This window comes from Granulicatella balaenopterae (assembly GCF_900111135.1).
GTDB classification, from domain to species: Bacteria; Bacillota; Bacilli; order Lactobacillales; family Aerococcaceae; genus Granulicatella; species Granulicatella balaenopterae.
In genome coordinates this window covers 1-40,819 of the sequence record NZ_FOGF01000017.1, presented here as the reverse complement: position 1 = coordinate 40,819, position 40,819 = coordinate 1, and the positions used below count along the sequence as shown (strand labels likewise).

General features: G+C 34.1%; 34 protein-coding genes and 1 pseudogene. 2 read left to right on the top strand and 33 right to left on the bottom strand.

The genetic code is table 11. The features are described 5' to 3' along the window. The 12 genes and pseudogenes from BMX09_RS10450 to BMX09_RS05145 form a co-directional block, all read right to left on the bottom strand. Positions 1–245: pseudogene (locus BMX09_RS10450) on the bottom strand (transposase); the annotation flags it as partial. Between the two features lie 400 nt (positions 246–645). Next, positions 646–1,911: a replication-associated recombination protein A gene (locus tag BMX09_RS05195; RefSeq protein ID WP_089746644.1), complete on the bottom strand. Its 1,266-nt coding sequence runs from the start codon at positions 1,909–1,911 to the stop codon at positions 646–648. A gap of 29 nt (positions 1,912–1,940) precedes the next feature. Further along, positions 1,941–2,333, bottom strand: coding sequence for a 30S ribosome-binding factor RbfA (gene rbfA / locus BMX09_RS05190; RefSeq protein ID WP_089746643.1), 393 nt, complete (start codon positions 2,331–2,333; stop codon positions 1,941–1,943). Between the two features lie 78 nt (positions 2,334–2,411). Beyond that, a complete protein-coding gene (infB, locus tag BMX09_RS05185) occupies positions 2,412–4,637 on the bottom strand; it encodes a translation initiation factor IF-2 (protein WP_089746642.1) in 2,226 nt (741 codons plus the stop codon). A gap of 12 nt (positions 4,638–4,649) precedes the next feature. Next, entirely contained in the window at positions 4,650–4,976 is a 327-nt protein-coding gene (locus BMX09_RS05180; protein ID WP_089746641.1) for a L7Ae/L30e/S12e/Gadd45 family ribosomal protein, read from the bottom strand. A gap of 1 nt (position 4,977) precedes the next feature. Next, positions 4,978–5,265 (bottom strand): RNase P modulator RnpM, encoded by a 288-nt coding sequence (gene rnpM / locus BMX09_RS05175; protein WP_089746640.1) that lies wholly within the window; start codon positions 5,263–5,265, stop codon positions 4,978–4,980. A 17-nt stretch (positions 5,266–5,282) separates the two neighbouring features. Beyond that, positions 5,283–6,512: a transcription termination factor NusA gene (gene nusA, locus BMX09_RS05170; RefSeq protein ID WP_089746639.1), complete on the bottom strand. Its 1,230-nt coding sequence runs from the start codon at positions 6,510–6,512 to the stop codon at positions 5,283–5,285. Between the two features lie 25 nt (positions 6,513–6,537). After that, the gene (rimP, locus tag BMX09_RS05165) at positions 6,538–7,011 is read right to left on the bottom strand and encodes a ribosome maturation factor RimP (RefSeq protein ID WP_089746638.1); all 474 of its coding nucleotides are present in this window, start codon (positions 7,009–7,011) and stop codon (positions 6,538–6,540) included. Positions 7,012–7,147: 136 nt separating this feature from the next. Further along, positions 7,148–11,488, bottom strand: coding sequence for a PolC-type DNA polymerase III (locus BMX09_RS05160; protein WP_089746637.1), 4,341 nt, complete (start codon positions 11,486–11,488; stop codon positions 7,148–7,150). A gap of 138 nt (positions 11,489–11,626) precedes the next feature. Further along, positions 11,627–12,889, bottom strand: coding sequence for an RIP metalloprotease RseP (gene rseP / locus BMX09_RS05155; RefSeq protein WP_089746636.1), 1,263 nt, complete (start codon positions 12,887–12,889; stop codon positions 11,627–11,629). A 21-nt stretch (positions 12,890–12,910) separates the two neighbouring features. Beyond that, positions 12,911–13,720, bottom strand: coding sequence for a phosphatidate cytidylyltransferase (locus tag BMX09_RS05150; RefSeq protein WP_089746635.1), 810 nt, complete (start codon positions 13,718–13,720; stop codon positions 12,911–12,913). A 6-nt stretch (positions 13,721–13,726) separates the two neighbouring features. Next, the gene (locus tag BMX09_RS05145) at positions 13,727–14,488 is read right to left on the bottom strand and encodes an isoprenyl transferase (RefSeq protein WP_089746634.1); all 762 of its coding nucleotides are present in this window, start codon (positions 14,486–14,488) and stop codon (positions 13,727–13,729) included. A 256-nt stretch (positions 14,489–14,744) separates the two neighbouring features. On the opposite strand from BMX09_RS05145, the gene BMX09_RS05140 reads away from it, so the two are divergent. Further along, on the top strand, positions 14,745–16,256 hold the full coding sequence (locus BMX09_RS05140) for a hypothetical protein (RefSeq protein WP_089746633.1): 1,512 nt from the start codon (positions 14,745–14,747) through the stop codon (positions 16,254–16,256). A gap of 46 nt (positions 16,257–16,302) precedes the next feature. Here BMX09_RS05140 and dnaJ read toward each other — a convergent pair whose 3' ends face one another. The 14 genes from dnaJ to BMX09_RS05070 form a co-directional block, all read right to left on the bottom strand. Next, positions 16,303–17,442: a molecular chaperone DnaJ gene (gene dnaJ / locus BMX09_RS05135; protein WP_089746632.1), complete on the bottom strand. Its 1,140-nt coding sequence runs from the start codon at positions 17,440–17,442 to the stop codon at positions 16,303–16,305. A gap of 160 nt (positions 17,443–17,602) precedes the next feature. Further along, positions 17,603–19,423: a molecular chaperone DnaK gene (gene dnaK, locus BMX09_RS05130; RefSeq protein ID WP_089746631.1), complete on the bottom strand. Its 1,821-nt coding sequence runs from the start codon at positions 19,421–19,423 to the stop codon at positions 17,603–17,605. 30 nt (positions 19,424–19,453) lie between these two features. Next, positions 19,454–20,002, bottom strand: coding sequence for a nucleotide exchange factor GrpE (gene grpE / locus BMX09_RS05125; protein ID WP_245711129.1), 549 nt, complete (start codon positions 20,000–20,002; stop codon positions 19,454–19,456). A 16-nt stretch (positions 20,003–20,018) separates the two neighbouring features. Continuing rightward, positions 20,019–21,062, bottom strand: coding sequence for a heat-inducible transcriptional repressor HrcA (gene hrcA / locus BMX09_RS05120; protein WP_089746629.1), 1,044 nt, complete (start codon positions 21,060–21,062; stop codon positions 20,019–20,021). Between the two features lie 387 nt (positions 21,063–21,449). Continuing rightward, positions 21,450–23,282, bottom strand: coding sequence for a translation elongation factor 4 (gene lepA, locus BMX09_RS05115; RefSeq protein ID WP_089746628.1), 1,833 nt, complete (start codon positions 23,280–23,282; stop codon positions 21,450–21,452). A gap of 33 nt (positions 23,283–23,315) precedes the next feature. Then, positions 23,316–24,644: a magnesium transporter gene (gene mgtE / locus BMX09_RS05110; protein WP_089746627.1), complete on the bottom strand. Its 1,329-nt coding sequence runs from the start codon at positions 24,642–24,644 to the stop codon at positions 23,316–23,318. Between the two features lie 249 nt (positions 24,645–24,893). Continuing rightward, positions 24,894–25,838: a LacI family DNA-binding transcriptional regulator gene (locus BMX09_RS05105; RefSeq protein ID WP_089746626.1), complete on the bottom strand. Its 945-nt coding sequence runs from the start codon at positions 25,836–25,838 to the stop codon at positions 24,894–24,896. 17 nt (positions 25,839–25,855) lie between these two features. Next, a complete protein-coding gene (locus BMX09_RS05100; RefSeq protein ID WP_177159546.1) occupies positions 25,856–27,277 on the bottom strand; it encodes a polysaccharide deacetylase family protein in 1,422 nt (473 codons plus the stop codon). An 11-nt stretch (positions 27,278–27,288) separates the two neighbouring features. Continuing rightward, positions 27,289–27,741, bottom strand: coding sequence for a Fur family transcriptional regulator (locus tag BMX09_RS05095; protein WP_089746624.1), 453 nt, complete (start codon positions 27,739–27,741; stop codon positions 27,289–27,291). A 341-nt stretch (positions 27,742–28,082) separates the two neighbouring features. Then, complete coding sequence (locus BMX09_RS05090) at positions 28,083–29,105, bottom strand: branched-chain amino acid aminotransferase (RefSeq protein ID WP_089746623.1); 1,023 nt, start codon at positions 29,103–29,105, stop codon at positions 28,083–28,085. Between the two features lie 24 nt (positions 29,106–29,129). Continuing rightward, complete coding sequence (locus BMX09_RS05085; protein ID WP_089746622.1) at positions 29,130–29,609, bottom strand: YajG family lipoprotein; 480 nt, start codon at positions 29,607–29,609, stop codon at positions 29,130–29,132. A gap of 112 nt (positions 29,610–29,721) precedes the next feature. Beyond that, positions 29,722–31,113 (bottom strand): MATE family efflux transporter, encoded by a 1,392-nt coding sequence (locus BMX09_RS05080; protein ID WP_089746621.1) that lies wholly within the window; start codon positions 31,111–31,113, stop codon positions 29,722–29,724. A gap of 142 nt (positions 31,114–31,255) precedes the next feature. Next, entirely contained in the window at positions 31,256–32,155 is a 900-nt protein-coding gene (gene murB / locus BMX09_RS05075) for a UDP-N-acetylmuramate dehydrogenase (protein ID WP_089746620.1), read from the bottom strand. 14 nt (positions 32,156–32,169) lie between these two features. Next, complete coding sequence (locus tag BMX09_RS05070; protein ID WP_245711128.1) at positions 32,170–33,117, bottom strand: Gfo/Idh/MocA family protein; 948 nt, start codon at positions 33,115–33,117, stop codon at positions 32,170–32,172. A gap of 427 nt (positions 33,118–33,544) precedes the next feature. Here BMX09_RS05070 and BMX09_RS05065 point away from each other — a divergent pair, with 427 nt between their 5' ends. After that, positions 33,545–36,175 (top strand): cation-translocating P-type ATPase, encoded by a 2,631-nt coding sequence (locus BMX09_RS05065; RefSeq protein ID WP_089746646.1) that lies wholly within the window; start codon positions 33,545–33,547, stop codon positions 36,173–36,175. Positions 36,176–36,246: 71 nt separating this feature from the next. Here the strand turns inward: BMX09_RS05065 and BMX09_RS05060 are convergent, their stop codons facing one another. The 7 genes from BMX09_RS05060 to comGA are packed head-to-tail and all read right to left on the bottom strand — an operon-like array spanning position 36,247 to position 40,527. Further along, a complete protein-coding gene (locus tag BMX09_RS05060; protein WP_089746619.1) occupies positions 36,247–36,696 on the bottom strand; it encodes a hypothetical protein in 450 nt (149 codons plus the stop codon). Further along, a complete protein-coding gene (locus BMX09_RS05055; RefSeq protein WP_089746618.1) occupies positions 36,686–37,237 on the bottom strand; it encodes a prepilin-type N-terminal cleavage/methylation domain-containing protein in 552 nt (183 codons plus the stop codon). The genes BMX09_RS05060 and BMX09_RS05055 overlap by 11 nt, the downstream gene beginning before the upstream one ends. Beyond that, positions 37,194–37,622 carry a hypothetical protein gene (locus tag BMX09_RS05050; protein ID WP_089746617.1) on the bottom strand — a complete coding sequence of 143 codons (429 nt, stop codon included), beginning with the start codon at positions 37,620–37,622 and terminating at the stop codon, positions 37,194–37,196. Before BMX09_RS05050 ends, BMX09_RS05055 begins: the two co-directional genes overlap by 44 nt. A gap of 52 nt (positions 37,623–37,674) precedes the next feature. Beyond that, positions 37,675–38,118 carry a competence type IV pilus minor pilin ComGD gene (gene comGD, locus BMX09_RS05045; RefSeq protein ID WP_089746616.1) on the bottom strand — a complete coding sequence of 148 codons (444 nt, stop codon included), beginning with the start codon at positions 38,116–38,118 and terminating at the stop codon, positions 37,675–37,677. A 12-nt stretch (positions 38,119–38,130) separates the two neighbouring features. Further along, complete coding sequence (gene comGC / locus BMX09_RS05040; RefSeq protein ID WP_089746615.1) at positions 38,131–38,433, bottom strand: competence type IV pilus major pilin ComGC; 303 nt, start codon at positions 38,431–38,433, stop codon at positions 38,131–38,133. Beyond that, positions 38,433–39,470: a competence type IV pilus assembly protein ComGB gene (comGB, locus tag BMX09_RS05035; RefSeq protein WP_281242679.1), complete on the bottom strand. Its 1,038-nt coding sequence runs from the start codon at positions 39,468–39,470 to the stop codon at positions 38,433–38,435. Before comGB ends, comGC begins: the two co-directional genes overlap by 1 nt. Further along, entirely contained in the window at positions 39,460–40,527 is a 1,068-nt protein-coding gene (gene comGA / locus BMX09_RS05030; RefSeq protein ID WP_089746613.1) for a competence type IV pilus ATPase ComGA, read from the bottom strand. The genes comGB and comGA overlap by 11 nt, the downstream gene beginning before the upstream one ends. Positions 40,528–40,819 lie beyond the last annotated feature (292 nt).

The window sequence follows — 40,819 nt, the reverse complement described above, 5'->3', positions numbered from 1 at the left end:
CATTTATCTACTTTTACTAAGTATTTACCTCTATCCAATAATTTATACTCAAGCATCGTTTGGAATAGTCCGTATCCATTGTCTAATGTTGCTTTCCCATTACCGAACCCTTTATTTGACATAGCTTTCATATTCAGTGATTCTATACATACGACTTCATACAAGTTGGCTATCCTTGTTGATTCTTTATGTAAGAAATCTAGTCTTTGGTTCGATATATGTCTATGTAATTTCGCTACTTTTTTCTTGCTTTTTCTCTATTATTTGACACTTTCTTCTTTTCCAAACTCCATTCTCTCTATTTTTGCAATATGCCAAAAAAAGCCACTCAAATGAGTGGCTCCCGAAAAAAATTTTCTATTGAGTAGATCTCCGGTGGTGCCGTTTATTGTATTCGACAGTTTTGAACCCGCAATCTTAAGCAGGTGGGCTCCTAACATAGCAAGTACTAACTTCCAAGTGAAAAGGCATGTTATCGATGCTTTGCTCCGGATCCCTTATCTAAATTATTTGTTCGGTCAACACATAATGAATACCGCGCACACCTCAGATTTCTACAAGCCAATGATAGCATACAATTTTATTTTTTTCAACTGACTAAAAACTAATTTTATAGGCTTTTAACATGTGAAAAATCGATTTATTTTATCTATGACGATATTTTTCGTATTGTTTCGCTAAAGCTTCTTCATATTTTCGTGTTTTATCTGGATGAAAATAATGTGCATGTTTTAACATATCTGGCAAATACTGTTGACTAACCCAATGATCGGGATAATCATGTGGGAAGCGATAACCAACACCTCGATTTAATTTTTCAGCACCTTTATAATGAGCATCTTTAATTGGATCTGGAATTTTCCCACCACGTCCCATACGAACATCACTCCAAGCAACATCAATAGCGGTCATAGCAGTATTTGATTTTGGTGATAAGGCTAGTTCGATAACGGCATTAGCTAGTGGAATTCTTGCTTCGGGGAGCCCTAATTTTTCGGCTGCTTGTACGGCTGCCACGGTTCTTTGTGCGGCTGCTGGATTCCCTAAGCCAATATCTTCATAGGCAATGACTAATAACCGACGCATCAAAATAGTTAATTCGCCAGCTTCAATTAAGCGTGCCATATAATGTAAGGCTGCATCAACATCGCTACCACGAATTGACTTTTGAAATGCTGAAATGACGTCATAATGTTGATCGCCATCTTTATCATGACTAAAGGCTTTTTTTTGCACACATTGTTCAGCAGCTTCAAGTGTAATCTGTATCACACCAGTCTCTGGATTGGGCTTAGTAGATAAAACTGCTAATTCTAAAGCATTCATAGCGCTACGCAAATCACCATTTGTTGTTCTAGTAAAGTGATCCAATGCTTCTGGTAGAACTTCTACATGGTGTTGTTGCATAATTTTATCTTCTTTTAAAGCACGCATCAAACTAGCTTTTATCTCATCTTGCGTTAATGAATGTAACTCAAAAATCTGACAACGACTACGAATCGCTGGATTAATATTAATATAAGGATTCTCAGTAGTTGCCCCAATTAATACAATTCTTCCCTGCTCTAAATGTGGTAATAAAAAATCTTGCTTTGTCTTATCTAAACGATGGATTTCATCTAATAATAGAATTACAGAACCACTCATTTTTGCTTCTTCTGCCACAATTTGTAAATCTTTTTTTGTATCAGTGGCAGCATTTAATGTTCTGAATGCATAGGAAGTTGAACCAGCAATCGCACTAGCAATACTAGTTTTCCCGATTCCAGGTGGTCCATACAAAATCATTGATGTTAACCGTTTGGCATCGACCATTCGCTTAATAATTTGATTAGGTCCTACTAAATGTTGCTGTCCAACAATTTGATCTAAATGAGTTGGTCGCATTCGATAGGCTAATGGCTGATTCATTTTCTTCCCTCACTTTCTCGTTATACGATTTATTCTTCTGTTTCTTCTACTTCATTAGCTTCTTCTTTATCCATATATTCTGAATGAATTTGGTCTAATAAGCTATCAATACGTAAACCGTAATCCACTGATTCATCACGTTCAAAATGCACTTCAGGTACTTTAAATAATGATAAACGTTTACCTAATTCACGACGAATTAATCCTTTAGCTTTTTCTAAACCTTTTACTGTTGCTTGACGTTCACTTGCTAATTTGTCTAATGTTGTATAGTAGATAGTCGCATGTTGTAAGTCTCTTGTTACTTCGATATCTGTTAGAGTAACACCTTCAACACGTGGGTCTCTTACTTTTTTCATTAAAATATCATTTACTTCACGCATAATTTCTTGTTTCACGCGTCCAATTCTAAATTTCGCCATTATTTTATCTCCTCATCTTGCTTTTCTCTTATAAAATACAAACGCTCCTAGAATATCCTAGAAGCGCTTGAGATGATGTTATTTAGGTTTTACTTCAACCATTTCGAATGCTTCTACCACATCGTCAATATGAATATCGTTGTAATCTTTAATCATTAAACCACATTCAAACCCTTTTTTCACTTCTTTTGCATCATCTTTGAATCGTTTTAAGCTAGCTAATTCGCCTTCGTAAATAACAATATTATCACGAATTAAACGAACTTGACTTGTACGACGGATTACTCCATCAGTAATGTATGCTCCAGCGATTGTTCCTAATTTAGAAACATTATACGTCTCACGAATCATTGCTTGACCTGTAATAACTTCTTTATACTCTGGGTCTAACATACCTTTCATTGCTGTTTCAATTTCATCAATTACATTATAAATAATACGGTGTAAACGGATATCTACTTGTTCTTGTTCTGCTTGAATTTTCGCTTGAGGTGTAGGACGTACGTTAAATCCGATAATGATTGCATTACTTGCTGCTGCTAATGTGATATCACTTTCGTTAATCGCACCAACTGCAGTATGGATAATTTTAACGCGAACGCCTTCTACTTCAATTTTTTGTAAGCTTGATGATAATGCTTCGGCTGAACCTTGCACATCGGCTTTAATAATAACATTAACTTCTTTCATTTCGCCTTCTTTAAGACTTGAAAATAAGTTATCTAATGTAATATGGTTTGTAGCATTACGTTGTTCTGCTTGAGCACGTTTTGCACGTTCTTCACCGGCTGCACGAGCTGTTTTTTCATCTTCAAATACTACAAAACGGTCACCTGCTTGTGGTGATGTATTTAGACCTGTAATCTCAACTGGTTGAGCTGGTCCAGCAGTTTTCACTCGACGTCCTTGATCATTAACCATCACACGTACACGTCCAAAGCTATTACCGACTACGATTGGGTCTCCAACATGTAATGTACCTTGTTGTACTAATAATGTTGCAATAGCTCCTTTAGCTTTATCTAAACGTGCTTCAATAACTGAACCTAATGCTAAACGATCTGAGTTAGCTTTTAATTCTTGCATTTCAGCTACTAATAAAATCATTTCTAATAATTCTTCAATATTTTGATTGTGTAAAGCTGAAATTTCAACAAAGATTGTATCTCCACCCCAAGCTTCTGCTACTACACCTAATTCAGATAATTCTTGCATGACACGTGAAGGATTAGCTGCTGGTTTATCAATTTTGTTAACAGCTACGATCATTGGTACACCTGCTGCTTTTGCATGGTTAATCGCTTCAACGGTTTGTGGCATTACGCCATCATCAGCTGCTACTACAACGATTGTAATATCAGTAATATCCGCACCACGAGCACGCATAGTTGTGAAGGCCGCATGTCCAGGAGTATCCAAGAAAGTAATTGGTTTACCATCGATTTCTACTTGATAAGCACCAATATGTTGCGTGATACCACCTGCTTCAGAAGCTGTAACACTTGTATTACGTAATTGATCAAGTAAAGTTGTTTTACCATGGTCAACGTGTCCCATAATTGTTACTACTGGTGGGCGTGATGTTAAGTTTTCTTCTGTTAATGTTTCTTCTGCTTCTTCAAAATAAGTATCCAAATCAGAAATATCTTTTTGAATTTTTTCTTCTGCTTCAATACCGTAATCTGCAGCTAATAATTCAATCGCTTCTTTTGATAAGCTTTGATTTAATGTTGCTACGACACCTAATAAGAATAATTTTTTAATGATTTCTGCTGGTTCACGTTTAATTTTTTTAGCAATATCAGCTACTGTCATACCTTCTGTATATACTAAAACTTCTGGTAATTCATGGAATTTACGTGCTGGTACTGCTGGTTTTTGTGTTCCTTTTTTATTAAAACGTTTTTTGTTATTTTTTCTGTTACGGTTACCCGCAAAACGTCCATTATCTTGACGTGGATCACGTTTTTTGAATCCACCTTTATTATTACTATTATTTGAGTTTGTTTTATTATTATTTTGCTGCATATTTACCTCTATCTTTTGGGCCTTTTCTTGATGCCCATGATTTTGTTTTTGTTGTTTATTATCTTTATTTGCCTTCTTTGAATCTTTGGATGTCACTTGTTTATCTTTCTTGTTTGGAGAATGCGATAATGCTTTACTAAGTTTTTCGATATCAGATTCTTCCATAGTAGCCATATGACTATTATAGTTGATTCCTAACGACGCTGCTTTTTCAATCAGCTTTTTACTAGACATGTTTTTACTTTTTGCAAATTCATATACTCGTTTTTTTGACATAGTATCACCTTCCTATTCTTCCGTTTGTTTAATCCCTTCCATTTTCAGCAAACTTTTGGCGAAACCTTTATCGGCTACTCCTACAATACTACGATGTTTGCCGATTGCATTTGATATTTGAAATGTATCAAATACTTGTGCAAAGGGAACATGATAGTGTTCACATTTATTTTTTAATTTCTTGCTAGTATTTTCACTACACTCTGTTGAGCAGATAACTAAATGAATCTTATGGTTTTGAATAGCTGTAATAACTTGTTCTTCACCAGTTACTAGCTTTCTTGCTCGGGTAGCCATTCCTAGTAAATTTAGTGCTTTTTGTTCCATCATATTGTTCATATTATAAAATCTCTTTCCGAGCCTTTTGATGCTCCACATATGCTAATAATTCTTCGTAGAAAGAGTCTGGTATTTCAATTCCTAATTGTTTTTCAAAGATATGGTTATGCCAAGCTTTGTTTACTAATTTAGGTTCTAGTGTAATATATGCTCCACGACCGTTTACACGCCCTGTTGGATCTAGTTGTGCGATTCCTTCCTTAGTACGGACGATTCGAACTAGTTCTTTTTTCGGCATCATTTCACCAGATACAATACATCTTCTCATAGGGACTTTATTCTTTTTCATCTTGATCCCTCCAATTATTATTCGCTAATTGTTTCAGTTTCAACTTGTTCTGCTGCTACTTCTGCTACTACTTCTGTGATTGCTTCTTCAACAACTTCTTCGGCTACTGGTAATTCAGTTTCAACGACTGCTTCCACCACTACTTCTTCAGTTGGTGTTTCTGCTTCTTCAGTTGCTTCTTTTTTATTAGCTAAACCATCTAAATATTCTTGGTAAGCTGTTTCTGATTTAATGTCAATTCTATAACCAGTTAATTTTGCTGCTAAACGAGCATTTTGTCCACGTTTACCAATTGCTAATGATAATTGATAATCAGGAACTACGACGATACAGCTATTACTATTTGGTGTTGGATCGAATTCCACTTTGACTACTTGCGCTGGATTTAATGCATTTGCAATATATTCAGCTGGATCTTCACGCCATTCAACGATATCCATATTTTCACCATTTAATTCATTGACGATATTTTGAACACGTAAACCTTTTTGACCAACACATGTACCTACTGGATCTAAGTTTTCATCTCTTGTACGAACAGCTACTTTTGCGCGGTCGCCTGCTTCACGAGCAATTGATACGATTTCTACGATACCATCATAAATTTCAGGGATTTCTTGTTCAAATAAACGTTTTAATAAGTCTGGATGAGTTCTACTTACGAATACTTGTGGTCCTTTTGTTGTATTATCAACTTTAGAGACTAATACTTTAATACGTTCGCCATCTGCATATGTTTCAGTTGGAATTTGTTCTGATTTAGATAAACCAGCAACGATTTTCCCTAAGTTAACATAGACAAAACGTGAATCTGTACGGTCAACTACCCCTGTTAATAATTCATTTTCATAAGCGATATACTCATTGTAGATATTTAAGCGTTCTGCATCACGTAAACGTTGCATTACTACTTGTTTAGCAGTTTGAGCTGCAATACGTCCGAAATCTTTTGGTGTAACTTCATAACGAATTTTGTCACCAATTTCGTAAGCTTTGTGAACTTTTAATGCTTCTTCTAGTGTTACTTCTAATGTTGAATCGAACACAAATTCTACAACTTCTTTAACAGCGTAGACATGCATTTTACCTTTTTTTGCATCAAATTCTACTTCAACGTTTTGTGATTGACCATAATTTTTTTTGTATGCTGACACTAATGCAGCTTCTAATGCAGTAATTACTACATCTTTAGAAATACCTTTTTCTTCTTCTAGGATATCTAATGCTTTGATTAGATCTTTACTCATGATTTTCTCTCCTTAATCTTTTCCATTAAAATTCGATTGCTAGACGTGCTTTCGCTACATCTTTACGGTTAATAGTAACCATTTTTCTTCTTGTTTTTATTTTAACTTCTAATGTAATATTTTCTTCATCTAATTCTTTTAATGTGCCTTCAATAAATTTTTCACCATCAATTGCTTTATAAAATGACAAATGAATGTATTTACCGATTGCAGCAACTAAATCTTCTTCAGTCTTCAATGCGCGTTCTGCGCCCGGTGAAGATACTTCTAAAAAGTAAGCTTGTGGAATTGGATCGGGTTCTTGCGCATCCATAATCGCACTAATCTTTTCACTCATGTATGCACAATCTTCTAAATCAATCCCACCTGGCTTGTCTAATGCAAAACGTAGAAACCAATTTTTTCCTTCTTTAACAAATTCTAAATCGAATAATTCAAACCCTTCTGACTGAATCATGTCTTGTGTTAGATCTGTTACAATATCAACAATTTTACTCATAATTCCCCTCCTTTTTCACACAACCTTATTTAACTGCGTAAAAAGAGTGAGCGTTTTACCGCTCACTCTCCTCTCTACATCTAAATTAGTAATTTCATTATAACATGCTTTTTATCGCTTATCAATCAATGTGAGCCTAAAAATCAAATAAAGATAATTGATTTTCATCAGGTAAGCCATCTAAGACTTTATTTTCTGTTAAATAATCAATTAAAGTCTTAGAAACTTTCCCTCTTGTAGCTAAATCTTTCTTAGATAAGAAAGGTTTTTCTTCACGAGCTTCGATAATTTTTGTAGCAACGTTCATCCCTAAACCAGGTACTGCTCTAAAAGGTGCAATTAATGAATCACCATCAATCACAAAATTAGTTGCATCTGATTTTTCTAAATCAACCATTTTAAAGGTGAAGCCCCGTTCGCACATTTCATTGGCTAATTCTAAAACTGTTAACACATTATTTTCCTTAGTTGAAGCATCCATTCCTTTATCACGAATTTCTTTCATACGAGCTTTAATCATTTCTTTCCCTTGCGACATCGCTACAATGTCAAAGTCTTGAGCACGTACTGAGAAATAAGCACAATAATACAATAATGGTTTATGAACTTTAAAGTATGCTACACGTAAGGCCATTAAGACATAAGCTGCAGCATGGGCTTTCGGGAACATGTACTTAATTTTTAGACATGATTCGATATACCATTCCGGCACATTGGCTGCACGCATATCAGCTTGTAATTCATCTGGGATTCCTTTACCTTTACGGACGCCTTCCATAATTTTGAAGGCTTTACCATTTTCTACACCTTTATGAATTAAGTAAACCATAATATCATCACGACATCCGATTACTTCTGCTAGCGGAATACCATTTAAACGAATTAATTCTTCAGCATTCCCTAAGTAAACATCTGTACCATGTGATAATCCTGAAATTTGTAATAATTCCGCAAAGGTTGTTGGTTTTGTCTGTTCAAGCATCCCTCGTACGAATCGTGTTCCAAATTCTGGGATTCCTAGGGTTCCTGTTTTTGAATCGATTTGTTCTGGGGTTACCCCTAGGACTTCTGTACCACCAAAGATTTTCATGACTTCTGGATCATCTGGTGGAATATCGGCTGGTTCTAATCCGGATAAATCTTGTAACATACGAATAACAGTTGGATCATCATGTCCTAAGATATCTAGTTTTAAGACATTATCATGGATTGAATGGAAGTCAAAGTGAGTGGTGCGCCAGTCTGAATTTTGGTCATCAGCTGGGTATTGAATTGGTGTAAAGTCATAGACATCCATATAGTCTGGAATAACGATAATCCCACCCGGGTGTTGTCCGGTACTACGTTTAACGCCGGTACATCCTTGAGCTAAGCGGTCAATTTCTGCTTGACGCATTTCAAATCCGTGGTCACGCTCATATCCTTTCACATAGCCAAATGCTGTCTTATCAGCTACCGTACTAATTGTCCCTGCACGGAATACATAATCTTCCCCGAATAGGACTTTTGTATAGTTATGGGCTTGTGGTTGATATTCCCCTGAGAAGTTCAAATCAATATCGGGTACTTTATCGCCGTAGAATCCTAAGAAGGTCTCGAACGGAATATCGTGGCCATCTTTTTTCATTCTTGTGTGACAATGCGGACAATCTTTTTCAGGTAAATCAAATCCCGAACCAATTGAACCATCATCAAAAAATTCTGAATGACAACAATTTGGACAACGGTAATGTGGCGCTAGTGGGTTAACCTCGGTGATTCCGGTTAAGGTTGCTACTAATGATGAACCTACCGAACCACGCGAACCTACTAAATAACCATCTTGATTACTTTTCAGTACTAATTTTTGTGAGATTAGATAAATAACTGAGAACCCATTCCCGATAATACTATCTAATTCTTTTTTAATACGAGCTTCCACAATTTCTGGTAAATCCTGACCATACCATTCACGTGCTTTATCATAACTTAATTTAGTGATTTCATCTTCAGCACCATCAATTTTTGGGGTATATAATTCATCTTTAATAGGTATAATTTCTTCTAGCCAACTACTAACTAATTGTGAGTTGGTAATAACGATTTCTCGTGCGATATCTTCTCCTAAAAAGGCAAATTCTTCTAACATTTCATTTGTGGTTCTAAAGTGGACTTCTGGAAATTCTTTTGGTGTTTGCATATTTTTTAATGATGAGACCAAAATTTCACGATAAATACTATCACGAGGGTCAAGATAGTGTACATTCCCGGTTGCTACGACAGGTTTATTTAGTTCTTTCCCTAGTTTGACTAAGTTTTTAATGATTTCTTCTAAGTGTTTTTCGTTACGAATTAATTCACGACCAATTAATGGACGATAAACTGCTTTAGGCATTACTTCAATATAGTCATAAAATTTAGCTTTTTCTTTTGCTTCTTCATAACCTTTTTGCATCATAGCTGTAAATACTTCCCCATCAGCACATCCTGAACCAATAATAAAATCATCACGGTTTTCGACTAATAAGCTACGTAATATTCTTGGAACTCGATAAAAATGATGAACATTAGAATCTGATACCACCTTAAATAATGTTTTTAAACCTTTTTGATGTTTGGCAAAAATAGTTGCATGAAATGGTCTGGCATTCTTATAGGATTCACCTTCATTTAAATCTTTATTTAATTGATAATGCGAAGTTAAATGATGTTCATTTGCGGCTTCTTTTAAGAATAAATGACATAATACACCAGTAGCTTCTGAGTCATAAATCGCACGGTGATGTTGTTCTAAGACAACACCATATTTTTTCGATAAAGTATTTAATCGGTGAGATTTTAAATGGGGGTGTAGTTTTCTTGATAATTCTAATGTATCAATTACTGGATTATCTGAGTCGCCCATTTGATAGCGGTTATAGCCTTTATTCAAGAATCCCATATCAAAGCTAGCATTATGCGCTACTAAGATAGTTCCTTCTGCAAATTTTTGAAATTCACGTAAGACTTGTTCTTCTGATTTTGAGCCACGGACCATATCATCCGTAATACCAGTTAATTGAATGGTCGTTGCAGATAAAGGATGCCCTGGATCAATAAACTCTTCAAACTTCTCAACAACATTCCCTTTATACATTTTAACAGCTGCTAATTCAATAATTTTATCATACACTGCAGAAAGTCCTGTCGTTTCAACGTCGAATACCACATAAGTAGCTTCATCTAAATCAATATCTCTAGGATTATAAGCAACTTTTGAATCAGTATCCACTACATAACCTTCTACACCATAATGGATTTTTATACCATGTTTTTGTCCGGCACCATGAGCTTCTGGATAGGCTTGCAAGTTTGCATGGTCAGTAATAGCTACCGCTTTATGTCCCCATTTAGCAGCACGGGCTACTAAGTCACTGGCTGAATTGGTCGCATCCATCACTGACATATTGGTATGTAAATGAAGTTCCACACGCTTTTCTTCTTCAGCTACCGTATCTTCGCGAACATGTTCTTCTGCGACATTAATATCACGAATCACCATGGTTAATTCTTGCGTATAACGGTTTACTTCAATATTCCCAAAGCATTTCACATAAGTATTCTTTTTTAAAGCTAATAATTGGGCTTCATCATCCGCTGTTGTTGCAAAAATCGTTGCTCCAATAGATGAAGAATAATCAGTAATTTTTAGTAATCCATAAGGTTTGCCGTTATTACGACGTGTTTTGATTTCAATATCAAAAATCTTACCTTCTATCGTAACGTTGCGCTCTTCTTCAAAAATTTCGTCCATTGGCAATACTTGGTTTTGTGGACGAATTAATTTCCCATATAAAATATTTGGATTACTATTAGTTGTCCCTCCCGCACCTGGCGTTTTTTGTTTTGGCGCAGTTTTTGCAATTTCTTTTTGAACTTGCGCTTGCTGAATCCATTGATTTTCTAGTTCATTTTGCTTTTGTTTATGCGCTTGTTCTTTTTCCGCAACAAAAGCTTCGTCAACGACTAATTCCATTTTAACGGGTGAAATGCCAACCTCTTGATAGATTGTTTTAATCTTTTCGATATACTTTTCTTTAATATGTTCCTTAGTAATATCATTTTGGCAATGTAATACTAAATGACCTTCTGATACTGAAATTGTTTGTTTGGCTAATAATTGTAAAAACATTGGTGAGTCTTTAGCTATCAAATCACAAATAATTGGCCAATATGTTGTTAGCATTTCTGGTGAAACAACCTCTTTTTGACGAGGGATAATCACCATTTTAACTTCTGCTACTGTTTGATACACATCCATTAAACGCTGATACATTATGCGGAATTTATCAGCGTTAATGACTGTTTCTGTTTCAATATAAAATTCCCATCTTGGAATCAGCTTATGGACATCAATTTTTAGTAATTTTGCTTTTTCTAAATCCGGTGTTAAAAATTCATTATCTGCTAAGTGGAGTTGATCCATTAATCTTAATAATAAAGCTTCTTGTGAATTCATGACTTTCCCTCTCTTTCTTTATCATGAAAAGAAGACAAAAGCTGTTTGACGCTATCAATAGGCTTTCATAAAAGCTTATTTACAGCTAACCTCTTTCCTAAGATAAAAGGCTCCCCATCCATACTTTTGTCTTTTTATCTAAAATAATCTTGAAATATCATTCCAGGTTACGACAATCATTAGTAATAATAAAAATACTGCACCTACTAATGTTACATACCCTTCTTTTTCTGGGTCAATTTTTTTCCCTCGAATTAACTCAATAAAGTTTAATAATAATTTACCACCATCCAAAGCTGGAATTGGTAATAAATTCATCACTCCTAAGTTCACACTTAAAATCCCAATAAAGTTAATCACTGAAATAAGACCCGTTTGCACAACTTGCGAAGTGATTGAATACATTGCAACTGGTCCACCTAATTCATTCACAGAAAATCCTTTAGTAAAGAATGTTCCAATAAATGAAATAAAGGTCACTAATAATAAATAAGTTTGACTAAAGCCATATTTAATTTTAGCCAAAAATGATTGATCCATATGAATACCAATCCCAATACGACCATATTCTTTACCATCTACTTCAGTGGATTGTGGCGTAACTTTAATCTCTTGATTATTACCATTACGCTCAAGTTCTAACTCTATTGCTTCATTAGGATGTTTGCTAATTTCTGTAGCTAATTCCATCCATGTATTAACAGGTGTATCTGCCACTTTTGTAATATAATCTCCCACTTCAATACCGGCGATTTGCGCTGGTGAATCAGGCATTACTGAACCAATCTCGGGTGTATTCATTTCCACACCACCACGTAAAAAGGCAACAATCGTAAAGGTCAAAATCGCTAATAAAAAGTTATTTAACGGTCCACCAAAATTGGTTAAGATACGATTTTTTAATGAAGCAGACTGGAATTGTCGCTCAATTGGGGCTACTACCGTTTCCGTCCCATTTGGCTCAATAATAGTCGCTGTTTTTGAGACGCTCCAAGTAGTTTGTTCTTCAGAATTAATGCAGTAACCGGTAACTTGCATCTTATCTTGCAAATCTGCTGACTTAATCTGTATTGGCACGCCATTTTCCAGTAGATGATCTTTTTTAAAACATAAGCGCGTAATAATCTCCTCTTGATCAAATTCAACTACTACTGTCATCCCTGGTTTAATCTCTAATTCTTCTTCCCCCAAGCCAGCCATACGAACATATCCCCCCAATGGTAACATGCGTAATGTATAAACGGTTTCCCCTTTTCTAACTTGGAATAGTTTAGGTCCCATACCAATTGCGAATTCTCGAACTAATATGCCCGAACGTTTTGCAAAATAATAATGACCAAATTCGTGAACGATAACAATAACCGAAAACACGATAATAAAAGCTATGATTGATTGTAACATATTTTATTTCCTTTCGAATTATTATTGTAAAATGGTTAAAATAATCTGAAACATAAACATCGCAAAAAATGTTGAATCAAATCGATCTAAAATACCACCATGCCCTGGCAATAACTTCCCTGAATCTTTAATATTAAAATGACGCTTATAGGCTGATTCCACTAAATCCCCCATTTGACCAAAAACAGAAATACAAATCACCATAATAATAATCTCAATCCAACTAAATGCTAATAAATTATAAAAATGTGTATAAACTAAAGCAATTACTGCTGCACATAATGTCCCACCTATAGAACCCTCAATCGTTTTATTAGGACTAATTTTAGGAGCTAATTTATGTTGACCAAATTTGCGACCAGTAAAGTAAGCAAAGGTATCTGTTGACCAAATAATAATAAAAATAAATAGCACCATACTAATACCAATATTTCTTACTAATAAGACACCGCCAAATCCACCACCAACATATAAACTACCTAAGGAACAATATGCCGCTTCATCAATTGAAAAATGATTCTCACGATAAACGGTTAAAATCATTAATAATAAAATACATAAGAAAAACACATGTAAATTATCAATCGGCTTAATATTAAATAATGGGCCTTGCGTTAAAATCGGTGACTGCGATACTGTTAATGAAATCGTCGCAATCAAGGTAATCATTCCTTCAATTGAAAAAATATGAATCTCCTTCATCCGTAAAAATTCAAAAATTCCAATTGCAGCTAATAAAGTAATTAACAATTGAAATGGTACACCACCAATTATCAATAATGGTACAAATACTAATAAAGCTACAATGGCTGTAATAATTCTCGTCTTCATATACTCCTACAAACCTCCGAACCGTCTATGTCTTTTTTGGTATCCAGCTACGGCTTTTTGTAATTCTTCTGCTGAAAAATCTGGCCAATAAATATCCGTAAAGTAAAATTCACTATAGGCTAATTGCCAACATAAGAAATTACTTAAACGAACCTCACCACTTGTACGAATTAATAAATCAGGATCACTCATCTCACCTAAAAAACCAGTTTGTAACGATTGATTCATCACTGTTTCATTAATATCATCAATTTCCAACTCACCATCAGCAACTTGTTGGGCAATTTTTTTAGTTGCTGCTAAAATCTCAGCACGAGAGCCATAATTCAATGCAAATGTTAATACCATTCCAGTATGATCTTTTGTATCTTCTACTGCTTTTAAGACAACGCGCTTAGTAGATTCTGGCAATTCATCAATAAATCCAATTAACTCAATTTTCATATTACGCTCATGAATTTCTGGCATAAAGACATTAAAGAAATCAGCTGGCAACTTCATTAAGAAATTAACTTCTTCAGTTGGTCGTTTCCAATTCTCAGTACTAAATGCATACATGGTTACAGCTTTTACACCCATTTCATCCGCAGCAATCGCTATCTTTTTAACAGTATTCATACCTTCTTTATGACCGGCAATTCTTGGCATTAGTCGTTTTTTTGCCCAACGACCATTTCCATCCATTATTATTGCAATGTGATTAGGAATAGCACCATTCTTATCAAATATTGATATCTGATTTGTTTCTTTTTGTTTAAATAAATTCATCTTCGTTCCACCTTTATAAAAAATACATATTTTCCCAAACTAATCATTATAATATGTCTAGTCTATTGTACAATACCCAATCAAAATACTCAATGACAAGCTAATTATCACTATATTAGAAATTATTTTTATAGTAAACTAACTTTTTGTGAATTTTTTACCAAACTTTAACTATTCTTACCGATTATTAATGGTATTAAAGCGCTTTCTTTGGTATCATATATACAATAATTATTATTTTTTGGAGGTTTTGTGAATGGATAGCATGTTATCTATCTTGATTGATTTTGACATGTGCTTAAAATCATTATCAGAAATAGAATCATCAAACACTGTACTTATTGATTACGTTGACAAAGATTTAGGTTTTACACCTAGTAATTTAGGGACATTATCAGCATCCCAAATTATCGACAAACTCTTATCACTCCCGGGGTATATTTCACCTTATTTTTATTTAATGGAGCAATCGAATGAGCTATCGGAAGATGTACGCAAATGTCTTAATCATACTCGTTTATTAATACTCAAAAATCAATATGCCAAAAGACACTTTAATACATCATACTATACGCACTATAAACTGTTAGATAATGAATGGCAAAAAGCCTTACACTCTAGATTATCGCCTACTTTCTACAAAAATCTAGATCAACAGCGTGAATTCTTATATGATGTATACGGCTCATACTTTGCAAGCCACAGCCTTAATCATTTTCATATTCTATCACATTTATATGGACAAGAATTCGTTGAGTATCATACTTATTGCTTGAATCGCTTTAAAGCTAACTATTCATCATTTATGAAGCGAACCCAATTAGAAAAGGACTTAAAATTCAAGAGTCATCTATTCGTTGGAATGAATCAAGAAAAGCGTAAAATATTATACCAAACCTTAATTAACAATGTTTTTAATAAGCATTTTGACTGTCAAGTAACGGTTCATTTCCATAAACATTCGCATATTATTACCAAGCATCATGAAAATACTTATGTCATTTCACTTGCAAATTACTTAACCTTTGCGGAAGAACTAGACCAATTATTAACTTATCTTGGTGAAATTTTTTATAAATTAAGTCTTAAACGAACAGAAGAATCGATAGACGCTTGTTGTACTAATAATTATGCTAAAGAGCAAATGATTGCATTTTTCCAATTTCTCCCTTTAGCTTGTCCTAGTGTAGCAACCTTTATTACTAAAACAGCTTTAGAACTTGAGCAGATACCACTAAGCAAAAAGAAAATGAGCTTTTATCAAGAAGAATTATTAATGTATTATATAAGCTTCCATAGTAATCCTTTGCGTAGACAACTCGTAAATCCTTTACAGCGCATCAATCTTTTATATTGTGAAGCAAACATCGAAAAATTATGGTTCAACAAAGCTATCAGTAGCGCAGAATTACCAGATTATTGGGAAGAAATTACCTTAAAAACTTTTAAAAAGGCTCCTAGTCATCCAATTGAAGGCACTTTAAGAATGGTTGAGTGGAAAGACATCAATCAAGGTCATGCCTTTATTAAGCTAGTCGCAATCTGTAATCTATTTCATGATGAATTAACCCCTGATGGTGAAGTGCCTATCTTTAAGGAATTTAGTAAATACTTTGATAATAATTCTCTCCATCTTTGGAATAGCCAACAGATTATAAATAAAGATATCTCTGATCAAGTCAATCCTGCCCAAAATGCTTTAAATTTTATTGGTCAATTTTATAATAATTATATTTATCGCCGACCATTACTAGTTGACAAATACTAATAAAATAAGCGCTAGCCCTTTTATAGGTGCTAGCGCTTATTTTACATTATTTTTTAAAAGCGTCTTTTACTTTTTCAAAGAATGATTCTTCTCCTACTTCAGTTCCTGCTTCTTCAGCAAAGACCTTTAATGCTTCACGTTGCTTATCTGTTAAGTGTTTTGGTGTAACCACTTGTACTTCTACATGTTGGTCTCCCTGACCAGTGCCATGTAATTTTGGTGCACCTTTGCCACGTAAACGGAATACCGTACCGCTTTGTGTTCCAGCTGGTACTTTTAATTTAACTTTACCATGAACAGTTGGGACATCAATTTCATCACCTAGAGCTGCTTGAGCAAAGTTAACTGGTAATTTATAGAAAATATCTGCACCGCTACGTTCAAAGATATCACTTGGCTCTACACGGAAGACAACATATAAATCGCCATTAGGTCCACCATTAACCCCAGCTTCACCTTGACCACGTAATGGCATTTGGTTACCATCTTCAACTCCACCCGGAACATTTACTGTAACTGAGTGTTTTTCATCGGCAAATCCTGAACCATGACATGTTGTACATTTTTCTTTAATTTCTTTACCTGTACCTTGACAAACATCACATGTCGCTTGAGTCATTACTCGACCAAATGGTGTTTGGCGCTCAACATTGATAATCCCCTTACCATGACATTTAGAACATGTTTCTGGGCTTGTACCTGCTTTTGCACCAGTTCCGTGACATGTTTTACATTCTGCTTGGCGATGATAATGAATAGTTTCTTTTTTACCAAAGATTGCTTCTTCAAATGTTAAGTTCATTACATATTGTAAATCAGCTCCTTGACGTGGTGCGTTTGGACGTTGGCTACGACCACCGCCGAATCCACCACCAAAGAATGATTCAAAAATATCTTCAAATCCACCAGTAAATCCTGCTCCACCACCACCGAATCCGCCACCGAATCCGCCGTTAAAGTTAGGATCTGTTGCAGCATGACCATATTGATCATAAGCAGCACGTTTTTGTGCGTCACTTAATACTTCATAAGCTTCTGCTACTTCCTTAAACTTTTCTTCAGCTCCAGCTTCCTTATTGATATCTGGATGATATTTTTTTGATAATTTACGATACGCTTTCTTAATCTCTGCATCTGATGCATCTTTGGAGACGCCAAGAACTTCATATAGATCTCTTTTTGACAATCTGTCTCCCCCGTTCTAATTTTAAATATGCAGCCAAAACACTCACAACTAAACGCATGAGTGTTCAGGTGCATTTCATAAAACCAAAGCAAGTGAATCCCTCCCCTCGCTTTGGCTTTATTCGTTAGTTATTTTAACTTATTTGGTCAGTTTAGTCGAATTATTCGTCTACTTCTTCAAAGTCTGCATCCACTACACCATCTTGTGCTGGTTCTTCAGATGCGCCTTGAGCTGCTTGTTGTGCTGCTGCAGCTTGTTCGTATAATTTAACTGATAAGTTTTGAACGATTTCATTTAATGCATCGCGTTTTACTTTCATTTGTTCTAAGTCATTAGCTTCTTGAGCTGCTTTTAATTCGTCACGAGCATCTTCAGCTTTTTTAACTTCATCTGCATCAACTTTACCATCTAATTCTTTTAATGTTTTATCAACAGTGAAGATTAATTGGTCAACTTCATTACGTAAGTCAACTTCTTCTTTACGTTGTTTGTCGGCTTCTGCATTAGCTTCAGCGTCTTTCACCATACGTTCGATTTCTTCATCTGATAAACCTGAAGAAGATTTAATTGTGATTGTTTGTTCTTTTTGTGTTCCTAAATCTTTAGCACGAACATTTACGATACCGTTTTTATCAATATCAAATGTTACTTCGATTTGAGGAACTCCACGAGGTGCTGGTGGAATATCAGTTAATTGGAATCTGCCTAATGTTTTATTATCTTGAGCCATTGGACGTTCACCTTGTAAAACATGTACATCTACTGCTGGTTGGTTATCAGCTGCTGTAGAGAATACTTGTGATTTACTTGTTGGGATTGTAGTATTACGATCGATTAATTTAGTGAATACACCACCCATAGTTTCGATACCTAATGATAATGGAGTTACGTCTAATAATACGATATCTTTCACATCACCAGAAATTACTCCACCTTGGATTGCAGCACCCATAGCTACTACTTCATCAGGGTTAACTGATTTATTTGGTTCTTTACCAGTTTCTTTACGTACAGCTTCTACAACTGCAGGAATACGAGTTGATCCACCTACTAAGATTACTTGGTCGATTTCTGATTGGCTTAAACCAGCGTCTTTTAATGCTTGACGTACTGGAGTTTTAGTGCGTTCTACTAAATCTTCTGTTAATTGGTCAAATTTAGCACGAGTTAATGAAACTTCTAAGTGTAATGGTCCTGCTTCACCAGCTGTAATGAATGGTAAGCTGATTTGTGTTGAAGATACGCCTGATAAGTCTTTTTTAGCTTTTTCAGCTGCATCTTTCAAACGTTGCATAGCCATTTTATCTTGTGATAAGTCAATACCGTTTTCTGATTTGAATTCAGCTACTAAATAGTCGATGATTTTGTTATCAAAGTCATCCCCACCTAAATGGTTGTCCCCAGCAGTTGATAATACGTCGAATACGCCATCACCTAATTCAAGGATAGATACGTCAAATGTACCACCACCTAAGTCAAATACTAAGATTTTTTCTTCGTGATCAACTTTATCTAAACCATATGCTAATGCTGCTGCGGTTGGTTCGTTAACGATACGTTCTACTTCTAAACCAGCGATTTTACCAGCGTCTTTAGTTGCTTGACGTTGAGCATCATTGAAGTAAGCTGGAACTGTAATAACTGCTTTAGTTACAGGTTCGCCTAAATATTCTTCAGCATAGCCTTTTAAGTATTGTAATGTCATTGCTGAGATTTCTTGAGGTGTATATGACTTACCTTCGATATCGATTTTGTGTGATGAATCCCCCATGTAACGTTTAACTGATGCTACTGTATTTAAGTTAGTAACTGCTTGACGTTTAGCAACTTCACCTACTTGGATTTCACCATTTTTGAATGCTACGACTGATGGTGTTGTACGGTTTCCTTCTGGGTTTGGGATAATTTTTGCTTCTCCACCTTCTAATACTGCTACAGCAGAGTTTGTTGTACCTAAGTCAATACCAATAATTTTACTCATATTTATTCACTCCTATTTTTATCTATTTTATTATTGAGAAACGATTACCATTGCTGGTCTTAATACACGGTCTTTCAAGATATAACCTTTTTGGAATTCTTGTACAACCATATCAGCTTCTTGTCCTTCTTCAGCCGGTATAGCTTGAACAGCGTGATGTTTTGTTGGGTCAAATGGCTGATTTAATGCGTCGATAACTTCAATGCCTTCTTCATTTAAAGCATGTTGGAAACCTTCATATACCATTTCGATTCCTTTTTTCAATCCTTCAGCTTGTTCGCCTTCAACTTCAATCTGTAAAGCACGTTCGATATTATCTAATACTGATAATAAATTTTGTGCTAATGATTGAGAGCGATATTTCGCTGCATCTTGGCGTTCTTTGGCGTTTCTTTTTTGAATGTTTGAAATTTCTGCAGATAAACGGTAAACTTTATCGTTCAATTCTGCAACTTGTTGTTCTAATTCTTGTTCTTTTGTTAAAACAGTTTCTTCTGTTACGACTTCTTCTGTTTCAACAGCTTCTGATTCTGTAGATTCATTTGTTAAATCTTCCACTTTTTCTTCGTGGTTTTCCAAAACCTCATCTCCTTTATTATCTTTGTCGCTCATAATATTGATTCATACTAAGAGATAACTCTTGTCGTAAGCTATCTACTATTGAGATAACTTTTTGATATGGCATATTAACTGGTCCAAGCAATGCTATCACGCCTTTATCATTGGTTGGCGTATCATAGCAGGCAGTGATTAAGCTGAATTCTTCCAATAATGGATTATTCATCTCAGAACCAAGGCGAATCTGTATACCATTAGTATTGGTTGTTACTAATTGATGAAGGATATCGCTATCTTCCATTAATCGGTAAACATCTTTTAATTGCTCAACGTCTGAATGACTATCAATATAATTCAAAAGATGTCTTTTACCAGCTACATGTAACCGATCCTTTTCAAAATGATTCACCATTTCATTAATAGCATTAACAATCAAAATTTGTGATTCGATATATTTTTTCATTAATAATGGAATATCTTTTTTTAAGCGGTCAATTACTTTGGATAATGGTAAGCCCACTAATTCTTCATTCATTATTTTGACGATGCGTTCTAAATCATCTTCCGATACTTGAGATGGAATACTAAAGACTTTATTCTCAACATATTCCTTATCAGTCACTAAGATTGCCATTACTTGCGTTGAACTTAAGCGCACCAATCTAAAACCTACTAACCGACTAGAACTTAATTCAGGTCCCACTGAAATACAAGTATAATTCGTTAATGTCGCTAAAATATCAGCTGACATATGAAATAATTCTTGCATCTCAAACATCGGATTTTGTAATTTAGATCGAATGCTTTCTTTTGTTTGCGGTAATATTTCGGCTGGTTCTTGTGGAAGAATATAGTCTAAAAAGAATCGATATCCTTTATTAGATGGAACACGTCCAGAAGAAGTGTGATACTTTTCTAAATACCCTAATTCTTCAAGCTTCATCATCTCATTACGAATGGTTGCCGAACTATATGGTAAATCTGCAGCCTTCATCAATTTTTTTGAACCAACTGGCTCCAAAGTTTCAGTATATAACTGAATAATTAAACGTAGGATTAGCAATTGTCTGTCGGTTAACACCTAAAATCACCTCTCTTTAGCACTTGACTAATATGAGTGCTAATCACATTAATAATGTACCATGATGGTCAAAGTATGTCAATAATAAAACACTAAGACTTTTGACTGATTTTCACTAGTTCATAAGTCTTTAAAAAAAAAGCCTAAAAAATTACTCTTAACGAATTATTTAGACTTATTCTGGAATTTGTTTTGTTTTTTATATTATTTTATCAAATAAGACATTTATTGGTGAAACCATGTATTGCTAGATCATAAGAGATTTCTTGCCAATACCTCTTCAAAAGAAAAAGCTCTCAAATACTCACGAATCCTTAACGTAAGTGTTTGAGTGCTTTTCACAAACTTTGTACCACTACGATACATCATTTTTATACTTTTATGTTTTTATTTTGTTTCTTCGTCATTTAAGTTCAATACAGACATAAAGGCTTCTTGTGGTACTTCTACTGAACCAACTTGTTTCATACGTTTTTTACCTTCTTTTTGTTTTTCTAATAATTTACGTTTACGAGAAACATCCCCACCATAGCATTTAGCCAATACATTTTTACGTAGGGCTTTAATATTTGTACGAGCGATAATTTTATTACCAATTGCTGCTTGAATTGGCACTTCGAATTGTTGTCGTGGAATTAATTTACGTAATTTTTCGGTAATAGCTTTACCACGACCATATGCGAAGTCTTTGTGAACGATAATACTTAGCGCATCGACTACTTCAGCATTTAACATAATATCCATCTTCACTAATTTACTTGGACGGTAACCAATCAAGTCATAATCTAATGACGCATATCCTTTTGTGCTTGATTTCAATGTATCAAAGAAGTCAAAGATAATTTCTGATAGTGGCATTTCATAAATGACATTGACACGATATTCATCTAAATAATCCATTGTAATAAAGTTACCACGTTTTCTTTGACAAATTTCCATTACAGCACCAACATATTCATTTGGAACCATAATAGATGCTTTAACATACGGTTCTTCAATTGATTCAACTGTTGATTGGTCAGGCATTTCTGCTGGATTAGAGACAACAACTTCTGATCCATCTGTTTTTTGCACATGATAAATTACAGATGGAGCTGTTGTGATTAAATCTAAATCGAATTCACGTTCTAAACGTTCTTGAATAACATCCATATGTAATAATCCTAAAAATCCACAACGGAAACCAAATCCTAATGCTTGTGATGTTTCAGCTTCAAATTGTAAAGCTGCATCATTTAATTGTAATTTTTCTAAAGCTTCACGTAATTCTACATATTTTGATGAATCAATTGGGTATAAACCACAATAGACCATTGGATTCATTTTGCGGTAGCCATCAAGTGGTGCTGTAGCTGGATTATTTGCTAAAGTTACTGTATCACCAACTTGTGTGTCTTGAATTGTTTTAATTGAAGCAGTAATATAACCTACATCACCAACCATTAAGTAATCACGTGAAATTGGTTTTGGTGAAAAGATTCCCACATCAACAACATCAAATTGTTTACCATTGCTCATTAATTGAATGGTATCACCCGGTTTTACAACCCCATTTTCGATACGTACATTTAAAACAACTCCACGATATGCATCATAAACTGAGTCAAAAATTAATGCTTGTAATGGTGCTTCTAAATCGCCTTTTGGTTCTGGTACTTCGGTGACGATTTGTTCTAAAATCTCTGGAATACCAATCCCTACTTTAGCACTAGCTAAGACAGCTTCTGAAGCATCAATCCCAATTACATCTTCAATCTCTTGACGGACACGTTCTGGGTCAGCAGCTGGTAAATCAATTTTATTAATAACTGGAATAATCTCTAAGTCATTATCTAAAGCTAAATAAACATTCGCTAAAGTTTGCGCTTCAATCCCTTGAGCTGCATCGACAACTAAGATAGCTCCTTCGCAGGCTGCTAAACTACGAGATACTTCATAAGTAAAATCGACATGTCCTGGCGTGTCGATAAGATGGAAAATATATTCAACCCCATCATTTGCTTCATAGGTTAATTCAACCGCATTTAACTTGATTGTGATCCCACGTTCACGTTCTAAATCCATTGAATCTAGTAATTGAGCCTGCATTTCACGGTCAGCTACTGTATCAGTTGCTTGCAAAATACGGTCAGCTAATGTTGATTTACCGTGATCAATATGAGCGATAATCGAAAAGTTTCTAATACGTTTTTGTCTTTCTTTCATTTGTTCAATATTCATGTGTTACTCCTTATTCTTGTTTGGTTTCCAATTTTATAAAAATGGTAAAAATAATCTTGCTAAGCTTAAAAAGACGACAATTCCCACTATATCTGTAATTGTTTTAACAAACATGGTTGAGGAAATTGCTGGATCTAATTTTAACAGGCGCAATAGTAAAGGAATCACAAAACCTAAAACTGCACCAAATAATAAACTAATCATTAAAGCTAACAACATAATCACTGATAAATAGAAATTACGACTAAATAAAAAGATAATACCAGCTGATAATAGTCCAGTAATGACACCATTTATTAAAGCTACACCAATTTCTGAAAAAATATATTTCTTATCTTCTTTAAATGTTAACTGTCCTGAAGTCATTTCTTGGGTAACTAATGCTAAAGTTTGTGAAGCGGAATTCTCACCCAAACCAGTAATGATTGGTAATAGCACCGCAAAAATAACCATTTGCGAAATCACATCTTGATAGAACGCCACAAAACCAACCGCAATAAATGCCGTAAATAAATTAATTAATAAAGAAGGCGTACGTTTTTTTATAGACTCCAAAATCGGACTATCCAAACTAGCCCCCTCTTGAATCCCACTCATCAATAATAAATCTTCATCATATTCATCTTGCATAACATGTAAAATATCGTCACTTGTAATAATCCCAATTAACACTTTTTTAGCATTCACCACCGGTACAACCGATAAATCATACTTGGCAGATACTTTTGCAACCTCTTCTTGGTCGACGGTTGGATCGACAGTAATTAAATTCGTCTGCATAATATCATGCAAACTAGTATCTAATGGATGAGTAAATAAACAACGAATATCTATCCAGCCAATCAAACAATTTTTGAGTGATGTGACAAAGATTGTATTAATTACTTCCGTATTTGGTGAAATCTCATGTAATTGTGTTAAAGCTTCCTCAACCGTTAAATGTTCTTTCATCGTAATAAATTCGGTCGTCATAATTCCCCCTGCTGATTCTGGATCATAATTCAACATTTTTCTTAATGCATCCTGCGAGGAACTCTTCATCATATTTAAATATTTTTTTCGAATGCCCACTGGTAAATTACCTAAAATATCAACAATATCATCATTTGACATATGATTAAATAATAATATCACCCGTCTAAATGGTAACTTCTCTAACATTCGTAATTGTGACTCTGGCTCAGATACTTCAATAATTGAAGCTAGCCTTTTATTTGAAATAGTTGACATAAAATTCTTCAATGTTACCTCATCAACTTCTTCTAACCCTAATGCGATATCAATGGGGTAGTTTTGATTTAATAACTCTCTTATCTTTTTAACATCATTATCGGCAACTATTTGTTGGATTAATTCTTTCACTATCCCCACTCCTTTACCAATATTTCTAATAAGTGTTTCTTATATAGTATAGCATAAACACCGATGTATAAAAAACTTTATTTCATTCTTGGTTGAATTTTATCGAGAGTGAACTTTATTTACGACAAATTCAATAAGAAGGGATCTCTACTAGACTACATAAAACTACTCACTTGCCTTCCTGCTGATAAATAAAAAGTGATTGAGTAACCACTCTTTTGAAAGAAGTTATCACAATCACTTTATTTTTTATTTTGTCGTTCCACGTACAACCATTTTAGCTTCATGCATCATTTCTTTTTGGGTTAACTCTTCACCTTCAATTAAAGCCATCAATTGCGCAACGCATATTTTTCCCATTTCCACTACATCTTGCTTCATTGTAGTTAATTTTGGGGCAGCTATTTGATCAAGAAATACGCCATCAAATCCAATAATACCATAATCATCAGGAATTTTTTTGCCTTCTAATAATAATTGTCTTTCTATCCCAATTGCAATTCGATCAGATGCACAGATGAAACAAGTATTTTCTTGCCACTTATCAAAATTTTCTATTAATTTTGCAGCAGATGAAGAATGATTATCAATACGAGTAATATTAGCTTCTAATTGCATTAATTCCATTGCTTCTAAATAGCCTTTTTCACGTGAGGCTTCAAACTTTTCTGGTACATCAATACCGATAAATTGAATCTTCTCATAGCCACAACTTTTAGCATATTTTGTTGCAAAACGTGTCGCTGCTTGATTATTAGAATCAACATAAGGGATATGATAATCATTTTCCCCAAATAACACAACGGGCTTTTTAATTTTTTGAATCCACTCAAAATCATGTTCTTTCATTCCCGTTATAATATAGCCATCACAATCACCTAAATTAAGTGAGTTCTCAGTAACTAATTGTAGTGCATATTGATAGCGATCTAATTCTTTGGCTATGCCCATTACTAAATTCATAAAATAAGGCTCAGTTGTATCCATTTCTTCAAGAATCAAAACTTTTACAACTAATGTCCGGTTTTTGGCTAGTGCTTTTGCTACAGTATTGGGGCGATAATCTAATTCCTTCATTGCTTGATAGACTAAATCTTTTAATTCCTGTGTTACTAATTCTGGATGATTAATCACCCTAGATACTGTCATTTTGGATACATTAGCTTTTTTCGCTACATCTTTCAAAGTAGTGATAAGACACTCCTCCTTTACTACTCACCTTCATAAGAAATACTATCTTTTTGATCAAAATATAATGTCATTGGATTTAGTGGTTGATGATTCATTAATTCATCAACTGTTACTAATTCATAACCTTCAGAAGTTAAATAAGTTAACATTTCCGGTAGAGCATCGACCGTTGTTTGATGAATATCATGCATTAAAATAATCGCACCACTATACGCAAATTCCTTAACAATTGCGTTGATTTTTGCTGGATCATGACTTTGCCAATCTAATGTATCAATTGACCAATTAATCGCTGGTAACTGTGCAGCAAGAGCAACTTTATGATTATATGCTCCATATGGTGGTCGTAAGGCATTAGAAGCTACTCCACCACTCGCTTTTAAAATAGCTGCTTGTGTATCATTGATTTGTTGCGCAATTTCTTCAGGTGTTAATTTTGTTAATTGTGGATGATTGTATGAGTGGTTTGCTAATTGATGTCCTTCAGCCACCATCCGTTGCACCAAATCTTCATTACCAGGTACATTTTTACCTAACATAAAGAATGTCGCTTTAGCATGATATTCGTTTAATAAATCTAATACTTGGCCAGTTGTTGTGCTTTTTGGACCATCATCAAATGTTAATGCAATCATTTTGCGGCCTTCGTTAGCTTTTAACTGTTCTTGGTAAGAATTATAAGCAGCTGATAATAGACCCGATGTGAACTTTTCATTAACAATAGGCATTAAGTACATCCACTCAATCGTTTCATCTGTTAAAGAGGCATCTACTTGGCTTAATTGTAAGCCTAAGTAGTCATCAGTTAAAGTAAAAGGAATCGTTTGCCAAGTATCTTCAGTGAATACTTTAGACAAACTTGCTTGCTTTTCTTCTTGATTCTCCTCGGCTAATGTCTTTTTAATTAATAATTCAAAAATAGCTTGTTTAGCTGCTAATTGATCCATAAACACGTTCGGCAACGTCACCAATTCATTTGTTTCCTTATCTAGATACATTGTTGCGATGATTTGAGGGTCATTTTTATGATAATGGTGATTGACTAGGTTATAACTTGTCTCTTCTATCATAATAGTACTAATAGCAGCATCAGCATCTTGTTTTGTTGCATTAATGAATACTAAATTCGTAGCTGTTTCTACTGTACCATTAGCTACTTTTTCTGAATAAGCTGTCATTTTATCAGCAAGCGCTTGAATCGGTGCACCATCCTCATCTAGTGGAATAAATGTTGTAATAACTGTATTATTTATTTCTTTCTTATCTTGAGTAACTGAAAATGAACTTTCTGCTGAACTTTTTTCCGTCTGCATAATTGTTTCATATTCTTGATTCTGTTGATGTTCCTCGATAAATCGTTTACCAAAAAAAACAGCAACTCCTAGTAAAATAAGTCCAATAATAATATATACTGATTTTTTTGACGATCTTCTTTGTTCCATATACATAAAATTTAAACCCTTCCTCTACTATTCATTTTTTCTGTAGCACATCTTGGACAGATACCATAAACCTCCATACGATGATGCGTCACCTTAAATCCAGTTAACTCTTCAGCAATTTCTTCTACATCAGAAAGAATCGGATAAAATAAATCTTCTATACAACCACATTTTTCACAAATCACATGATAATGTTCTGTTGAAGAAAAATCAAATCTACTCGCATTATCTCCATAAGTCATTTCCTTAACAAATCCATAAGATGTAAATAAACGCAAATTATTATAGACTGTTGCTACGCTCATTTGCTTATACTCTTCAGATAACGCTTGATAAATATCATCTGCAGTAGGATGTTTATCAGATTCAGCCAAAAAATTCAAAATAGCTTCACGTTGCGGCGTAATACGTACGCCATCCTGCCTTAACTGAATAATAATGTTTTCTACCATTATATTTCTCATTTCCACCATCCCTTATCTTTATTAATTTACAATTGAACTTTCCTAGATTGTGAACAATCCACACAGCTAAAGTTTTGGATATTGATTGGTGATATAAGAACTGTCTACTGATCTACCAAAGCTATTTCTAATGTCAATTATATTTTTTATATTTCAAGTATATTACAGCTTAAACTATTTGTAAAATATATTTATATCTTCTGATACTCCAATGACTAAAGCTTTTTGGGTTCTTATATACACAGACTTGCAAACATACTCGAAAGCTTATCTCATAAATAAAAAAAGGTCTTGCCTTTACTGGGGGTAACCAATAAATAAGCAAGACGCTTAAATAATTATTATACTTTTGTAATCCAACCGGTTGGGGCTTCTACATCGCCATACTGAATACCTACTAATTCATCATATAATTTTCTAGTTAATGGTCCCACTTCTGTTTCTGAATAAAAAACATGGAAATCATCCCCATACTGAATACCGGCAATGGGTGAAATAACAGCAGCCGTACCACATGCACCCGCTTCAGCAAATTGGTCTAATTGATCAATATAGACATCGCCTTCACGAACTTGCAAGCCTAAACGATTCTCTGCTAACCATAATAATGAATATTTTGTAATACTTGGTAAAATTGACGGTGATAAAGGTGTAATAAACCAACCATCTTTTGTAATACCAAAGAAGTTTGCTGCACCAACTTCTTCAATTTTAGTATGTGTTGCTGGATCTAAATAGATAGCATCACTAAATGAACGTTCTTTTGCTTTTTTACCAGCTAAAAGACTCGCAGCATAATTCCCGCCAACTTTAGCAGCTCCAGTCCCTACTGGTGCAGCACGGTCATAATCAGATACCACAAAATTAGTTGGGGTTAAGCCACCTTTAAAGTAAGCTCCCACCGGTGTGACAAAAATAGAAAAAATATATTCATCAGCGGGTTTCACACCAACATTATCTCCCACACCAATCATAAATGGGCGAATATATAAACTTCCACCTGTTCCATATGGAGGAATCCAGTGTTCATTAGCTTTTACAACTTTTTTAACAGCTTCAATAAATTTATCTTCTGGGTATTCTGCCATTAATAAACGACGACAAGAACGCATCATACGACGAGCATTTTCTTCTGGACGGAATAAATTAATACTACCATCTTTACAACGATAAGCTTTTAATCCTTCAAAACATTGTTGGCCATAATGAAGTGCTGTTGAGCCTTCACTAATATGTAACATATTATCTTCTGTTAATTGTCCTTCATCCCATTTTCCATCTTTATAATGTGAAATAAAACGTAAATCTGTCTTAATATAATCAAATCCTAATGTTTTCCAATCGATATCTACTTTTTTATCCATTTCTGCATCCCCTTTTATTGATCACTATGAAATAACTTGGTATTCTCCTGTTATCTCATCCATTTCTTCTAATGTATCTGTTGATTTTGTATATTTAAAATAGCCATAATTAACCACTTTATCTTCTTGATTTTCACGAATATTAATCGTTACCGTATCTGCTGTCTTTTCAACAATCATCATTACAAATTGATCCGTTAATAAAATATTTTTCGTTTGTTCGATTTTTGCAATGGCTTGTTTTGCGATAGGATCAACTTCAACCGCTGTTCTTGATTCACTACTTTCTTGATTGTTTATTGCTGATTCCTCACTTGGTTTAGTTGATTCAACGACTGTATCATCACTTGATTCTACTGGTACTTCTTTTTCACTTACTTGATTACTTGGATTACTTGCTACCGATACTGTATCACTAGAATTTAATGTTTCAGGTGTGATTTGCCCACAACCTGTTAACATTACACTAAATACTGTTAGTAAACAAATTTGAGTTTTTTTCATACAGCGCTATCTCCTTTCGATGTTCTTATCCATTTTACCATTTTTTTAAATATTTGGTGAATGATTTTCTAAAATTAATAAAAATTTATATCCTCGACTAATTTTTGAAACATTATCGAATTTTAATATGCTTCCATTTACCCGTTTTAAAGCGTCCAAAGATAATTGCCCATCGAATTAATTGATCAATCAAAACAGCATACCAAGCTCCTGCTAAACCTAGTGCTAATACCTCAACAAAAAGATACCCTAAGCTAACACGAACAACTAAAATTCCTAAAAATGTTGAAATTAACGTCCAAACCGTATCCCCTGCACCACGCAAGACACCTGTTAAAATCAATTGATGCGCCTGAAATGGTTGAATTAACGCCACAATTGATAGCGCTATAACCGTATTTTGAATAATAATAGGACTACCCGTATATAACGACGCAATGTCTCGACCAAATACAAAGAATACCACTCCCATAACACAAGAAAAAATAATTCCTAAGCGACTAATGGTTCTTGCATAGCGAACAGCTTTATTGGAAGATTTTTCTCCTAATGATTTACCAACCAATGAAGAAGCTGTAATCGCAAAGGCTTGCCCAGGAGAAAATGATAATGATAATACACTTAAGGCAATCTGATGGGCCGCATAGACATCCGTTCCTAAACCTGAAACAATTCTTAAAAAAGTCATGACACCTAAACGAAGTACTAACTGCTCACCAGCAGAAGGCAAACCAATTGACACAAAATTCAACATAATATTCTTCTTAAAAACAAACTTTTTCTTTAAGTCAAATGGAATAACTGATTTACCTGATAATAAATAGCTAAACGTTAATATTAGTGCTAATAAATTGGCACAAGCTGTTGAAATTCCTGCCCCTACAACTCCTAATGCCGGGAACCCAAAAGCTCCATAGATCAAGACATAATTTCCAATAACATTAAAAAAGTTCGCAATTACATTATTTTTCATTGGTATTTTTGTTTGACCGATTCCTCGTAAAGCAGCAGTTATCGTAAAATTCCACGCTTGAAAAACAAACCCTACCATAATAATACGAAAATAATTTAATCCCGTTTGTAAGGCAATTGGCTCTGCTCCCATTAAACTTAAGATTGGTTTTGCAAAAATAAAACCTAAAATAGCTAATGGAATAGCAAAAAATACCATAGCAATAATCATCACGTGCTTTAAGACTGATTCCATTCGATGATATTTTTTAGCTCCATAATATCTAGCAATCATCGCCGTTCCACCAATATTCAAGGCTTGAATTAAACTCAACCCTAAATATAACGGTTGATTCGTCATTCCAACCGCCGCAACCGAAGCAGAAGCAATCTCTTGATTAGGCATTTTACCAAGCATCATCATATCAATCATACCAAATAAAGAGCCTAACAATACTTCTATTAATACAGGCCATGCAATTGTCATAATATCTTTTCGTATTTGTTTTTGATTAATCGCCAAATGATTAACCGAATCACCATCACTGGTCATGATACATCTACTCCATTCTAATAATGAATTTATTTATTATAGTTCTATCCATTATAATAGCAAAAAGAAGCATCTACAAGTTTTAGACACTCCTTTTATATACAATCTATTCAATTCTATTAATTTGGTACTTTTTTAATCATTAATCTTCACCAATAATTCTAACTTCTGTTTCTAAGGCGACTTGATTAATATCCCAAATTTGTTCTTGGACATAATGAATTAATGCTAAATAATCACTCGCTGTAGCATGATCAACATTCACAATAAATCCAGCATGCTTAGTTGATACTTGTGCACCACCAATTTGTTTGCCTTGTAAGCCAGCATCTTGAATTAATTTACCTGTATAATAGCCTTCTGGACGCTTAAAGACACTACCACATGATGGATATTCTAGCGGTTGTTTACTCTCACGCATCTCTGTTAATTCATCCATACGAGCACTAATCTCTTTTTTATCACCTCTTGTTAAATTAAAACAGGCTGCTAATACAATATCATTTGTCTCTTGAATCAGACTATGACGATAACTAAATGCTAATTCATCATGATAATAACGCTTAAATTCACCTTCGCAAGTCAACACATCCACATACTCAATCACATGGTCCACTTCTCCACCATAGGCACCCGCATTCATAAATACTGCGCCACCGATACTCCCCGGAATGCCACAAGCAAATTCCAAACCAGTCAATTGAGCATCACGTGCAGTTGCGCTAGTATCGACTAATAATGCGCCTGCTTGTGCAATAATGCGATTCTCTTTCACGATAATATCATTCATCTCAGATAATAAAATAACCGCTCCCTGTATGCCACCGTCACGGACAATCACATTACTAGCATTACCTAGAATTGTCATTGGTACTTTTTCTTCCTTTAACCAATTCACTATTTCTTTAGCTTCTTCATTGGACTTTGGAAAAACTAACCACTCTGCTTTTCCACCTGTTTTAGTATATGTATACTTACTTAGTGGTTCTTCAAATAAAATTTTTACTTCAGGAAACTTTGCTAATAGCAAATCTTTTTTCATAATTAAACCCATCCTTATTTTCTAAATGCTTTTGGTAATGTAAAATTAATAAATCCTTCTGGTGCTTTTGCTGTACTAATGCGATCACAAATTAAATGTGTTAATAAACTCGAACTAGCAGACACTGGATTTTCTTTCGTTTCAATGGCTGTTACGAATTCTTTAACAATCGTTTCAAATCCACGTTTATATAGAGGAGTTGCCCATTCATCAAAACCTTCTTTAATAATATCATCCCCTTGATAAATGGTTAAATCAGTTAAATTTTCCAAATGATACGTACCGCCTGTCGATTGAACTTCAATAATTTCGCGATTAGCTCCTGATGCTAAATTAATTCCCACTACTGCAGTTTGATGCTTTGTTTCGATATAAACTTCACACTGCTCAATTTTTTTACCACGTTTTTTATAATAGAAAGAGCCCTTTTGCGGCTTACCATCTAATAGGTATAAAGCTGTATCAATTGGGTGAATAAATGTATCAAAAATAACATCACGTAACTGTCCGCCTTGATCAATATAATTTTTTTCTACAACAATTTTATTTTTTTGCGGCACTTGCTTTAACTCTTGTACTTTTGGGGTAAAACGACGATTAAATCCCGCCATTAAAACTGTTTCTTTTTCATTTGCTAATGTGTATAATTCCAAAGTATCTTCAAAGTTATCAACAACTGGTTTATCCACATATACCGGGATACCTTTATTTAAAAATGCTGATACTAAAGTATAATGTGCTGGAGTTGCAACATGAATAAATACTCCATCTAATGGTAATTGCAACATCTCTTCTAATGAATTACAAGGAGTTGCGCTCCCAAATAAACTTGTTTCTTCTTTTAATATTTCTTTATTACGTGAATAAGCATACCATTTCACATTTTTAATTGTTCTCATAATTGGTAAATATGCTTTACGGGCAATATTACCAAGTCCTATTACTCCAATATTTAACATCATTATGATTACCTCCATATTGTGCATAACTTACTCTTTATTTTACCATAATTTCGATTAAATAATTAGAAAAAGCCAGAATTATTTTTATCTTTATTAATTTCTACTATAAAGTAACGCTCTCATAATATCATATTCGCTGAAATTAATAAAATTAACCGTCATTTTCTTGCAAATCCCCCCATTATCAGTTATAATATTATGCATACGATAAATCTATCTCCATAAGGGAGTAACTAGCAGTAATACTGTGATAATCCCCAACAACGACAAGTGATTTTTCACTGGGGTTATCTTAAATAGTGAGACTTATGCAGAAATGTTCTTTAACATGCTGCATAGGGCTCTTTTTTTATGGAATAGCGCTTATCAATTTATATTAAAGGAGTGTTAATCGTTGGAAAACAAAACAAATCAAGTCTTCTATACAATGACGGAAGACGAAGCTTTACAAGCAGTACATTCTTCTAAAGAAGGTTTAACATCAGAAGAAGCCAAAAAGCGTTTAGCTGAAAATGGTGCAAATGAATTAGAGGAAGGAAAACAACGCTCTCTATTCGAAAAATTCATGGACCAATTTAAAGATTTCATGATTATCGTATTACTAGTAGCTGCAGTCGTTTCATTATTCGTTAATGAATCTGGAACACCAGACCCTTCAGATGCTATTATCATTTTAGCGGTTGTTATTTTGAATGCTATTCTTGGTGTCTTCCAAGAATCAAAAGCTGAAGAAGCAATCAATGCTTTGAAAAAAATGGCCTCACCTGTTGCTAAAGTATTACGTGACGGACATATCGTTCATATTAATAGTGAAAACCTAGTCGTTGGGGATATCATTGTCTTAGAAGCTGGAGATGTTGTACCGGCTGATATGCGTTTAATTGATGTCAATACCTTAAAAGTTGAAGAAGCAGCTTTAACTGGTGAATCAGTTCCTGTTGAAAAACATATTGGTAAAAAAGATACAGTCGATATTACAATTGGAGATCGTAACAATATGGTCTTCTCAAGCACAAATGTCACTTATGGTCGTGCTACTGGTGTGGTTGTTAATACTGGTATGAATACAGAAGTTGGTAAGATTGCTCATATGTTAGTCAATACAAAAGAAAGCAAAACGCCACTTCAAGAAAACCAAGACTCATTAGGTAAAACATTAACAATAATGATTTTAGTTATTGCAGTATTAATCTTTGTTGTTGGTATGTTAAAAGGTAATGAATGGACTCATATGTTATTAACAGCAATTGCGATTGCAGTTGCAGCGATTCCAGAAGGTTTACCTGCGATTACAACAATCATCCTAGCATTAGGAACACAAAAAATGGCTAAACGTCATGCGATTGTTCGCAAATTACCTGCCGTTGAAACATTAGGTGGTGTCGAAATTATCTGTTCCGACAAAACAGGTACCCTAACACTTAACCAAATGACTGTTGAAAAAATGGTTTATAATAATCAAATTCATGAAGCAAGTGAAGAAATTATGCTTTCAAATAGTGCATTACGTGTTATGAACTTAGCAAATGATACAAAAATTGCTCCAGACAATAGCTTAATTGGTGACCCAACTGAAACAGCAATGATTCAATTTGGTTTAGACAAAAACTATGATGTTCGTCAAGAATTAGAAAACATGCCTCGTATTGGCGAAGTACCTTTCGATTCTGCTCGTAAATCAATGTCTACTGTTCACAAATTAGAAGATGGCCGTTTCTTTGTTGCTACAAAAGGCGCACCAGATATGTTATTAGATTTAGTCACTAAAATCGAATTAAATGGTGAAGTAATTGATATTACTGACACTCATAAAGAAGAAATTTTAGCCTTAAATAAAGAAATGGCGACACATGCTTTACGTGTCTTAGCTATGGCTTATAAAACAATTGATGAAGAACCTGCCAATATGGATGCTGATACAGTTGAAAATAATCTAGTTTTTGCTGGTTTAGTAGGTATGATTGACCCTGAACGTCAAGAAGCACGAGACGCCATTAAAGTAGCTCACGAAGCTGGTATCCGTACAATCATGATTACTGGTGACCACAAAGATACAGCACAAGCAATCGCTAAACGTTTAGGTATCTTAGAAAAAGATCAAGTTGGTGGTGTCTTAACTGGTGCCCAATTAAATGAATTATCTGATGAAGAATTAGCAAATTCAATTGAAGAATATTCAGTCTACGCACGTGTATCTCCACAACATAAAGTTCGTATCGTAAAAGCATGGCAAGCAGATAATAAAGTTGTTTCAATGACTGGTGATGGCGTTAACGATGCACCTTCACTAAAACAAGCTGACATTGGTGTTGGTATGGGGATCACTGGTACTGAAGTATCTAAAGGTGCTTCTGATATGGTCCTTTCTGATGATAACTTCCAAACAATTGTTGTCGCAGTTGAAGAAGGACGTAAAGTATTCTCTAATATCCAAAAAGCTGTTCAATATTTATTATCTGCTAACTTTGGTGAAGTAATGACTCTATTCATCGCAACAATGGCTGGTTGGTCAATTCTTGAACCAGTTCATATCTTATGGATTAACTTAGTAACAGACGTATTCCCTGCTATCGCTTTAGGTTTAGAAGAATCTGAAAGTGATATTATGAAGCATAGCCCTCGTGGTAAAGACTCTAACTTCTTATCAAATGGTGTCTTACCAAGTATTTACTATCAAGGTATTTTAGAAGGTGGTATTACTTTATTCGTTTACTGGTATGCATCTCACCAAGCTGGTTGGGAAAATGCTGTAGCTGAAACAATGGCATTTGCGACTTTAGGATTAATTCAATTATTCCACGCATTTAACGTTAAATCAGTCTACAAATCATTATTCACAGTTCACGCATTTAAAAATAAAATGTTTAACTATGCTATTTTAGTATCAGCAGCTATGTTATTAGTTGTTTTATTAATTCCAGGCTTAACAACATTCTTTGACTCTGTTTCTTTATCTGGAACACAATGGGCAATTGTTTTAGCTTCATCATTCGCAATTATTCCAATTGTTGAATTAGCTAAAGCCTTTATGCGCGCAATTGGTATGGATAAAAAATAATTTTATTATTAATTAAATTAACAACAAAAGACTTGAATCACAATTTTAAACTTGTGGCTCAAGTCTTTTTCTTATTCTACTATCTGATATTCGTATTCCACTTTTTCACTTGGTACTAATTCAATATCATAGATTGTTTGTTTAGTGCGGCCATTCGCTAATTGCGCTACTAATAAACACTCCCGATAAAAATGGCGTTCCGTTTTCTGATTCTTAATATTATGAATATCTTTTACTTTTGTCTTTTCTTCACAAGTAATCAACACCTCCCCTTGTGGAAAAACAAGTTGCGTAGGTATTTGATACATTACTTCCTCGCCACTTTGCTCCTTAGACAAAGCATTATGCAATTCTAAACAACTAATTTCTAACATAATATCCATGCGATAAGTATCCTCTAAAATGTGATATTGTAATAAATTAGACTTTCGAATTGACATCACCATCGTTAAAGCCGTAGTAATAAACACTAAGATAATCATAATTGGCACCATTAATGAGCCTCTTTTTTTAGTCTTCATCCTCACTCACCTCATTACTATCTACTGGTGGTTTTATTTTATATACTTTCTTTTTTAAAATTATTTGCTCCAATTGAATCGCATGAGTTGCCGGAGTAAAAGAAGCTTCAAATGTATGTTTCCATGGCATTTCACAAGTTAAATCGATACAATCTGATTGTTTTTTTAAAGAAAATGTACGATACTGATTCACTAGTGCTATATACCCATCGTTTTTTCTAAAATAAAATGATTGATTGCCACTAATTTTTAATGAACCACTCACGAAATTCTCTTCACTTTTAGAATGATAGAGCATCCTAGGATTGTGACTATAAAGCTTCATTGAATCGTCTTCAAAATGCATTCCCATTGTTATATCATGCAACTGCACCATCGCTAAATGCCATTCCAAGCCATCTGGCACACGCAAATATTGGTCTGTCTTTTTAATTAATTGCATACAAGTCATTAATAAGACTAAACACAGCATAAAGACACCCAATGCAATAATTTGTTCAATCAATGTAAAGCCTGATTGTTTCTTGACTGGTAATTTCATAGTTAAACTCTTCCTTCAAAAATTCACTTTCTATTTTTAGATTAGGAATCCTAACACTTGGACTTTTCTTAGTAGTCGTGGTGATTGTTTCTGTAACGTCTAGTATGTCATAATCTTGATATTTCTCTTCTGGCAATATTTTATCACTTACACTATTTTTATCCTGCTCGATTGCAACAGGAATACCTGACCAAACTTCTATCCGTTTAATATCTGATAAATATAAATTAAAAGTATTTAATCTCTCTGTTTTTTCTTCTTCAAAGCTAGTAATTTGCAAAAAAGCTATCGAGACTAACATTAAGACGACTACCGTAATACTCAAACAACAAAACGCTTCAAATAAAACAAATCCACGCTCTTTCCACTGAACTTTAAAAAACAACTCCTCACCTCTTTTTCCTCATAACAATATTCCCACTCACTTTATACACCCACTAATAAGGTAAGGGAGTTCGCTCAACACTATACCTTCCGCTTGCTGGTTGAATTTTATAAACAATCTTTTCTTTTTTATTCCGAAAAGCTATTCTACCAGCCTTGGATGGTGTACCAGTGTGCTTTTTAAATACTAAATCATAATTCGTTACTAATTCAAGACTGGGTGGTAATGTGATTATTCTTGTTAAGTCGTCTTGGCCTGCTACCTTAAATTCAATTCGATTGATAGGTGGTTTAATAAAATGAATAAAGCTATTCTGATCTGTTGCTAAAGCATTTGTTTGATGAACCTTTAAAAAATTCTCAAAATCACTAAAAAATAATTCTTCTTGATAATGCTCAAATTGACTTTTTTGAACAGTTGGAACTAAAAGAATCATCACACATAAAATACTTAATACAACTAATAACTCAATTAATGTATAGCCTGGTTTTTTCATTGTGTTCTAAACCTACTCGCCATCATTTTTTGCTCTATCAATAGCCTCGGTATAAGCCTTACTTTGGTCTGTTGTAATATAGTCTTTACTTTCCATATCTCCTAGCACTTCTGATACATTCCCTGAATCAGTACCTCCTTCATTCAATAGATATAATTGGTATTGATCTTCCACAACCCTAATAATTGCAGAATCTGTTTTTTCAATGGCTTTTTCCCTTTGACTAGATAGATTAGGAATCAATAATAAGGTTAGCAAACCAATAACAAATAACACCACTAACATCTCAACTAAAGTAAAACCTCTTTTTTTCATTAAAATTCTCCTCCTTCTAAAATCGTCAATGTTGGTAATAATAAAACAATATAAATTGATACAATCATTAAACCGACAAAAATAAATAAAATTGGCTGAATCCAAGTAATTTTCTTCTCAATATCTTTAACAAAATCATTTAATAACTTCTTAGAATACTGTACCAACTTAATCTCTAATTGACTCGTTAAACTCGCTTGCATCACTAACCAAACTAACTCTTCTTTAAAAAAAGTAATCTTCTCTAAAGCTTGTGCCATATCTTCTCCACGCCTAAATTCAGCCTGTAAATGAGCTGCAATTTCTTTTGTTAATGCACTTGTTCCAGGAGTTTGCATTGTCTCAACCATTTGTAGTAAGGATTGACCATTTGCCAAAAAATAAGAAAATTCTCGTGCATATAAAAATGTATAATATTGTAAGATAAAGGATTTAACAACTGGAAACTTCATTAAAAAATTCAAACCCTGCATTTTATTACAGTGATGCAAATGATAACGAATAAGACTTAAGACACATAAAAAGGTGACTAATAACACCAATAATATTTGTGGTAAATACTCTAAGAAAAAGATCGTTGTACTCGCTAATTTATTTTGGTGAAGCGCTTCTTGATTAACCATCCTCATTAATTGTGGTAATAAAATCTGTCGAATAGCTATTAATAAAGTCATAATAAATAGTAATAAAATAATTGGATAGGCAATGGCCTGTAATAACTTACGGCGTTGCTTACGCTTTTCTAATAATAATTCTCCCAAAGTAATTAATGATCTTGCAAAATCCCCATGTTGACTAGCTAAATAAATTTGCGAACATATCGTATCATTATACCCACAATCAACTAAACTTTCATCTAAACGATACCCTTGTGCTAACTTTTCTTGAATGCCATCAATTATCACTGATTGCTTTTTAAAAAGAATTTTTGAAAAAGTTACAGCCTCATAAATAGAAAAGCCTTTTTCCATTAACTCTCCCAATTGAATTAAAAAGATAGCTTTCAAATCGCCTTTAAATCTATTGCTAGAATACATAATATCTTTGGTAGGTCTCTTCTGAAATATATCCCAATGCATAAGCCTTCCTCAACTTATCATTTAAAGTCGTAAAGTGTAGTTGTTGTGTTTGTTCTTTGTTAACACGTAATAGTTCTTTTAATTCCTTAGTGGTTAAAATTTCAAAGATGGTTCCCTTTTTTTCAGCTAGTGGAATATGATTACAATAGATAGAGCATTCTTTTTGGCAAAGTGGGCAACGCCTTTGTAGTAGTCGTTGTGAACATACAGCTAATAATGTTTGTTCTAATAAATTTTTTGAAATGCCTAATTCAATTAAACGACTCAATACACCAATTGTATCCTTAGCGTGAACCGTCGCAATTAATAAATGACCTGTTAAAGCACCCCTAATAGCCATTTTCGCAGTCTCCTCATCACGGATTTCGCCAATCATTAAAACATCTGGGTGATGCCGTAATGCACTCTTAATTAAGACATCATAGCTAACACCCGCTAATTCATTTACTTGGGTTTGTAAAAAGATTGGTTCCGGTATTTCAACAGGATCCTCCATTGTTATCACTTGCAAATTCCTTTTTAATGCTAAAGAGCGTAATAATTGATAAATCGTTGTTGTCTTTCCCGAACTAACTGGCCCTGAAAATAATATCAAACCACTCATCGACTGGGTTAATTGACTCAAACGCTTCAAATCTTCTGGAAAAAACGTATATCCTACTTGTTGATTCATTCCTTTTTGATGAACTTGATGTAAGACACGAATAACTAATGACTCTTGTAATAAATAATTCGCAATCACAGAGATGCGAAGTTCAAGCTCTTTATTATCCGCCATCTTAATCGATAAAGCTCCAGTTTGAGGTCTCCTTTTTTCACCAATATCCAAGTTAGCTTGATATTTCATAAAAGAAATAAAACGACTTGCCTGCTCAATAGAAATTTTTTTAATGGGTTGTAAACCGTTTGTTAACCGTACCAAAAATTGGTAATCATTATCTTTTGGCATTAAATGAATATCATCTACCCGATACTTAATCGCCTCCCTTAATATTTCTTGAACTAGATTTTCCATATGATTCCCCCCTTTATTCACCTAGTCATTTAAATATACGTAAAAAAAAGCAGAAAAGTTTTTTTCTTTTCTGCTTTTTTAATGGCTCTTTGTCAAATAGGGTTGATGGAGTGGAAATAGAGATCATACAGTATTATCTGTATGATTTCTTTTTTTACTTTTTTATTGTATATATCCATCATTAAAAAAATTTAGTGCTCAAGTGAGTACAGTTCCTATAATTATCAGCTGAGTGTAGTAATGCATGTTTTTTGTTGTTTTAATTGCATAAATAGTTATTATGTTACGATAT

Coding starts and splice junctions, on each gene's coding strand:
- BMX09_RS05055 (WP_089746618.1), bottom strand. CDS start 37,237: ATGAAATTACCAGTCAAGAAACAATCAGGCTTTACATTGATTGAACAA.
- BMX09_RS05140 (WP_089746633.1), top strand. CDS start 14,745: ATGGATAGCATGTTATCTATCTTGATTGATTTTGACATGTGCTTAAAA.
- lepA (WP_089746628.1), bottom strand. CDS start 23,282: ATGAATATTGAACAAATGAAAGAAAGACAAAAACGTATTAGAAACTTT.
- murB (WP_089746620.1), bottom strand. CDS start 32,155: ATGAAAAAAGATTTGCTATTAGCAAAGTTTCCTGAAGTAAAAATTTTA.
- comGB (WP_281242679.1), bottom strand. CDS start 39,470: ATGTATTCTAGCAATAGATTTAAAGGCGATTTGAAAGCTATCTTTTTA.
- rseP (WP_089746636.1), bottom strand. CDS start 12,889: ATGTTACAATCAATCATAGCTTTTATTATCGTGTTTTCGGTTATTGTT.
- BMX09_RS05180 (WP_089746641.1), bottom strand. CDS start 4,976: ATGAACAATATGATGGAACAAAAAGCACTAAATTTACTAGGAATGGCT.
- BMX09_RS05195 (WP_089746644.1), bottom strand. CDS start 1,911: ATGAATCAGCCATTAGCCTATCGAATGCGACCAACTCATTTAGATCAA.
- comGC (WP_089746615.1), bottom strand. CDS start 38,433: ATGAAAAAAAGAGGTTTTACTTTAGTTGAGATGTTAGTGGTGTTATTT.
- dnaK (WP_089746631.1), bottom strand. CDS start 19,423: ATGAGTAAAATTATTGGTATTGACTTAGGTACAACAAACTCTGCTGTA.
- rnpM (WP_089746640.1), bottom strand. CDS start 5,265: ATGAAAAAGAATAAAGTCCCTATGAGAAGATGTATTGTATCTGGTGAA.
- BMX09_RS05150 (WP_089746635.1), bottom strand. CDS start 13,720: ATGAAGACGAGAATTATTACAGCCATTGTAGCTTTATTAGTATTTGTA.
- comGA (WP_089746613.1), bottom strand. CDS start 40,527: ATGGAAAATCTAGTTCAAGAAATATTAAGGGAGGCGATTAAGTATCGG.
- infB (WP_089746642.1), bottom strand. CDS start 4,637: ATGTCAAAAAAACGAGTATATGAATTTGCAAAAAGTAAAAACATGTCT.
- BMX09_RS05160 (WP_089746637.1), bottom strand. CDS start 11,488: ATGAATTCACAAGAAGCTTTATTATTAAGATTAATGGATCAACTCCAC.
- BMX09_RS05060 (WP_089746619.1), bottom strand. CDS start 36,696: ATGAAGACTAAAAAAAGAGGCTCATTAATGGTGCCAATTATGATTATC.
- BMX09_RS05145 (WP_089746634.1), bottom strand. CDS start 14,488: ATGAATTTATTTAAACAAAAAGAAACAAATCAGATATCAATATTTGAT.
- BMX09_RS05085 (WP_089746622.1), bottom strand. CDS start 29,609: ATGAAAAAAACTCAAATTTGTTTACTAACAGTATTTAGTGTAATGTTA.
- comGD (WP_089746616.1), bottom strand. CDS start 38,118: ATGAAAAAACCAGGCTATACATTAATTGAGTTATTAGTTGTATTAAGT.
- BMX09_RS05065 (WP_089746646.1), top strand. CDS start 33,545: ATGACGGAAGACGAAGCTTTACAAGCAGTACATTCTTCTAAAGAAGGT.
- BMX09_RS05100 (WP_177159546.1), bottom strand. CDS start 27,277: ATGGAACAAAGAAGATCGTCAAAAAAATCAGTATATATTATTATTGGA.
- BMX09_RS05070 (WP_245711128.1), bottom strand. CDS start 33,117: ATGATGTTAAATATTGGAGTAATAGGACTTGGTAATATTGCCCGTAAA.
- rimP (WP_089746638.1), bottom strand. CDS start 7,011: ATGAGTAAAATTGTTGATATTGTAACAGATCTAACACAAGACATGATT.
- BMX09_RS05080 (WP_089746621.1), bottom strand. CDS start 31,113: ATGACCAGTGATGGTGATTCGGTTAATCATTTGGCGATTAATCAAAAA.
- BMX09_RS05095 (WP_089746624.1), bottom strand. CDS start 27,741: ATGAGAAATATAATGGTAGAAAACATTATTATTCAGTTAAGGCAGGAT.
- nusA (WP_089746639.1), bottom strand. CDS start 6,512: ATGAGTAAAGATCTAATCAAAGCATTAGATATCCTAGAAGAAGAAAAA.
- rbfA (WP_089746643.1), bottom strand. CDS start 2,333: ATGGCGAAATTTAGAATTGGACGCGTGAAACAAGAAATTATGCGTGAA.
- BMX09_RS05090 (WP_089746623.1), bottom strand. CDS start 29,105: ATGGATAAAAAAGTAGATATCGATTGGAAAACATTAGGATTTGATTAT.